The sequence below is a fragment of the Streptomyces sp. P9(2023) genome (assembly GCF_032436795.1).
Classification (GTDB): domain Bacteria; phylum Actinomycetota; class Actinomycetes; order Streptomycetales; family Streptomycetaceae; genus Streptomyces.
The window spans coordinates 1-53,053 of the sequence record NZ_JAUPWM010000047.1; the positions used below are offsets into that span (position 1 = coordinate 1).

Annotated in this window: 53 protein-coding genes; 36 read left to right on the forward strand and 17 right to left on the reverse strand. The window is 72.7% G+C overall.

Going from position 1 to position 53,053, the window contains the following annotated elements:
• Positions 1 to 69 precede the first annotated feature (69 nt).
• The 7 genes from scpB to Q5762_RS33405 all read left to right on the forward strand — a co-directional run bounded on the left by scpB (position 70) and on the right by Q5762_RS33405 (position 6,393).
• Positions 70 to 690 (forward strand): SMC-Scp complex subunit ScpB, encoded by a 621-nt coding sequence (scpB, locus tag Q5762_RS33375; RefSeq protein WP_315896043.1) that lies wholly within the window; start codon positions 70 to 72, stop codon positions 688 to 690.
• Positions 690 to 1,925, forward strand: a complete 1,236-nt coding sequence (locus Q5762_RS33380) for a pseudouridine synthase (RefSeq protein WP_315896044.1) — start codon at positions 690 to 692, stop codon at positions 1,923 to 1,925. The genes scpB and Q5762_RS33380 overlap by 1 nt, the downstream gene beginning before the upstream one ends.
• A gap of 120 nt (positions 1,926 to 2,045) precedes the next feature.
• On the forward strand, positions 2,046 to 2,699 hold the full coding sequence (pnuC, locus tag Q5762_RS33385; protein WP_315896045.1) for a nicotinamide riboside transporter PnuC: 654 nt from the start codon (positions 2,046 to 2,048) through the stop codon (positions 2,697 to 2,699).
• Complete coding sequence (locus Q5762_RS33390) at positions 2,696 to 3,802, forward strand: AAA family ATPase (protein WP_315896046.1); 1,107 nt, start codon at positions 2,696 to 2,698, stop codon at positions 3,800 to 3,802. Before pnuC ends, Q5762_RS33390 begins: the two co-directional genes overlap by 4 nt.
• Positions 3,799 to 4,545 (forward strand): NUDIX domain-containing protein, encoded by a 747-nt coding sequence (locus tag Q5762_RS33395; RefSeq protein ID WP_315896047.1) that lies wholly within the window; start codon positions 3,799 to 3,801, stop codon positions 4,543 to 4,545. Before Q5762_RS33390 ends, Q5762_RS33395 begins: the two co-directional genes overlap by 4 nt.
• Complete coding sequence (locus Q5762_RS33400) at positions 4,542 to 5,585, forward strand: ADP-ribosylglycohydrolase family protein (protein WP_315896048.1); 1,044 nt, start codon at positions 4,542 to 4,544, stop codon at positions 5,583 to 5,585. Before Q5762_RS33395 ends, Q5762_RS33400 begins: the two co-directional genes overlap by 4 nt.
• Before the next feature lie 22 nt (positions 5,586 to 5,607).
• Positions 5,608 to 6,393, forward strand: a complete 786-nt coding sequence (locus Q5762_RS33405; protein ID WP_315896049.1) for a DNA polymerase beta superfamily protein — start codon at positions 5,608 to 5,610, stop codon at positions 6,391 to 6,393.
• Here Q5762_RS33405 and Q5762_RS33410 read toward each other — a convergent pair.
• From Q5762_RS33410 to Q5762_RS33420, 3 genes are read right to left on the reverse strand one after another with little or no spacing between them, the layout of a single operon-like run.
• On the reverse strand, positions 6,355 to 7,062 hold the full coding sequence (locus Q5762_RS33410) for a DNA polymerase beta superfamily protein (protein WP_315896050.1): 708 nt from the start codon (positions 7,060 to 7,062) through the stop codon (positions 6,355 to 6,357). The genes Q5762_RS33405 and Q5762_RS33410 overlap by 39 nt on opposite strands.
• Before the next feature lie 10 nt (positions 7,063 to 7,072).
• On the reverse strand, positions 7,073 to 7,528 hold the full coding sequence (locus Q5762_RS33415) for a Rieske (2Fe-2S) protein (protein ID WP_315896051.1): 456 nt from the start codon (positions 7,526 to 7,528) through the stop codon (positions 7,073 to 7,075).
• Between the two features lie 45 nt (positions 7,529 to 7,573).
• The gene (locus tag Q5762_RS33420) at positions 7,574 to 7,909 is read right to left on the reverse strand and encodes a DUF952 domain-containing protein (protein ID WP_315896052.1); all 336 of its coding nucleotides are present in this window, start codon (positions 7,907 to 7,909) and stop codon (positions 7,574 to 7,576) included.
• 129 nt (positions 7,910 to 8,038) lie between these two features.
• Between Q5762_RS33420 and Q5762_RS33425 the strand changes: the two genes are divergently transcribed.
• The 6 genes from Q5762_RS33425 (at position 8,039) to der (ending at position 13,027) form a co-directional block, all read left to right on the forward strand.
• Positions 8,039 to 8,461 (forward strand): YidB family protein, encoded by a 423-nt coding sequence (locus Q5762_RS33425; protein WP_399495328.1) that lies wholly within the window; start codon positions 8,039 to 8,041, stop codon positions 8,459 to 8,461.
• Positions 8,462 to 8,571: 110 nt separating this feature from the next.
• Positions 8,572 to 8,934: a chorismate mutase gene (gene aroH, locus Q5762_RS33430; protein ID WP_315896054.1), complete on the forward strand. Its 363-nt coding sequence runs from the start codon at positions 8,572 to 8,574 to the stop codon at positions 8,932 to 8,934.
• Positions 8,931 to 10,019, forward strand: a complete 1,089-nt coding sequence (locus Q5762_RS33435; protein WP_315896055.1) for a prephenate dehydrogenase — start codon at positions 8,931 to 8,933, stop codon at positions 10,017 to 10,019. The genes aroH and Q5762_RS33435 overlap by 4 nt, the downstream gene beginning before the upstream one ends.
• 116 nt (positions 10,020 to 10,135) lie before the next feature.
• The gene (gene cmk / locus Q5762_RS33440; RefSeq protein WP_399495329.1) at positions 10,136 to 10,822 is read left to right on the forward strand and encodes a (d)CMP kinase; all 687 of its coding nucleotides are present in this window, start codon (positions 10,136 to 10,138) and stop codon (positions 10,820 to 10,822) included.
• A gap of 53 nt (positions 10,823 to 10,875) precedes the next feature.
• Entirely contained in the window at positions 10,876 to 11,508 is a 633-nt protein-coding gene (locus Q5762_RS33445; protein ID WP_399495339.1) for a lysophospholipid acyltransferase family protein, read from the forward strand.
• 70 nt (positions 11,509 to 11,578) lie between these two features.
• Positions 11,579 to 13,027 carry a ribosome biogenesis GTPase Der gene (gene der, locus Q5762_RS33450; RefSeq protein ID WP_315896057.1) on the forward strand — a complete coding sequence of 483 codons (1,449 nt, stop codon included), beginning with the start codon at positions 11,579 to 11,581 and terminating at the stop codon, positions 13,025 to 13,027.
• Between the two features lie 73 nt (positions 13,028 to 13,100).
• Here the strand turns inward: der and Q5762_RS40090 are convergent, their stop codons facing one another.
• Together Q5762_RS40090 and Q5762_RS33460 are read right to left on the reverse strand one after the other, a co-directional pair.
• Positions 13,101 to 13,376 (reverse strand): hypothetical protein, encoded by a 276-nt coding sequence (locus tag Q5762_RS40090; protein ID WP_399495330.1) that lies wholly within the window; start codon positions 13,374 to 13,376, stop codon positions 13,101 to 13,103.
• A gap of 182 nt (positions 13,377 to 13,558) precedes the next feature.
• The gene (locus Q5762_RS33460; protein ID WP_315896058.1) at positions 13,559 to 14,341 is read right to left on the reverse strand and encodes a hypothetical protein; all 783 of its coding nucleotides are present in this window, start codon (positions 14,339 to 14,341) and stop codon (positions 13,559 to 13,561) included.
• Positions 14,342 to 14,546: 205 nt separating this feature from the next.
• Here Q5762_RS33460 and Q5762_RS33465 point away from each other — a divergent pair, with 205 nt between their 5' ends.
• Complete coding sequence (locus Q5762_RS33465) at positions 14,547 to 15,095, forward strand: transglycosylase family protein (RefSeq protein ID WP_315896059.1); 549 nt, start codon at positions 14,547 to 14,549, stop codon at positions 15,093 to 15,095.
• Positions 15,096 to 15,107: 12 nt separating this feature from the next.
• Here the strand turns inward: Q5762_RS33465 and Q5762_RS33470 are convergent, their stop codons facing one another.
• Genes Q5762_RS33470 through Q5762_RS33480 form a run of 3 tightly spaced genes read right to left on the reverse strand, consistent with a single transcriptional unit; the run spans position 15,108 to position 18,936 of the window.
• Positions 15,108 to 15,788, reverse strand: coding sequence for an ATP-binding cassette domain-containing protein (locus tag Q5762_RS33470; RefSeq protein ID WP_315896060.1), 681 nt, complete (start codon positions 15,786 to 15,788; stop codon positions 15,108 to 15,110).
• Positions 15,785 to 18,517 carry an ABC transporter permease subunit gene (locus Q5762_RS33475; RefSeq protein WP_315896061.1) on the reverse strand — a complete coding sequence of 911 codons (2,733 nt, stop codon included), beginning with the start codon at positions 18,515 to 18,517 and terminating at the stop codon, positions 15,785 to 15,787. Before Q5762_RS33475 ends, Q5762_RS33470 begins: the two co-directional genes overlap by 4 nt.
• Positions 18,505 to 18,936 (reverse strand): hypothetical protein, encoded by a 432-nt coding sequence (locus Q5762_RS33480; RefSeq protein ID WP_315896062.1) that lies wholly within the window; start codon positions 18,934 to 18,936, stop codon positions 18,505 to 18,507. The genes Q5762_RS33475 and Q5762_RS33480 overlap by 13 nt, the downstream gene beginning before the upstream one ends.
• A gap of 132 nt (positions 18,937 to 19,068) precedes the next feature.
• On the opposite strand from Q5762_RS33480, the gene Q5762_RS33485 reads away from it, so the two are divergent.
• The 4 genes from Q5762_RS33485 (at position 19,069) to Q5762_RS33500 (ending at position 23,328) form a co-directional block, all read left to right on the forward strand.
• Entirely contained in the window at positions 19,069 to 19,590 is a 522-nt protein-coding gene (locus Q5762_RS33485) for a hypothetical protein (RefSeq protein WP_315896063.1), read from the forward strand.
• Positions 19,568 to 20,857: an ABC transporter substrate-binding protein gene (locus tag Q5762_RS33490; RefSeq protein ID WP_315896064.1), complete on the forward strand. Its 1,290-nt coding sequence runs from the start codon at positions 19,568 to 19,570 to the stop codon at positions 20,855 to 20,857. The genes Q5762_RS33485 and Q5762_RS33490 overlap by 23 nt, the downstream gene beginning before the upstream one ends.
• A gap of 95 nt (positions 20,858 to 20,952) precedes the next feature.
• Positions 20,953 to 22,230, forward strand: coding sequence for a glycosyltransferase family 4 protein (locus Q5762_RS33495; protein ID WP_315896065.1), 1,278 nt, complete (start codon positions 20,953 to 20,955; stop codon positions 22,228 to 22,230).
• Positions 22,231 to 22,287: 57 nt separating this feature from the next.
• Complete coding sequence (locus Q5762_RS33500; protein ID WP_315896066.1) at positions 22,288 to 23,328, forward strand: YafY family protein; 1,041 nt, start codon at positions 22,288 to 22,290, stop codon at positions 23,326 to 23,328.
• On the opposite strand, the gene ctaD is transcribed toward Q5762_RS33500, so the two are convergent.
• Complete coding sequence (ctaD, locus tag Q5762_RS33505) at positions 23,249 to 24,979, reverse strand: cytochrome c oxidase subunit I (protein WP_315896067.1); 1,731 nt, start codon at positions 24,977 to 24,979, stop codon at positions 23,249 to 23,251. The two genes, Q5762_RS33500 and ctaD, sit on opposite strands and share 80 nt — an antisense overlap.
• A 330-nt stretch (positions 24,980 to 25,309) precedes the next feature.
• Between ctaD and Q5762_RS33510 the strand changes: the two genes are divergently transcribed.
• Entirely contained in the window at positions 25,310 to 25,513 is a 204-nt protein-coding gene (locus Q5762_RS33510) for an I78 family peptidase inhibitor (protein WP_315896068.1), read from the forward strand.
• A 69-nt stretch (positions 25,514 to 25,582) separates the two neighbouring features.
• On the opposite strand, the gene Q5762_RS33515 is transcribed toward Q5762_RS33510, so the two are convergent.
• Entirely contained in the window at positions 25,583 to 26,611 is a 1,029-nt protein-coding gene (locus tag Q5762_RS33515; RefSeq protein WP_315896069.1) for a phosphatase PAP2 family protein, read from the reverse strand.
• A 406-nt stretch (positions 26,612 to 27,017) separates the two neighbouring features.
• Between Q5762_RS33515 and Q5762_RS33520 the strand changes: the two genes are divergently transcribed.
• Positions 27,018 to 28,700, forward strand: a complete 1,683-nt coding sequence (locus tag Q5762_RS33520) for an MFS transporter (RefSeq protein WP_315896070.1) — start codon at positions 27,018 to 27,020, stop codon at positions 28,698 to 28,700.
• Positions 28,701 to 28,772: 72 nt separating this feature from the next.
• Here Q5762_RS33520 and Q5762_RS33525 read toward each other — a convergent pair whose 3' ends face one another.
• On the reverse strand, positions 28,773 to 29,210 hold the full coding sequence (locus Q5762_RS33525; RefSeq protein ID WP_315896071.1) for a cell division protein SepF: 438 nt from the start codon (positions 29,208 to 29,210) through the stop codon (positions 28,773 to 28,775).
• Between the two features lie 322 nt (positions 29,211 to 29,532).
• Between Q5762_RS33525 and Q5762_RS33530 the strand changes: the two genes are divergently transcribed.
• The 6 genes from Q5762_RS33530 to Q5762_RS33555 all read left to right on the forward strand — a co-directional run bounded on the left by Q5762_RS33530 (position 29,533) and on the right by Q5762_RS33555 (position 36,323).
• Entirely contained in the window at positions 29,533 to 30,765 is a 1,233-nt protein-coding gene (locus tag Q5762_RS33530; RefSeq protein ID WP_315896072.1) for a DUF5685 family protein, read from the forward strand.
• A gap of 28 nt (positions 30,766 to 30,793) precedes the next feature.
• Complete coding sequence (locus tag Q5762_RS33535) at positions 30,794 to 32,587, forward strand: FAD/NAD(P)-binding protein (RefSeq protein ID WP_315896073.1); 1,794 nt, start codon at positions 30,794 to 30,796, stop codon at positions 32,585 to 32,587.
• Complete coding sequence (locus Q5762_RS33540; RefSeq protein ID WP_315896074.1) at positions 32,574 to 33,380, forward strand: DUF1684 domain-containing protein; 807 nt, start codon at positions 32,574 to 32,576, stop codon at positions 33,378 to 33,380. Before Q5762_RS33535 ends, Q5762_RS33540 begins: the two co-directional genes overlap by 14 nt.
• Before the next feature lie 200 nt (positions 33,381 to 33,580).
• Positions 33,581 to 34,444, forward strand: a complete 864-nt coding sequence (locus Q5762_RS33545; protein ID WP_315896075.1) for a S1 family peptidase — start codon at positions 33,581 to 33,583, stop codon at positions 34,442 to 34,444.
• A 174-nt stretch (positions 34,445 to 34,618) separates the two neighbouring features.
• Positions 34,619 to 35,509: a S1 family peptidase gene (locus tag Q5762_RS33550; RefSeq protein WP_315896076.1), complete on the forward strand. Its 891-nt coding sequence runs from the start codon at positions 34,619 to 34,621 to the stop codon at positions 35,507 to 35,509.
• Between the two features lie 109 nt (positions 35,510 to 35,618).
• Positions 35,619 to 36,323: a hypothetical protein gene (locus tag Q5762_RS33555; protein ID WP_315896077.1), complete on the forward strand. Its 705-nt coding sequence runs from the start codon at positions 35,619 to 35,621 to the stop codon at positions 36,321 to 36,323.
• Between the two features lie 119 nt (positions 36,324 to 36,442).
• On the opposite strand, the gene Q5762_RS33560 is transcribed toward Q5762_RS33555, so the two are convergent.
• Positions 36,443 to 37,489: a DUF3533 domain-containing protein gene (locus Q5762_RS33560; RefSeq protein WP_315896078.1), complete on the reverse strand. Its 1,047-nt coding sequence runs from the start codon at positions 37,487 to 37,489 to the stop codon at positions 36,443 to 36,445.
• Between the two features lie 206 nt (positions 37,490 to 37,695).
• Here Q5762_RS33560 and Q5762_RS33565 point away from each other — a divergent pair, with 206 nt between their 5' ends.
• The 3 genes from Q5762_RS33565 (at position 37,696) to Q5762_RS33575 (ending at position 43,409) form a co-directional block, all read left to right on the forward strand.
• Positions 37,696 to 41,280, forward strand: coding sequence for a DNA polymerase III subunit alpha (locus Q5762_RS33565; RefSeq protein ID WP_315896079.1), 3,585 nt, complete (start codon positions 37,696 to 37,698; stop codon positions 41,278 to 41,280).
• The gene (locus tag Q5762_RS33570) at positions 41,277 to 42,254 is read left to right on the forward strand and encodes a DNA polymerase thumb domain-containing protein (RefSeq protein WP_315896080.1); all 978 of its coding nucleotides are present in this window, start codon (positions 41,277 to 41,279) and stop codon (positions 42,252 to 42,254) included. Before Q5762_RS33565 ends, Q5762_RS33570 begins: the two co-directional genes overlap by 4 nt.
• Positions 42,255 to 42,521: 267 nt before the next feature.
• A complete protein-coding gene (locus tag Q5762_RS33575; protein ID WP_315896081.1) occupies positions 42,522 to 43,409 on the forward strand; it encodes an alpha/beta fold hydrolase in 888 nt (295 codons plus the stop codon).
• Here Q5762_RS33575 and Q5762_RS33580 read toward each other — a convergent pair.
• Positions 43,406 to 44,422 (reverse strand): lytic polysaccharide monooxygenase, encoded by a 1,017-nt coding sequence (locus Q5762_RS33580; RefSeq protein WP_315896082.1) that lies wholly within the window; start codon positions 44,420 to 44,422, stop codon positions 43,406 to 43,408. The genes Q5762_RS33575 and Q5762_RS33580 overlap by 4 nt on opposite strands.
• Before the next feature lie 486 nt (positions 44,423 to 44,908).
• Between Q5762_RS33580 and Q5762_RS33585 the strand changes: the two genes are divergently transcribed.
• Positions 44,909 to 45,106, forward strand: coding sequence for a hypothetical protein (locus Q5762_RS33585; protein ID WP_315896083.1), 198 nt, complete (start codon positions 44,909 to 44,911; stop codon positions 45,104 to 45,106).
• On the opposite strand, the gene Q5762_RS33590 is transcribed toward Q5762_RS33585, so the two are convergent.
• The gene (locus Q5762_RS33590; protein WP_315896084.1) at positions 45,088 to 45,756 is read right to left on the reverse strand and encodes a response regulator; all 669 of its coding nucleotides are present in this window, start codon (positions 45,754 to 45,756) and stop codon (positions 45,088 to 45,090) included. The genes Q5762_RS33585 and Q5762_RS33590 overlap by 19 nt on opposite strands.
• A gap of 121 nt (positions 45,757 to 45,877) precedes the next feature.
• Between Q5762_RS33590 and Q5762_RS33595 the strand changes: the two genes are divergently transcribed.
• From Q5762_RS33595 to Q5762_RS33615, 5 genes are all read left to right on the forward strand, one after another.
• The gene (locus tag Q5762_RS33595; protein WP_315896085.1) at positions 45,878 to 46,861 is read left to right on the forward strand and encodes a tripartite tricarboxylate transporter substrate binding protein; all 984 of its coding nucleotides are present in this window, start codon (positions 45,878 to 45,880) and stop codon (positions 46,859 to 46,861) included.
• Positions 46,858 to 47,397, forward strand: a complete 540-nt coding sequence (locus Q5762_RS33600) for a tripartite tricarboxylate transporter TctB family protein (protein ID WP_315896086.1) — start codon at positions 46,858 to 46,860, stop codon at positions 47,395 to 47,397. The genes Q5762_RS33595 and Q5762_RS33600 overlap by 4 nt, the downstream gene beginning before the upstream one ends.
• A gap of 3 nt (positions 47,398 to 47,400) precedes the next feature.
• Positions 47,401 to 48,897, forward strand: coding sequence for a tripartite tricarboxylate transporter permease (locus tag Q5762_RS33605; RefSeq protein WP_315896087.1), 1,497 nt, complete (start codon positions 47,401 to 47,403; stop codon positions 48,895 to 48,897).
• Positions 48,894 to 49,355, forward strand: a complete 462-nt coding sequence (locus Q5762_RS33610; protein ID WP_315896088.1) for a GNAT family N-acetyltransferase — start codon at positions 48,894 to 48,896, stop codon at positions 49,353 to 49,355. The genes Q5762_RS33605 and Q5762_RS33610 overlap by 4 nt, the downstream gene beginning before the upstream one ends.
• 76 nt (positions 49,356 to 49,431) lie before the next feature.
• A complete protein-coding gene (locus Q5762_RS33615; RefSeq protein WP_315896089.1) occupies positions 49,432 to 49,848 on the forward strand; it encodes a DUF6299 family protein in 417 nt (138 codons plus the stop codon).
• Here the strand turns inward: Q5762_RS33615 and Q5762_RS33620 are convergent.
• Positions 49,835 to 50,362, reverse strand: coding sequence for a DUF402 domain-containing protein (locus tag Q5762_RS33620; RefSeq protein ID WP_315896090.1), 528 nt, complete (start codon positions 50,360 to 50,362; stop codon positions 49,835 to 49,837). The two genes, Q5762_RS33615 and Q5762_RS33620, sit on opposite strands and share 14 nt — an antisense overlap.
• Positions 50,343 to 51,263 (reverse strand): GNAT family N-acetyltransferase, encoded by a 921-nt coding sequence (locus tag Q5762_RS33625; protein WP_315896091.1) that lies wholly within the window; start codon positions 51,261 to 51,263, stop codon positions 50,343 to 50,345. The genes Q5762_RS33620 and Q5762_RS33625 overlap by 20 nt, the downstream gene beginning before the upstream one ends.
• Before the next feature lie 74 nt (positions 51,264 to 51,337).
• Here Q5762_RS33625 and Q5762_RS33630 point away from each other — a divergent pair, with 74 nt between their 5' ends.
• A complete protein-coding gene (locus Q5762_RS33630) occupies positions 51,338 to 51,712 on the forward strand; it encodes a GntR family transcriptional regulator (protein WP_315896092.1) in 375 nt (124 codons plus the stop codon).
• Positions 51,713 to 51,846: 134 nt separating this feature from the next.
• Here Q5762_RS33630 and Q5762_RS33635 read toward each other — a convergent pair whose 3' ends face one another.
• Positions 51,847 to 52,950 (reverse strand): DUF5925 domain-containing protein, encoded by a 1,104-nt coding sequence (locus Q5762_RS33635; protein WP_315896094.1) that lies wholly within the window; start codon positions 52,948 to 52,950, stop codon positions 51,847 to 51,849.
• Positions 52,951 to 53,053 lie beyond the last annotated feature (103 nt).

The window sequence follows — 53,053 nt, forward strand, 5'->3', positions numbered from 1 at the left end:
GCCATGCACCCGCCGGGACCGAGAGGTCACAACCCTACTCGTGAGGGCTGCAGAAGGGATGGTCCTCTAATGAGCGATACCGGGCACGACCTCAAGCCCGCACTCGAAGCCGTTCTCATGGTCGTCGACGAGCCGGCCACCGAGGCGCACCTCGCCAAGGTCCTGGAGCGGACCCCCCGCGAGGTCGCCGACGCGCTGCGCGAGCTCGCCGACGAGTACACCGTTCAGCGTCGCGGCTTCCAGCTGCGCCTCGTCGCCGGCGGCTGGCGCTTCTACTCCCGCCCGGAGCACGCCGCCGCCGTCGAGGCGTTCGTCCTCGACGGCCAGCAGGCCCGCCTCACCCAGGCGGCCCTGGAGACCCTGGCGGTCGTCGCGTACCGCCAGCCGGTCAGCCGCTCGCGGGTCTCCGCCGTGCGCGGAGTGAACTGCGACGGGGTCATGCGGACCCTCCTCCAGCGCGGTCTGGTGGAGGAGGCGGGCACGGAACCCGAAACAGGTGCGATCCTGTACAGGACGACGAACTACTTCCTGGAGCGGATGGGCCTGCGCGGCCTGGACGAGCTCCCCGAGCTCGCGCCCTTCCTCCCCGAGGCGGACGCGATCGAGGCGGACACGCTGGAAGGAGTCCCGTCGTTCGATCCGGATCTCCCGGACCGTGAAGACGCAGACGACAAGACGACGGAAATTTGATGCGAAGCAGCAGCGGCAGGAACAGCAGCGGAAACAACGGCGGGAGCCGTGGTGGCAACAGCGGCGGCCGCGGCGGCAGCAGCGGCGGCCGCGCGGGCGGCAGCGGTGGCGGTGGCGGTTACCGAGGTGCCGGTGGCGGCGGTGGCCGCGACGGTGGCGGTGGCGGTGGCGGTTACCGGGGTGCCGGTGGCGGCGGTGGCCGCGACGGCGGTGGCCGCGACGACAGGCAGGGCGGCGAGCGGCCGCGCAACCCGCGCCCCGAGGAGCGCCGCTACGACGTGGGCAGCGCGTCCGAGGCCCCGAAGAAGGGCCGCGGAGCCTCGGCCCGCGGCGGCGCCAAGGGCGGCCCGAAGGCGCCGCAGGGCGGCACCCCGCCCCGTCGCGGCCCGCACGGGCAGCGGCAGTCCCCGGCCCGCTCGCGTGAGCTCGAGGCCAAGATCGAGCAGCGCAACCGCGACCGGTACGAGGGCCGTCCCGAGATCAAGACCCCCAAGACCTTCCCCGGCGCCGAGCAGGAGGGCGAGCGGCTGCAGAAGGTGCTCGCCCGCGCCGGCATGGGCTCGCGCCGCGCCTGCGAGGAGCTGATCGAGCAGGCCCGCGTCGAGGTCAACGGCGAGATCGTCCTGGAGCAGGGCAAGCGCGTCGACCCGGAGAAGGACGAGATCAAGGTCGACGGCCTGACCGTCGCCACCCAGTCGCACATCTTCTTCGCGCTGAACAAGCCGGCCGGTGTCGTCTCCACCATGGAAGACCCCGACGGCCGCCAGTGCCTCGGCGACTACGTCACCAACCGTGAGACCCGGCTCTTCCACGTCGGCCGGCTCGACACCGAGACCGAGGGCATCATCCTGCTCACCAACCACGGTGAGCTGGCCCACCGCCTCACGCACCCGAAGTACGGCGTGAAGAAGACCTACCTGGCCGCCATCACCGGCCCGCTGCCCCGCGAGGTCGGCAAGCGACTCAAGGACGGCATCGAGCTGGAGGACGGCTACGCCCGCGCCGACCACTTCCGCGTCGTCGAGCAGACCGGCAAGAACTACCTGGTCGAGGTCACGCTGCACGAGGGCCGCAAGCACATCGTGCGCCGGATGCTCGCCGAGGCGGGCTTCCCGGTCGAGAAGCTGGTCCGCACCGCCTTCGGCCCGATCGGCCTGGGCGACCAGAAGTCCGGCTGGCTGCGCCGCCTGACCAACACCGAGGTCGGCATGCTGATGAAGGAAGTCGGCATGTAGTCCCGTAGAGCCCTACGCGAAGAAGCCCGTGACCGCCCGCCCGGTGGTCACGGGCTTTTTCGTACTTGTGGGCGAAGCTCGTCACCCTTTATAGTCAACATGACTCTTAAGGAGGCGGGTGTGAGCCTCGCAGACGTACTCGAACCCTTGCAGCAGCCGCTCTTCACCCTGCTCGACACCCCGGTCAGCTGGACCGAGGTCCTCGGTTTCGGCAGCGGCGCGCTCTGCGTCTGGCTGGTCGCCCGCCAGCACCTCGCCAACTGGCCCGTCGGCATCGCCAACAACCTCTTCTTCGTCCTGCTCTTCACGCAGGCGGGGCTGTACGCCGACGCCGGCCTCCAGATCGTCTTCATCACCCTCGCCGTGTACGGCTGGTGGACCTGGACCCACGGGGGTGGACCAGGCTCCGACAGCCTCCCGGTGCGCCGCACCACGCGCACCGAGTGGACGTGGCTGCTCACGGCGGGGGCGGTGGGGACCGTCGGGCTCACGCTGCTGCTCGACCGCGCCACGGACTCGACCGTCCCCTTCTGGGACGCGCTGACGACCGCGCTCTCCCTGATGGCGACCTACGGGCAGTGCCGGAAGCGGCTGGAGTCCTGGTGGCTCTGGATCGCCGCCGACGTCGTGTACGTCCCGCTGTACGCGTACAAGGAGCTGTACCTGACCTCCCTGCTGTACGTCGGCTTCATGACGCTCTGCGTCCTCGGTCTGCGCAACTGGAACCGCGACCTGGCCGGCCGGCGCGCGATCCCGGCGGAGGCGGCGGCATGAAGCGCTACGGACACGGCCTGGTCCTCGGCAAGTTCTATCCGCCGCACGCCGGCCACCACCATCTCGTCCGCACCGCCCGCGAGCGCTGCGAGCGCCTCACCGTCCTCGTCTGCGCCTCCTCCGTGGAGACCCTGACACTGGACGAGCGCGTCGCTTGGATGCGCGAGATCCACCCCGACGCCCTGGTCGTGGGGGCCGTCGACGACATTCCCGTCGACCTCCACGACCCCGATGTGTGGGCGGCCCACATGGCCGTCTTCCGGAGCGCGGTGCCCGAGCCGGTCGACGCCGTCTTCACCTCGGAGCCGTACGGAGAGGAGCTCGGCCGCCGCTTCGGCGCGGACTCCGTCTGCGTCGACCCGGACCGTACGCTCTTCCCCGTCTCCGGTACCGCCGTCCGCAAGGACCCCGTCGGCAGCTGGGACTTCCTGGAGCCGCCGGTGCGGGCCGCGCTCACCCGGCGTGTGGTCGTCCTCGGCGCCGAGTCCACCGGCACCACCACCATGGCCGGCGCCCTGGCCGAGCACTACCGGGCCCGGGGCGGCGTCTGGGCCCGTACCCGGTGCGTACCGGAGTTCGGGCGCGAGTTCAGCGAACTCAAGCTCGCCGAGCTGCGCGCCCTGCGCCCCGAGGCCACCTGGGAGGACGTGACCTTCCACTCCGAGGACTTCCCGCTCATCGCACTGCGCCAGGCCGAGCTGGAGGAGGAGGCGGCGCGGGCCGGCTCGCCGGTCCTGTTCTGCGACACCGACGCCTTCGCCACCACCATCTGGCACGAGCGGTACATGGGCACCGCCAGCCCCGCCACCGGCGAGGTCGCGGCGCGCGGCAGGCAGCACCTGTGGCTGCTGACCGACCACCGCGGGGTCGCCTTCGAGGACGACGGGCTGCGCGACGGGGAGCATCTGCGGCCCTGGATGACGGCTCGTTTCCACACCCAGCTCGCCCACACCGGCCGCCGTACGGCCGTGCTGACCGGGCCGCACGAGGAGCGGCTGGCGGCGGCGGTCGCCGCGGTGGACGCGCTGCTGGCCGAGGGCTGGGACCTCGCCGATCCTCCCCCTACCTTCGGTGGGGGGACCCCCATTCCGGAGCGCCGATGAGCCCGTCCTCCGGCTTCGACGGTTACGACGCCCGCGCCTTCGAGCCGTTCGCCGTCACCGCCGACCTCGCCGTCTTCACGATCCGCGCCGAGCGGCTGCACGCGCTGCTCGTCGAACGCGGCCGGGAGCCGTACGCCGGTGCCTGGGCGCTCCCCGGCGGCTTCGTGCTGCCCCGCGAGTCCGCGGAGGCCGCGGCACGCCGTGAACTGGCCGAGGAGACCGGCCTGTCCGAGGACACCGTCTCCGGCCTGCACCTCGAACAGCTGCGGACCTACAGCGAACCGGACCGCGACCCGAGGATGCGGGTCGTCTCCGTCGCCTTCGCCGCGCTCGTCCCGGACGCTCCCGAGCCGTGCGGCGGCGGCGACGCCGCTCGGGCTCGGTGGATGCCGTACGGGACGGGCGGCGCCGGCCGGCCGCTCGCCTTCGACCACGACCGGATCCTCGCCGACGCGCACGAACGGGTCGGCGCCAAGCTCGAGTACACCTGTCTCGCCACCGCGTTCTGCCCGCCCGAGTTCACCCTCGGCGAGCTGCGTCAGGTGTACGAGACGGTCTGGGGCGTCGAAATCGACCGCCCCAACTTCCGGCGCAAGGTCCTCGCCACGCCCGGCTTCGTCCGGGCCGTGGAGGGACCGCCGCGCCTCACCGGCGGACGGGGGAAACCGGCCGCTCTCTACCGGGCGGGGGAGGCCACGGCCCTCCACCCGCCGTTGCTGCGACCGGAGGGACGATCCACATGACGCTTCACACGACGAAGCAGACGAAGCAGACGAAGCAGGCGGCGACGGGGGCGCTGATCGGGCTGGCGCTCGGCGACGCGCTCGGCTTCCCGACCGAGTTCAACGACGTGCCGTCGATCCTGGCGAAGTTCGGCCCCTGGCGGGAGATGGAACTGCCGGAACAGGGCGGGACGGCGTACATCACGGACGACACGCAGATGACGCTGGCCCTGGCGCGGGCCATCCGGGGGTGCGAGGAGCGCGGAGTGGTGGGCCCGGAGCGGTTCGCCGCGCTCGTACGCCAGGAGTTCGTGGCCTGGTACCACTCCCCGGACAACAACCGGGCGCCGGGCAACACCTGCCTGAGTGCGTGCGACCTCCTCGACAGCGACCGTATGTGGCAGGACGCCAGCCAGATCCATTCCAAGGGCTGCGGCGCCAACATGCGCGTCGCGCCGCTGGGGCTGGTGCCCGGGCTGAGCGAGGAGCAGCGGGCCGGCGCGGCCCAGCTCCAGGCGGCCATGACGCACGGCCACCCGACCGCGCTCGCGGCCTCCGACCTGACGGCCCGGGCCGTGTACCTGCTGGCCCAGGGCGTCGACCCGACGGGCCTGGTCGGTCACCTGCGCTCGTACGCGTACGAGAACCGCTCGGTGTACCGCGAGGCCTGGCTCGGCGACCTGTGGACCCGCTCCCGGGAACCGTCGGCCCGGCACTTCATCGAGCGGGGCTGGGACGAGTGCCTGGCGGTCCTGGAGAAGCTGGACGCCGTCCAGCGCAGGGCGGACCCGGAGCTCGACCCCTGCACCTACACCGGCGACGGCTGGATCGCCGAGGAGGCCTTCGCCACCGGTCTGCTCTGCTTCCTGCTCTTCCCCGAGGACCCGGTCACGGCCCTCCGCCGCGCCGCCTGCACCCGCGGCGACTCGGACTCGATCGCCTGCCTGGCGGGCGCCTTCGCCGGCGCGCACCTGGGCGCGGGCGCATGGCCCAAGGTCTGGGAGGCCCGCATCGAGCACCGCACCGAACTCCTCACCCTGGGCGCCCACTGGGACGCGTGAGCACGGCTGGGAAGCTTTGGCCATGACCGTAGCTCTCGTACCCGAAGTCGACCTCTCCGCCGTGGTCGCGGAACAGCCCGATCCCCTCGTCTTCGCCACCGTCTCGGGGGCGCACCTGTACGGGTTCCCGTCCCGGGACTCGGACGTGGATCTGCGCGGTGCGCACCTGCTGCCGGTGGAGGGGCTGATCGGGCTGCGCGAGCCCGAGGAGACCCGCAGCCGTATGTGGGACCGCGACGGCGTGGAGATGGACCTCGTCACCCACGACCTGCGGAAGTTCGTCCGGCTGATGCTGCGCCGCAACGGTTACGTACTGGAACAGTTGCTCTCCCCGTTGGTTGCCCACACCTCGGACGCGCACGCCGAGCTGGTCTCTCTCGCACCGCATGTGCTGACCCGCCACCACGCCCCTCACTACCGTGGGTTCGCGGGGACGCAGTGGCGACTCTTCGAGCAGACGGAGGAGCTGAAGCCGCTGCTCTACACCCTTCGGGCGCTGCTCACCGGCATCCATCTGATGCGTTCCGGCGAGGTCCTGGCCCATCTGCCCACACTCCTCGGCGAGGTCGCCGAGGCGCCCGGTTACGTAGGGGAGCTCATCGTGGCGAAGGCCGAGGCCGAGCATGGGGCGGCCGAGGTGGAGCCGGTACGGGTCCGGGAGGACGTGGAGTACCTGCACGGGGTGCTGGACGCCGCGCAGGTGGCGACGGCGCTCGGGGAGGCGCCGGGGGCACTCGACGCGCTGCACGACTTCGTCGTGCGGGCGCGGCTATCGGGGGTGTGCGGGGTCCAGGGTCCGAAGGGCTGAGGTGCGGCGGGCGCGGATCAGGAAGTCTTCTACCCGGGCGTGGTCCGGGGTCGCCGGGAGGGGGGAGGTCGTGGCCGCGGTGTCCGCCTCCTCGGTGAGACGGGTCATCCAGGACTCGAACTCCTCCCACGTGACCTCGCCGCGCTTCACCGCCAGGAGGCGGTCCCGCTCGGCGCCGACGTGGATCGTCAGTTCGCCGGTGCGCAGCAGGTCGCGGCAGCTCATCAGGAGCCGCAGCAGATGCATCGCGTGCTTCCAGCGCGGCTGCCCGTACTGGCGGACGTCCGCGTCGAGCTTCCTGCGCTGCCCGACCGCGTACCGGACGAAGGTCTGGTGCGCCTGGCGGGAGAGGAACGCCTCCCGGAGCGCGACCAGTTCGCGGCCGGTGTCGTCGATGTGCTCGACGACGGGGGAGTGCAGGCACTCCAGGACGTTCGGGTTCGCGCGCAGCGCCAGCTCGCAGAAGCGCTCCAGCTCCCAGCTGAACTGCTCCTCCGCCGGCCCCTCCACGTGCGCCGGCGGCTTGTCGAAGCGCCAGAACAGCGGCGTCGGAGCGAGGAAGACGCCCCGGCGGTCGGTGTCGCTGTCCTCGGTCTCCAGACCGAAGGCGCGCGACCCCATGACGCAGGAGTAGATCGTGTGGTCGCGCACCAGGTCTGCCGAAGTCATGCGGGTCAGGCTACGCGAGGGTGATGGAGTCCCCCGACACGGTGATCTGCTCGGCCGGGAGCGGACGCAGGGCCGGTCCCGCCGCCACCGAACCGTCCGCGATACGGAACTTGGAACCGTGGCACGGACAGTCGATCGTGCCGTCCTCGACCTTGCCGACGGTGCAGCCCTGGTGGGTGCAGATCGCCGAGAACGCCTTGAACTCGCCGGCCGTGGGCTGGGTGACGACGACCTTCTCCTCCTTGAAGATCGTGCCGCCGCCGACCGGGACGTCGGTCGTCTTCGTGAGGGCGTCCCCGGCCGGCGCCGGCACGGTCGGCTCGGCCGTCGTGGCCGGGGCCGATGTCGTCGGGCTGGCGGTCGTACCGCCGTTGTCGCCGTCGGAGCCGCAGCCGGTGGCCAGGACGGCGACGGAACCGGCACCGGCCAGCAGCACGGTACGGCGGGGCGTGGCTTCTGGAGTCATGCCGTACAGCTTGGCCGCGTGCCCCGCCCCGGGTCCGCAACACGCCTAGATCCAGGGCGTCAGCTCCCTTGCACGGCCGTCGGAGTCCCGGCGCACCTCCAGGACCCCCGTGACGGCCGACCGCTCGATCGGCCCGTACACGTGCGGGAAGAGGGCGTCCTCCGAGCCCTCCCAGCGCACCTCGGCGCCGAGCAAGGACTCGTCGACGACCAGGACCAGAAGCGGGCCGTGCACGCCCCGGTAGTGGGCGTCCGCGACCGTCAGCGCCGCGTGCTCGTCCGGCGAGCAGTGCACGAAGCCCTCGGAGGCCAGCGAGGGCGGGGCGTAGGGGAGTTCGGGATCGGCGGACCATTCGTCCAGCGGTACGACGTGCAGCAGCATGCCGACAGTTGTACCGCGCGCCCCGCGACCGTGGACCGCGCGTCCCGCTACCGCCGGCTACCCCGAGTGGCGGCACGGTCCGGTCTGAGTGACATTGGCCGTGTCCGTACCGGAGTGAAAGGCAGGACCATGGCTGGAAACGATCTCGGCAGTCTTCTCGGTGGCCTCCTGGGTGGGGGTGGTCAGCAGGGCGGCAGCGGCGGCGGCGGCAACATCCTGGCCGCCCTGCTCGGCGCGTTCATGAGCAAGGGCGGCGGCAACGGCGGCAACCCGCTCAGTGGGCTGCTGGAGGGTCTCACCAAGGCCGGCCTCGCCGACCAGGCCCAGTCCTGGGTCGGCAACGGACAGAACCAGCCCGTCAGCGGCGACCAGATCGCCCAGGCCCTGCCCGACGAGACGCTCCAGAAGGTCGCCCAGGACGCCGGCGTCAGCCCCCAGCAGGCCGCCGACGAGATCGCCCAGGTCCTGCCGCAGGCCGTCGACAAGCTGACCCCCCAGGGCCAGGTGCCGGCGGGCTCCCTCGAAGACCTCATCCGGCAGCAGCAAATGTGACCCGACCCACCCTGCGGCGGCCCCCTCGTCTCGGAGGGCGGTCGCCGCGACGGTGTGTCCGCGGGGCTGACTAGGCTGATCGGAGCACTCACGCAGGTAAGGAGCACGACGTGGCGGTACGAGCGGTCCGAGGCGCCGTCCAGCTGGAACGGGACGAGGCCGGGCACATGCACGAGCAGGTCGAGGAGCTGCTCACCGCCGTCCTGGAGCGCAACGAGCTCACCGCCGACGACCTGATCAGCATCTGGTTCACCGCCACCCCGGACCTGCACAGCGACTTCCCGGCCGCCGCCGCCCGCCGGATCGGCATCGTCGACGTACCGCTGATCTGCGCGCAGGAGCTGGACATCGAGGGTGCCATGCCGAGGGTCGTCCGGCTCCTCGCGCACGTCGAGTCGGAGCTGCCCAAGTCCGCGATCGCGCATGTCTACCTCGGTGCCGCGGCCGCCCTGCGCAAGGACATCGCCCAGTGAGAACCGCGCTCGTCATCGGAACCGGCCTGATCGGCACCTCGGCGGCGCTCGCGCTGGCCGGCCGCGGCATCGCCGTCCACCTCCGCGACCACGACCCCGCCCGGGCCCGCACGGCGGCGGCGCTCGGCGCGGGCACGGACGAGGCGCCCGAGGGCCGCGTCGACCTCGCCGTGATCGCCGTACCCCCCGCACATGTGGCCACCACCCTCGCCACGGCGATGCGGGAGGGCGTCGCGCGCGGCTACCTGGACGTGGCGAGCGTCAAGGGCGGGCCGAAGCGGGAGCTGGAGGAGCTGGGGCTCGACCTTCGCGCGTACATCGGGACGCACCCGATGTCCGGCAAGGAGCGCTCCGGGCCGCTGGCGGCGACCGCCGACCTCTTCGAGGGGCGGCCGTGGGTCCTCACGCCGACCCGCGACACCGACACCGAGGTCCTGAACCTGGCCCTGGAGCTGGTCGCGCTCTGCCGCGCCGTCCCGGTCGTCATGGACGCGGACGCCCACGACCGCGCGGTCGCGCTCGTCTCGCACACCCCGCAGCTGGTGTCCTCGATGGTCGCCGCGCGCCTGGAGGAGGCCGACGAGACGGCGGTACGGCTCTGTGGGCAGGGCATCCGTGACGTCACCCGGATCGCGGCCTCCGATCCGCGCATGTGGATCGAGATCCTGTCGGCGAACCCCGGACCGGTCGCGGACGTCCTCTCGGGCGTCGCGGCGGACCTGGACGAGACGGTCCGGGCGCTCCGCTCGCTCCAGTCCACCGACGAGGACAAACGCCGCGAGGGCACCAGCGGCGTCGAGGACGTCCTGCGGCGCGGCAACGCGGGCCGCGCGCGGGTGCCGGGCAAGCACGGCGCGGCACCGACGGAGTACGAGACCGTCGCCGTCCTCATCAGCGACCAGCCGGGCGAGCTGGCCCGCATCTTCGCGGACGCGGGCCGCGCGGGCGTCAACATCGAGGACGTCCGGATGGAGCACGCGACGGGGCAGCAGGCGGGGCTGGTCCAGCTGATGGTCGAGCCGTCCGCGGCGGGTCCGCTGGGAGCGGCGCTGCGGGAACGGGGCTGGGCGCTGCGAACGGGGTGACCGGGTGGGGCCCACGTATGCCCACAACGGGTGCACGGCCGAACGGGTGGCTGGGACTCGGTAACCTTGGGGTGGCCCCCCGCGTCCCGCGAGGCCCTACCGCGTACCCCAGGAAGGTGTTCCCCACCGTGGAAACCGTGATCGTCGCCATCGACGGGCCCTCCGGCACGGGCAAGTCGAGCACCTCGAAGGCGGTTGCCGCCAAGCTGGGGCTGAGCTACCTGGACACGGGTGCGCAGTACCGGGCCATCACCTGGTGGATGATCAGCAACGGGGTCGACGTCCACGACGCCGAGGCCGTGGCCAACGCCTCCGCCAAGCCCGTGATCGTCTCCGGGACCGACCCGTCCCGCCCCACGATCACCGTCGACGGCGCGGACGCCTCCGGCCCCATCCGTACCGAAGAGGTCACCGCCAAGGTCAGCGCCGTCAGCGCCGTCCCCGAGGTGCGGGCCCTCATCACCAGGCTGCAGCGGACCATCGCCAAGGAGGCCGAGGTCGGCATCGTCGTCGAGGGCCGGGACATCGGCACCACCGTCCTGCCGGACGCCGACCTCAAGGTCTTCCTCACCGCGTCCCCCGAGGCCCGTGCCGCCCGCCGCTCCGGCGAGCTCAAGGGCGTCGACGTGGCCGCCACCCAGCAGGCCCTGATCAAGCGGGACGCGGCCGACTCCAGCCGTAAGACCTCCCCGCTCGCCAAGGCCGACGACGCCGTCGAGGTCGACACCACCGACCTCACCCTGGACCAGGTCATCGAGTGCGTCGTCACCCTGGTGGAGGAGAAGAGGGCGGCATCGAAGTGACCCAGCCCTCCAAGCGGGGCGCCGCCGTCGGGCACGGCATCGGCATCGGGCTGATGTACGGCCTGTGGAAGCCGCGCGCCCTCGGCGCCTGGCGGGTGCCGGCCGCCGGCCCCGTCATCCTCGCCATCAACCACGCGCACAACATCGACGGCCCCATGGTCCAGGCCGCCGCACCCCGGCCGGTGCACTTCCTGGTCAAGAAGGAAGCCTTCGTGGGGCCCCTGGGGCCCTTCCTGGAGCGCATCGGGCAGGTCAAGGTCGACCGGCACAGCACCGACCGGAACGCGATAGCCAACACCCTCGCGGTCCTGGAGCACGGCGGCGTCCTCGGGATCTTCCCCGAGGGCACCCGCGGTGAGGGCGACTTCGCCGCCCTGCGCGCCGGCCTCGCCTACTTCGCCGTCCGCAGCGGGGCGCCCATCGTGCCGGTGGCGGTGCTGGGAAGTTCCGACCGCCGCGGACGGTTGGTCAAGGCACTGCCCCCGCTGCGCAGCCGCGTCGACGTCGTCTTCGGCGAGGCCTTCGAGGCACAAGAAGGTGCGCGAAGCTCGGATGAGGGCGGTGGCGGGCGACGGGCGGGCGGCACCGGCCGCCGCACCCGCGCGGCCCTTGACGAGGCGACCGTACGTATTCAGGAGCGGCTGACCGCCCACCTGAAAAACGCCAGGCGCCTCACCGGGCGCTGAGCGAGACTCTGAGTAGTGGGCCCCGAGGCTCGGGGACCCACCGACCACGAATGATCAAGGAACTGACTTCATGAACGACCAGCACGACCATGGGGCACTTGGCGACGCCGAGTACGCGGAGTTCATGGAGCTCGCCGCGGGAGAGGGCTTCGACGTCGAGGAGGTCGAAGGCGCGATCGAGGAGGCCGGGCACGGCCCGCTCCCCGTCCTCGCCGTCGTCGGCCGCCCCAATGTCGGCAAGTCGACCCTGGTGAACCGGATCATCGGCCGTCGCGAGGCCGTCGTCGAGGACAAGCCCGGCGTCACCCGCGACCGCGTCACCTACGAGGCCGAATGGGCCGGCCGCCGCTTCAAGGTCGTCGACACCGGCGGCTGGGAGCAGGACGTCCTCGGCATCGACGCCTCCGTCGCCGCCCAGGCGGAGTACGCCATCGAGGCCGCCGACGCCTGTGTCTTCGTCGTGGACGCCACCGTCGGCGCCACCGACACCGACGAGGCCGTCGTCAAGCTGCTGCGCCGGGCCGGCAAGCCCGTGGTCCTCTGCGCCAACAAGGTCGACGGCCCCTCCGGCGAGGCCGACGCCACCGCCCTGTGGTCGCTGGGCCTCGGCGAGCCGTACCCGGTCTCCTCGCTGCACGGCCGCGGTACGGGCGACATGCTCGACGCCGTCCTGGAGGCGCTGCCCGAGGCACCCGCGCAGACCTTCGGCAACGCGATCGGCGGCCCCCGCCGTATCGCGCTGATCGGCCGCCCGAACGTCGGCAAGTCCTCGCTCCTGAACAAGGTCGCCAACGAGGACCGCGTCGTCGTCAACGAGATGGCCGGCACCACCCGCGACCCGGTCGACGAGCTGATCGAGCTCGGCGGCAAGGTCTGGAAGTTCGTCGACACCGCCGGCATCCGCAAGAAGGTCCACCTCCAGGAGGGCGCGGACTACTACGCCTCCCTGCGCACCGCCGCCGCGGTCGAGAAGGCCGAGGTCGCCGTCGTCCTGATCGACACCACCGACAACATCTCGGTGCAGGACCAGCGCATCATCACGATGGCCGTGGAGTCGGGCCGCGCGCTCGTCATCGCGTACAACAAGTGGGACGAGCTGGACGAGGAGCGGCGCTACTACCTGGAGCGCGAGATCGAGACCGAGATGCAGCAGGTCGCCTGGGCGCCCCGCGTCAACGTCTCCGCGAAGACCGGCCGCCACATGGACCGGCTCGTCCCGGCCATCGAGACCGCCCTCGCCGGCTGGGAGACCCGCGTCCCCACCGGCCGGCTGAACGCCTTCCTCGGCGAGCTGGTCGCCGCCCACCCGCACCCGATCCGCGGCGGCAAGCAGCCCCGCATCCTCTTCGGTACGCAGGCGGGCACCAAGCCGCCCCGGTTCGTGCTCTTCGCCTCCGGCTTCCTGGAGGCCGGCTACCGCCGCTTCGTCGAGCGCCGGCTGCGCGAGGAGTTCGGCTTCGAGGGCACGCCGATCCACATCTCGGTGCGGGTCCGCGAGAAGCGCGGCCGCAAGAAGTAGTCCTTCAGGACGTACGGCGGAGGGCCGGGGCGATGTGCCCCGGCCCTCCGCCGTACGGGTGATGCTCGCCGTCCTACAGCCCCCTGCGGGGCCCCGGCGGAAGAGCCGCCGGAAGCGCCGCCGGAACGTGGTGCTGCGCCGACCACGCCACCGGATGCGCCGTGTGCCGGTGTCCCTGGCTGCCGTACAGACCCGTGCTCACCGGCGTCCCGAAGGACCGGAAGCCCAGATCCTCCTCGCCGCTGCGATCGCCCGGCAGAGCCCGGAACGACCGGCGGTACTCCGAGTACAGCGCGTCGTAGATCGGCGTCGCCGACTGGCCCCCCACGAGGTCCTGCGCCGGGCGCATGGAGGGGATCGGACTCGGATACGGCTGGCGGGGTGGGTCGTATGTGTGCACGTATGTGCCAACGACCCCGTCCTCCGTCGGATGCGGGCGGCTCTCGGAATGAGGCGGCCGCCGGGGGCGGGGAACGGTCGGGACCCAGGGGCCGAACCCCAGCGGCTCTATACCGGTGCGCCCGTGCTCCGTCACGTGCCGGCCAGCGGCATCGCGGCGGCGACGAGCCGGCCGTTCGCCGCGGCCTTCTCCAGGGCGTCGCGCAGCAGGTCCTCGCGCGGCTGCTGGCCGATCGAGCCGACCGGGGCGGCGAAGACCAGGACCGTGTGCGACTTGTTGGCCGCCGCGCGCCAGCCCTCGGTGACCTGCAGCGGCTGGTGCGCCTGCCACCAGGCGGCCTGACCGCTGCCGCCCGTGCCCGGCTGCAGCACCGAGTGCAGCTGGCCCATCGCGACGAGCACGGACCATCCCGGGAGCGTGCCCGGCTTCTGGTTCACGTCCGGGATCGGCTGGAAGCCCTGCTCGATCAGGAGCGGCAGGAACTCGTCGCTCAGGCCGTCCGAACCCGGGCGGGCGACCGGCGCGGTCGGTTCGACGACGAGGGCCGGGTGCAGCTCGCCCTCGATCAGGACGAGACCGCTGGTGACACCGAGCACCGCCTGCTCGGGGTGGGCGGCGCCGAGCTCGTCCGCCGCGTCCGTCGCCGCGATGGAGCGGACGGCGCCCTGGAGCTGCTCCTCGGCCACCTTGACGACCTGGGACGGGATGCAGCTGGCGTGGGCGAACGCCAGGACGGCGGTCTCCTCGCCGACGAACAGCACCGTGCTCGTGCGCTCCTGCGCGGAGTCGCCCGGCGTGCGGCAGGAGGTGCAGTCGTAGCTGCCCGGGGCGTTGTCGCCGGCGAGCAGCCGGTCGGCTTCTTCGTCGCCGATCTCGGCGCGTACGTCCTCGCTGACGTCGAGCATGCGCGGCACGGGGGACTCCCTGGACTCGGTACGTGCGACGCCGGGCGGTTCCCGGCTCGTCTCATGCCGAGTTCAACGGGGAAGGATCGGCCGGGGTCACGCGTTCGGGTCCGGCAACTTCTGCGCCCGCCGCGTGACTCCGACCGGGTGGGGGATGCGCGTCCTCCCGCGCGGCACCGGTGTGGCGTGCCCGCCCGGTGCCTAGCCTGCCGCGATGTCGAAGATCCGATATTGGGCAGCCGGTGCGTCGGCCGCCGCGCTGATGGCGCTCCTGCCGGCCCCGGCGGCGGCGCGCACGGAGCAGAGCGTGGCCGCCGTCCCCGCGTACGCCTGCGCCAAGGACCAGTGGCCGTGGGGCTGTGTCGCCGCGTGCGAGAGCAGCGGCGACTGGCACATCAACACGGGCAACGGCTTCTACGGCGGACTGCAGTTCTGGCAGCCGACCTGGGTCGAGCACGGCGGCCTGAAGTACGCCAAGCGGGCCGACCTGGCGACCCGTCAGCAGCAGATCGCCATCGCCGAGGAGGTGCTGCGCACACAGGGGTGGGCGGCCTGGCCGGCCTGCTCGAAGCGGTACGGGCTGAGCGGACGGGCCCATGTCGTGCGGCCGGGCGACACGCTCAGCTCGGTCGCGGCGCGGTTCGGGATCGCGGGCGGCTGGCAGGCGCTGTACAAGGCGAACCGGAGCGTGGTCGGGGCGGACCCGAACCGGCTGCTCGTCGGCACGATGCTGCGGATCTCGCCGCTCACCGTGTTGCGCTGAGGCTGGCGGTCCTCATGCCGGGGCGCGTTCGGCGGCCTCTCCGCTGAACGCGAGGGAGCCTCGGCGGAGTTCGTGCAGGAGCGTGCCGGGAGGCAGGCCGGGCGGGGGGCGCTGCTCCGCGAGGACGACGGCGGCGCCGCCCGGCCGGGCGAGCGCGGCGAGCAGTCCGTACGTACGGGCGGCGACCGCGGGCGACATGCCGAGGGCCGGCTCGTCGACCAGGACCACGCGGGCGGGGGTCAGCAGGGCCCGGGCGAGGGCGAGCATCCGGCGCTCGCCACCGGAGAGCGTGCCGGCGGGGCGGGCGAGGAGCCGGACGAGCTCGGGGTACGCGGCGAGGGCCCGCTCCTTGGCCGTGGGGGCCGCGCCTGGGGCCGCGCCGGGGGTCAGGTCGAGGTTCTCGGCGACGGTGAGGGTCGCGTACACGGCCCGGAGATCCGGTACGAAGCAGAGTCCGCGCCGCGCCCGGGCGTGGGAGTGGAGGCGGGTCACGTCCGCGCCGCGCCACAGGACCCGGCCGGAGGTGAGAGGCACCGTGCCGGCCAGGGCGCGCAGGGCGGTCGTCCGGCCGGAGCCGTTGCGGCCGACGAGGACGGTGACGGTCGCGGCCGGGACGGGCAGGTCGAGGCCGTGCAGGGCCTCCAGGGGGCCGTAGCGGACGCGGGCGGCGCGCAGGGCGATCTCGACGCTCATGACACGATCCGGCCTCCTTCCATGGTGAGCACGGTGTGGGCGAGGCCGGCGACCAGCTCCTCGTCGTGTTCGACGACGAGGACGGTGAGGCCGTCGGCGGCGAGGGCGGCCAGGATCCGGGCGAGGGCGGCGGTCTCGGCGGCGTCCAGGCCTGCGGAGGGCTCGTCCAGGAGGAGGGTGTGCGGGCCGCCGGCGAGGGCGCGGGCCAGCTCGACGCGGCGCAGCGTGCCGGTGGGGAGGTCACCGGCGGGGTGGTGGCGGACGGGGCCGGCGAGGCCGAGGAGACGGAGGGCCTGTTCGGTGGTGGTGGGGTCGCGCACATGGCCCTGCTCGGCGCCCAGACGGACGTTGTCCTCGACGGTGAGGGACGGGAAGACGGCGAGCTGCTGGAAGGAGCGGGCGACGCCGAGGCGGGTACGGGCGTGGGCGGGGCGGGTGGTGATGTCGGCGCCGTCGAGGGTGACGCGGCCGTCGGTGGGGCGGAGTGTGCCGGCGAGGCAGTCGAAGAGGGTGCTCTTGCCGGCGCCGTTGGGGCCGACGAGGGCGGTGACGCGGCCGGGGGTGAGGGCGAGGGTGACGTGGGAGAGGGCGGTGAGGCCGCCGGGGTAGGTGAGGGTGAGGTCGTGGGCGTGGAGTCCGGCGGGGGTGGCGGGTGCGGCTCTGGGGGCCGGTGCGGGTCCGGGGCGGTGGGCCGGTGCCGGCCAGTGGGGGTGCGCCCGGCCTCCGGCCGGGCTGGTGTTCCCACCCGCACCACCCGTACTACTTGTCGACAAAGGTGCGGGTCCACCTGTGGGTGGCTCGGCGCCGGCGGCGGCTGCCGCGCCCTGCCCGCCTGCCGGCGAGGGCGGAGGGGGCGTTGAGGGGGCCGTGGGGGGCGGCCCGCCGCCGGCAGCGGCGTGCCTGTCGGTCCGGGCCGATACCAGGGCCTCGCCCCTCGGCGTCACATGCCGGAGGCCGTCCGCTGCTCGGGCTCGTTCCGGGAGCCAGGACGTCAGTGGTGGGACGCGGCCCACCAGGGTCGCCAGGATGCCTACCGTTGCCGCTGCCACGCCGCCGCGGGTGCCTGCGTCCAGGCCTACCAGGAGGGCCGCCGCGGCGAGCGGGGAGAGGAGGCTGTCGGCGCCCAGGACGACGATCGCGGCGAACCAGAGGAGGCCGCGGACCGGGTCGTAGGCCTCCGGGTCGAAGGCGCGCAGGCCCATGCCCAGGAGGCCGCCGCCCAGCGCCGCCAGGGCCGCGCCCAGGACGAAGGCCAGCACCTTGAGCAGGCTCACCCGTACCCCGGACGCCTCCGCGCCCGCCTCGTGGTCGCGGAGCGCGGCGAGCGCCCGGCCCGTGCGGCCCCGGCGCAGGGCCGCGACCAGGACGAGGCAAGCGGCCAGGACCACGAGCTCCAGGGCGTAGTAGCGGCGGTCGTCCGCGAAGCCCGCCGGGCGGCCGAGTTCCAGGCCGGCCGTCGCGTACGGCTGCGCGAACACGAAGCGGCTCACCGCCACCCCGACCGCCAGCGTCACGAGCGCCAGGGCGAGCCCGTGCCGCCGGATCGCCGGCCATCCCGTCACCAGGCCCAGAGGGGCGACGATCAGGACCGCGAGGGCGAGCGCCGGTAGTTCCGGGATGCCGGCCGCCGCGAGCAGCGCCGTGAACAGGGCTCCCAGGCCCGCGTACGCCGCCTGGCCGAGCGCGATCTGGCCGCCCCGACCCGTCACCACCACCAGTGACAGCAGCACGATCGCCAGCGCCGGGACCTGGACCGAGGTGTGCAGGTCCGTGCCCGCGAAGCCCAGGGGGAGGAGGAAGAGTGCCCCTACCGTGAACCACAGCCCCGTCGGCGTCCGGGGCGCGACCGCCGGCGGCGGGAGCGCGTCCCTGCCGCGCCCGCCGACCCCCGGCACGACCAGCGCCGCCACAAGCAGCGCCACCACGAACAGGTTCGCCCCCAGCGCCTGGACCAGCGGTCCCGCCCAGCCCTCCGGGTGGAGGCGGGTCAGCTGCGCCTGCGCCACGCCCAGCGCGAGGGCGGTCACGATCGCGACCGGCAGGCTCCGCATCCGGGCCACCACCGCGACCGCGATCACCTCGACGACCAGCAGGGGCATCCCGTACGGGTCCAGTCGTACGTAAGGCGCCAGCAGCACCCCCGTAAGCCCCGCCGTGAACGCGCCGAACGCCCACCCCACCGCCGCCACCCGGTCCGCGTCGATCCCGCCGAGCATCGCAAGGGGCCGGTTGTCCACCACCGCCCGCAGCTCCCGCCCGAACCGGGTCCACCGGGTCACCGCGCCCACCGCCACGGCCAGCAGGACCACCACCGCGAGCTGCGTCCACGGATCGTCGCCGAGCAGCACCGGCGCGTCCGCCCGCGCCCCGGTGCCCCACAGCAGCGCCGCCCCGCCCACAAGGAGCACGAAGACCCCGATGGAGGCCACCAGGGTCTGGGCCGGGTTGGAGCCGAGGACGGCCAGGGGACGGAAGACCGCGCGGTCGAGGACCAGACCGATCCCGGGTGCGACCACGAGGAGCGTCATCAGGGCGGCCAGGGGGAGCGGCCAGCCCCACTCGACCACCAGCTGGCGCAGCACGTACGCGCAGACCATGGCGATCGCGCCGTGCGCCAGGTTGAGCACCCCGGTCGCCCGGTAGGTGACGATCAGGCCGATGCCGGTGAGCGCGGCGGCGCTGCCGACCGCGAGTCCGGCGAGGGTGAGGTCGTACGTCAGCGAGGCCACGGCTCACACACCGGGCACGGGTCGAGCTCCGCGTCCCTGGCCGGTTCGGCGTCCGCCCGGCCCGCCACCAGCGGGCAGTCGGGGCGGTGGGCCAGTGTCCCGCCCGGCACCCGGACCGGGGGTTCGGTCGAGGAGGGCGGGGGAGTCTCGTTCGAGGGCGGGGGAGTCTCGTTCTGGGCCCCGGTCGGGGCCTCCTCCGCGCCGCGCGTCGCCGAAGCCCCGCCTCTCGCCGCTCCGACCACAAGGACCGTCCCCGCCACGATCAGCGCCGCCCCCGGCACCGTGCACGAGGCCAGGTACGGCAGCTGGCGCTCCGCGAAGCGCTCCCCGGAGATGCCGTACCACCCCAGGACGCAGAGCACCGCGCCGCCGGCGACCGCCGCGAGGCCGCCCCACAGCAGGACCCGGGATGTCGGCACGGGACCTCCCTCGACTCGCCCCCCGACGCCCTCTTCACCCTTTATTCTCTCTTTATTGCGCTATGTCCGGAACCGGCTCACCCTGGAATCATCAGGCCGCCCGGCCCTGACGGACACCCGGTGGTGAGCCAGATGGTTCTCAAGCGAAGCGGTGGACGTACGCGCCCCCGCTCCTCTCTCGCGGCTCTCGCCGCCGCCTCCGTCCTGGTGCTCACGCCCGTCCTCGCGGGCTGCGGCGACGACGACGTCGCAGGCGACCCGGTCGCCACCGGGACGCGGTCCGTCCCGGCCGACCGGCCCGTCGACCCGGCCGCAGCCCGGGCCGAGATCACCAAGAACTGGATGGCGTTCTTCGACCCGAAGACCCCGGTGGAGGAGAAGGTGAACCTGCTGGAGAACGGCGAGCGGCTGCGGCCCGTCATCGACGCCCTCAAGGGCGACCAGGCCGCGGGCCAGGCCACCGCCAAGGTCAAGCAGATCGAGTTCACCTCGCCGAACGACGCGAACGTGACCTACGACCTGCTCGTCGGCGGCACCCCCGCCCTGCCCGACGCCAAGGGCACGTCCGTCCTCCAGAACGACACCTGGAAGGTGTCCGTGAAGACCCTCTGCGGCCTCGTGCAGCTCAGCGGTGTCCCCGTCCAGGGCTGCTGAGGCAGGCGGGGCGCTGCTCCTCGCCGCGCTGCTCGCCCTGGCCACGGCGTGCGGCAGCCGGCTCCCGGAGCGCGCGTTCGAGACGCGGCCCACCGCCACTTTCCCCTCCGGCGGTGAGCCGCTCCGGATCGGCCTCATCACCAGCGCCACCAGCCCCGTCGGCGGCGACGCGCTCACCGGCCCGCGCGACGGCGCCCGCGCCTGGTTCGACGCCCTCAACGCCCGCGGCGGACTGAACGGGCGCCGGGTCGAGGTCGTCACCTGCGACGACGGCGGCAGCGGGGTCGGCAACAACGAATGCGTGCACCGGCTGATCAACGAACGGAAGGTCTTCGCGCTTGTCGCCACCACCGCCCTCGACTACGCCGGAGCACCGCTCGTCGCGAAGGCCGGTGTCCCCGACATCGGAGGCCAGCCGCTCACCGCCGCGTACGACACCTATCCGCATCTGTACGGGATCTACGGCAGCCTCGCCCCGCGCACCGGAGAGGCGCCCGGCTGGGACGGCGTCCTGTACGGCGGGACCGAGGTCTACCGCTGGTTCAAGCGCGAGCACGGCGCCCGTACCGCCGCCGTCGTCGCCTACAACCAGGCCGCCTCGACGGCGTACGCCCGGTCGATCTCCGACGGGCTGCGCGCGGAGGGGTACAAGGTCGTCGACGAGCAGGTCGACTTCGCGCTGCCCAACTTCCGTGCCGTCGCGGCCGATCTGCGGGCCCAGGGCGCCGACCTCGTCTTCGACGCCCTGGACACCCACGGCAACGCCCGGCTCTGCGAGGCGATGGAGGCGCTGGACGTGCGGGTCACCGCCAAGGTGACCAACGTGCAGAACTGGTCCTCGACCGTGCCGCGCGACTACGCGGACTCCCCGACCTGCCGGGCCGCGCTCTTCGTCACCGGCTCCAGCCGCAACTACGAGGACACCGGGCACCCGGCGGTACGGGAGTTCCGGGCGGCGATGGGCGACCGGCCGCTGTCCCAGTGGCAGTTGGAGGGCTGGGCGGCCGCCATGTGGTTCACGGACGCGGCGCTCTCCTGCGGGGACCGGCTCACCCGCGGCTGCGTCGAGGCGTACATGAACCGGCCCGAGCCGTACACCGCCCGCGGACTGCTGCTGCCCGTCCGCTTCGAGAAGCTCGCCGAGCCGCCGAAGACCCGGGAGACCTGTCTGTCCGTCGCCCGCTGGCAGGACGGCCGGGGTTGGGTCACCCAGGGCGACATGAACACGAACTGCGCCACCGTCCCCCAGCTCGGCTACCGGCCGTGAAGACACCGGCCGCGCGGACACCGGCCGTCAACCTGGAGGGGCAGGGCAGTACAGTCGCCCTTCACCGACCAATTACCGGGGGAATCGGCAGCCCGATGCGCATCTCGTTCCTGCTCCACAACGCCTACCACATCGGCGGAACCATCCGGACGACGTTCACCCTGGCCCAGGTCCTCGCCGAGCGGCACGAGGTGGAGATCGTCTCCGTCTTCCGGCACCGGGACCGGCCGGTCCTGGGCGTCCCCTCCGGTGTGACCCTGCGTCACCTCGTGGACCTGCGCAAGGACAGCCCGGACTACGACGGCGAGCACCCCGACATCGCCGAGCCGGCCCGGGTCTTCCCGCGCGGCGACGGCCGGTGGAAGCAGTACAGCGCCCTCACCGACGCCCGGATCGGCGCGCATCTGGCGTCCGTCGAGGCCGACGTGGTGGTCTCGACCCGGCCCGGACTCAACGTCCACCTCGCCCGGCAGACCCGGCGCGGCCCGGTCCTCGTCGGCCAGGAACACCTGATCCTGGACGGCCACACCTACCGGCTGCGCCGGGAGATCGCCCATCGGTACGCGGTCCTGGACGCCGTCACGACGGTCACCGAGGCCGACGCCCGCTCGTACCGGACCCGGCTGAGCCTGCCGGGCGTACGGATCGACGCGGTGCCCAACAGCGTGCCCGCGCCGAGCGTTCCGCCCGCCGACCCCGCCTCGAAGATCGTCGTCGCGGCCGGCCGGCTGACCCCGGTCAAGCGGTACGACGTGCTGGTGGACGCCTTCGCCGAGGTGGCCGCCGCCCACCCCGACTGGAAGCTGCGGATCTACGGCGCGGGCGACCAGGGCGGCAACACGAAGCCGGCGCTCGCCCGCCAGATCGCGCGGCTCGGCCTCGGCGAGAACGTCTTCCTCATGGGCACGGCCAACCCGATGGAGCCCGAGTGGGCCAAGGGTTCGATCGCCGCCGTCACCTCGCGCCGCGAGTCCTTCGGCATGACCATCGTCGAGGCCATGCGGTGCGGCCTGCCGGTCGTCTCCACCGACTGCCCGTACGGCCCCCGCGAGATCATCGAGGACGGTGTCGACGGACGGCTGGTGCCCGTGGACGACGTCTCCGCCGTCTCCCGGGCCCTGCGCGAACTCATCGAGGACGACGAACTGCGCGCCAAGACCGCGCGGGCCGCACTCGCCGCGTCGGAGCGGTTCGACCCGGCCCGGATCGCGGCCCGCCACGAGGAGATCTGGGGCGAGCTCGTGGCCCGGGGCCCGAGCGGCCGCGCCCACGGCCGGCTGAGCGAGGCCCGGCACCGTACCGTCGGCACCCTGGTCGACGCCGGGTACGAACTGAAGCGCCGGATCGGGGTGCTCGTCCGCCGCTTCCGCTGAGCACACCGCCGCGGTCGCGGACCGTTTCCGTCCGCGACGGCTGGCAGACTCGGCCCCATGTTGGACACCTCCGCACGGCTGTTGCGTCTGCTCTCGCTGCTCCAGGCCCATCGCGAGTGGTCCGGCGCCGACCTCGCCGACCGGCTCGGGGTCACCACCCGGACCGTACGGCGGGACGTCGACCGGCTGCGCGAGCTCGGCTACCCGGTCAACGCCAGCCCCGGCACCGGCGGCGGCTACCAGCTCGGCGCCGGTGCCGAACTGCCGCCGCTGCTGCTCGACGACGACGAGGCCGTCGCCGTCGCGGTCGGGCTGCGGACGGCCGCCGGCCAGGGCGTCGAGGGCATCGGCGAGGCCTCCGTACGCGCCCTGGCCAAGCTGGAGCAGGTGCTGCCCGGCCGGCTGCGGCGGCGGGTGAGCACGCTCAACGCCTTCACCGTGCCGATGCTGCGCGCCCCGGCGACCCAGGTCGACCCGGCCGTCCTGACCGACCTCGCCAACGCCTGCCGGGACAGCGAGCGGCTCCGTTTCGAGTACCGCGCCCACGGCGGCGCGACCACCCTCCCCCAGCCTTCGGCCGGGGGGACCCCCATCTCGCTTCGCTCGGTCGAACCGCACCGGCTCGTCTGCACCGATCGACGCTGGTACCTGGTCGCCTGGGACGTCGACCGGGCCGACTGGCGTACGTTCCGGGTCGACCGGATCGCCCCGAAGCCGCCGCACGGCCCCCGCTTCCCGCCCCGCGAGCCGCCCGCCGAGGACCTGGCCGGCTATGTCGCCAAGGGCATCTCCGGGGCGGCCTACGCGACCGAGGCGACGATCCGGCTGCACGTCCCGCTGGCCGAGGCCGCCTCGGCCGTCGGCCCGATGGACGGGGTCCTGGAACCGGACGGGGACGGTGCCTGTCTGCTGCGCGCGGGCGCGGGCAGCCTGGCGGGCATGGTCGTCCATGTGCTCATGCTGGGCGTGGAGTTCGAGGTCGTCGCCCCGAGGGAACTGGACGTCTGGGTCCGGATGCTCAGGGACCGGCTTTCCCGCGCGGTGGAGCGCTCGGAGGGCTCGGAGGGCTCGGAGGGGTCGGAGCGTTCGGAGCGGTGAGCCGCATCCGCTCGAAGGTGGCGAACTCCGGGTGGTGCACGTCGAAGGCCGGGGACTCGGAGCGGATCCTCGGGACGGCGTCGAAGTTGTGGCGCGGCGGCGGGCAGGACGTCGCCCACTCCAGCGAGCGGCCGAACCCCCACGGGTCGTCCACCTCGACCTTCGGCGCGTAGCGGGCGGTGACCCAGACGTTGTACAGGAACGGCAGCGTGGAGGAGCCGAGCAGGAACGCGCCGATGGAGGAGACCGTGTTGAGCGCGGTGAACCCGTCGGCGTCCAGATAGTCCGCGTACCGCCGGGGCATGCCCTCCGCGCCGAGCCAGTGCTGCACCAGGAACGTCATGTGGAAGCCGACGAAGAGGGTCCAGAAGTGGACCTTGCCGATCCGCTCGTCGAGCATTTTGCCGGTGAACTTGGGCCACCAGAAGTAGAAGCCGGCGAACATCGCGAAGACGACCGTGCCGAAGACCGTGTAGTGGAAGTGGGCCACGACGAAGTACGAGTCGGTGACCTGGAAGTCCATCGGCGGCGAGGCGAGGATGACCCCGGTCAGTCCGCCGAAGAGGAACGACACCAGGAAGCCGACCGACCAGAGCATGGGCGTCTCGAAGGAGAGCGAGCCCTTGAGCATCGTGCCGGTCCAGTTGAAGAACTTCACCCCGGTCGGCACCGCGATCAGGAAGGACAGCAGCGAGAAGAACGGCAGCAACACCGCCCCGGTGGCGAACATATGGTGCGCCCACACGACCACCGAGAGTCCGGTGATCGCCATGGTCGCGGCGATCAGGGTGACGTAGCCGAAGATCGGCTTGCGGGCGAAGACCGGGATGATCTCGCTGACGATGCCGAAGAACGGCAGCGCGATGATGTACACCTCGGGGTGGCCGAAGAACCAGAAGAGGTGCTGCCACAGCAGAGCCCCGCCGTTCTCGGGCTGGAAGACCACCGAGCCGAACCGCCGGTCCGACTCCAGGACGAGCAGCCCCGCGGCCAGCACCGGGAAGGCCATCAGCACCAGGATCGCGGTGAAGAGGACGTTCCAGGTGAAGATCGGCATCCGGAACATCGTCATGCCCGGCGCCCGCATCCCGACGATCGTCGCCAGGAAGTTCACCGAGGTCAGGATCGTGCCGAAGCCGGAAAGGGCCAGGCCCAAGATCCACAGGTCGACGCCGATGCCGGGGGAGCGCTCCAGGCTGTTGAGCGGGGCGTAGGCCGTCCAGCCGAAGGCGGCGGGTCCGCTCGGTACGAGGAGCGAGCTGAGCACCATCAGGCCGCCGAAGAGGAACAGCCAGTACGAGAACATGTTCAGCCGCGGGAAGGCGACGTCGGGGGAGCCGATCTGGAGCGGCACCAGCTCGTTGGCGAAGCCGGCGAAGGTCGGCGTGGCGAAGAGCAGCAGCATGATCGTGCCGTGCAGCGTGAACGCCTGGTTGAACTGCTGGTTGTCGAGCAGCTGGAGTCCGGGGCGGGCCAGCTCGGCCCGCATCAGCATCGCCATCACGCCGGCGGCCAGGAAGAAGAGGAACGAGGTGACCAGGTAGAGGTGCCCGATCTTCTTGTGGTCGGTCGTGGTGAGCCAGTCGATCAGGACCCGCCCATGCCGTTTCCGAGGTGATTCGACGGCCGCGGTCGCGGTGTCGGTGCCCATCGATGCCTCCGGTGGTCCGATCGTCCGGACATGATGCGTGCCCCGGGGACGGGGAGGCGGGAGGCGGGCCGCCGTGCTGCTCCGGTCGGCCGAACGTGTGCGCGTCATGCGGGGAGATCGTGAATACGGTGAGGTCGCCGCGCACCCTTGAATTCGCCCGTCCGGACTGCGGGACGGAATTCCGGAGGTCATCGTGGGAACTGCCGGAAGGGGCCCGGAATTAATGGAGATTCGGTCGGAAACTGCCCTTACGGGTGACCGCGGGCGTGTCAAACATATGTCGAGAACCTGTGACACAAGCGTGACCGGTAACGGACTAACGTGAGGTGCATGACACCCAAGCCGACCTTCTCCGTACCGCCCGAAGACTATGTGGGGCTCGACCGGGAGGACGCCGAACGGCGCGCCCGGGACCGCGGCTGGAGCGTGGTCCGATCCCTGCCGCCGGGCTCGATCATCACGATGGAGTACCTGGAGGGCCGTATCAACTTCGAGGTGACGGACGGTACCGTCACGCGCTGCTGGCTCGGTTAGCCGGCGATACGAGGAAGGGCCCCGGCGCGCTGCCGGGGCCCTTCCTCGTACGGTCGTGCTCCGCGTCCGTCAGCCGCCGGTGAGCGGCCGCGAGTGCGGCGGGCGACGGCTGCCGGCCGGGGTGACCGGCGTCCGCTCCGAGCGCGCGCCGTGCCCGGCGTGTCCCGCGTGCGCCCGGGGGGCGGCGGTGAGCGGCGGGGCGAGCCGGCCCTCCCCGCGCGCGGCGGACGAGGTCCGTCCGCTGTGGGCGCCGACGGTCTCCCGGACCGGCTCCTCGGCCGCGGCCGGACGCGGCGGGTACAGCGTGGTGGGGCGCGGTCCACCGGTCGCCACGGGCAGCGAGGGAACCAGCCGGCGGCGGGCCCGCAGCTGCTCGCGCAGCCGGTCGCGGGCGCTGAGCACGAGGCTCTCCACGCGGCTGATCAGCGGCTCGCACCAGGGCAGCGCCAGCAGGATGAGCAGCCCGGCGGCCCAGCCGAGCAGCACGTCGCTCAGCCAGTGCGTCCCGATGTAGACGGTGGTCAGGCCCACCCCGAGCGCGACCACGGCGGAGAGCGCCGAGAGGTAGCGCCGGGCCCGCGGGGTGGTCGCCAGATAGGCCAGGATGCCCCAGGTCACGACCGCGTTGGCGGTGTGTCCGGACGGGAATATATCGCCGCCCGCGAAGAGCTCGGCGGAGCCGACCTGCGTCGCGTAGTGGGGGCCGAGACGGCCGAGGCCGAGCTTGACCGCGCCGACGGTGGCATTGAGCAGGAGCAGCGCGGCACCGAGGGTGAGCAGTGGCCGCAGGGTGTGCTGGCGCCAGGAGCGCCAGCCCAGCCAGGCCGCCACCATCACGGCGGTCGGGCCGCGCTGGCCGAGGACGACGTAGTAGTCGAGGAAGGCGTGCAGGTCCGGCCACTGCTGATAGGGCCGGAAGAGCATGATCTTCCAGTCGAGGGTCACCAGCCACGTCGAGAGCAGCACGGCCACGACGATGGCGAGATAGAACGCCAGCGTCCCGCCGAAGAGGGCGAGACGCGTGCGGGTCATCCGCGGGACCTCTATCTTCGGCGGTTCCGGCTCCCGGTCCAGCCGGGCAAAGATGTCGGTACGCACCCAATCGACGTTACAGGGAGTGAGTGTCGACCTTGGTCGATCCGGTGTCTTCGTGATGACGATGTGATGTGGGTTGGGTCTCAGCCCGGGGTCTATTCCTGGCGTCTGTCTGAGAATCCGATGACCTTGTGCCCTATCGGGCGCAGTCGACTTTCCGGAAGTCTGTTTGTACGTCACGGAAATTTCCCAAACGGTTGTACGGATGGAATTCGGCGCGACGCGCGGCTCTGCTGGAGTGGCGTACGCCACACCGGACGGCCCGCCGGGGTGAGAGCTGCACCACGCGCTCGGGCCTTGAACTCGCGTACGCTGACGGCTCGCTCGCCCGTCGATGCCGGGCCGCCCCGGGGACCCGTAACCCGGCCGGTGCCCGCCGAGTGCGAGGGCTTCACTGGGAGGTACGTACATGCAGCGGACGATCACGGCCGGAGCACGGCTCCGTGCCGCCGGCGGCGGTGCCAACCGCTGGGTCGTCCTCGTCGTCCTCTGTGTCAGCCTGCTGCTGGTCGCGCTGGACGCCACCGTGCTCCATGTCGCCGTCCCCTCCCTCACCGAGGACCTGCGCCCCAGCTCCACCGAGCTGCTCTGGATCGTCGACGCCTACCCACTGATCTGTGCCGCGCTGCTGATCCTCTTCGGCACGCTCGGCGACCGGGTCGGCAGACGGCGGGTCCTGCTCCTCGGTTACGCGCTGTTCGGCGTCGCCTCCGCGGTCGCCGCCCTCGCCACCGCACCCGAGGTCCTGATCGGCGCCCGCGCCCTCCTCGGCGTCGGCGGCGCGATGATCATGCCCGCCACCCTCTCGATCCTCCGCGCGGTCTTCCCCGACCGGCGCGAGCGGGCCACCGCGATCGGCATCTGGACGGCGGTCGCCGCGATAGGCGCCGCCACCGGACCCGTGCTCGGCGGCTTCCTTGTCGAGCACTACTGGTGGGGCTCGGTCTTCCTGATCAACATCCCGCTGATGGCGCTGATCCTGCCGCTCGGCCGCTGGCTGCTCCCCGAGTCCAAGGGCCGCGCCGGCGGCCCGTGGGACGTCCTCGGCGCGCTGATGGCCGCCGCCGGTGTGCTCGGCGCGGTCCTCGGCGTGAAGCGGATCGGCGCCGGCGAGAACCTGCTCGCACCGGAGACCTGCGGCCCGCTGCTCCTCGGCGCGGCGCTGCTGATCCTCTTCGTACGGCGGCAGAAGCGCCGGGCGCACCCGCTGATCGACATGCGGCTGTTCTCCCGGGCCGCCTTCACCACCTCCGTCGGCTGCATCGTGCTCGCCATGCTGGCCCTGGTCGGCCTGGAGCTGATCGCCGTCCAGTACCTCCAGCTCGTCCTGGGGCTCAGCCCCCTGGAGACCGGGCTCCGGCTGCTGCCGCTCACCTTCGCCGCCATGGCGGCCGGCGCCACCGGCTCGTACACCCTGCGCCGGATCGGACCGCGCCGGATGGTCGGCTGGGGCTTCGTCCTCACCGCCGCCGCCGTGCTGCTGCTCGTCCTGATGGGCCAGCACGACCGGCCGCTGCTGCTCACCTGCGGCTTCGTGCTGCTCGGCTTCGGACTGCAGACCACCCTCTTCTCCGCGTACGAGTCGATGCTCAGCGAGGCCCCGCCGGAGAGCGCGGGCGGCGCGGCGGCCATCGGGGAGACCTCGTACCAGCTCGGCGCGGGCATGGGCATCGCACTGCTCGGCAGTGTGATGAACGCGGCGTACGCCCCCGGCCTGTCCGCCGTCCCCGGGGTCCCGGCCGACGCGAGCCGGGCCGCCGCGAACTCGCTCGGTGAGGCGTATCAGGTGGCCGACCAGCTCGGCGGCACGGCCGGCGCGGCGCTGTACCACGCGGCCCGGCACGCCTTCGTGGACGGCCTGCACGTCACGCTGTTCGTCAGCGCGGGGCTGCTGCTTCTCGGGGCGCTGATGGCGCTGCGGCTGCCGCGCGTCATGGAGTGCACGGTGGATCCGGAGGACCTGTGTGTCCCGGTCCCCGAGGGCGCGGTCGCGAAGGAGGCGGTCGCGAAGGAGGCGGTCGCCGGGGAGGTGCGGGTGCCGGCCACCCGCGAGCCGGTCGAGCCCGCCGCTTCCGGTCGCCCGGCGCACTGAAGCGCGCCGGTGGCACCGGCCGGCGATCGGTGGAGCGGCTCCCGGAGCCGCCGCCAGGAGGCGGCCCCGGGTTCAGCTCTGGTTGAAGAAACCATCCTGTGCACGACGCCCCGAGGGGTCCCCGCTGATGATCTGCGTGTCGGCCGGGGTGAGCAGGAAGACCCGCGTCGCCACCCGCTCGATCGAGCCGCGCAGACCGAAGGCGAGACCGGCGGCGAAGTCCACCACGCGCTTGGCGTCGGAGGGCTCCATGGCCGTGAGGTTCACGATGACCGGGACGCCGTCCCGGAAGAGCTCGCCGATGCCCCGGGCGTCCCGGAACCCGTCCGGGGAGACGGTCGCGATCCGGCGGCCCTGCACCTGGGCCGAGTCGGACGCCACCCGGACCCGGGGGTCCGTCACCCAGGCGTCGCTGCTCTCGTTACCCTCGGCGTACTCGTCGTCGTAGTAACGCTCGTCGTTGTCCTCGACGAGTCCCAGCCAGGCACTCGCCTTACGCACCGATCCCATGGACGCCTCCTTTCAGCGCGGTCACTTGTGGTTCCGCAATCCCTATCGTCGTCCATGATGCGGATCGCGCGCCAAGTGGATAGTCGGCGCGCTCGGGTTTCGTGACGGTACTGGTGCAGAAAGTGAGGCCCTGTTTCTGGCGATTCGTCAGGAATCTTGCGGTATACGGGGCCTGACGGAGGTTCCGGAGGGGCTGTGCAACTTAAAATATGAAAGTCGGGCCAGAAGGGTGACGGTCGGAGCGTCCGGGTGAACGGGACGCCTCGATACGATGCCCGCAACACCATTGCCCGCACGGGCGCGCGACTCACGGGGGAGTCTCTTGTTCGGAATAGTCAGGCCCTGCACGCACCGGCTCGGCGAGGGCCTCAAGGTCGAGTGGATGGCCCATCTCTGCGGCCTCTGCCTGGCACTTCGGGCCGACCACGGCCAGTTCGCCCGGGTGGTGACCAACTACGACGGGCTCATCGTCTCGGTTCTGACGGAGGCTCAGACCGGCCTGGCCGACGGCGGACGCCGTACCGCCGGTCCGTGCCCGCTGCGCGGGATGCGCACCGCTCCGGTGGCCCGCGGCGAGGGCGCGCGGCTCGCGGCGGCCGTCTCGCTGGTCCTCGCCTCGGCGAAGGTACGGGATCACGTCGCCGACCGGGACGGGCTGTTGGCGCGCCGGCCGGTCGCCGCGGCGGCCCGCCGGGTCGCCCGCTCCTGGGACCGGGCGGGCGCGCGGACCGGGCACGCGCTCGGCTTCGACACCGCCGTCCTGGTGGACGCCGTGGACCGGCAGACCGGGATCGAGACGCTCGCCGGGCCCGGCACACCGCTGCTCGCCGTGACCGAGCCGACCGAGACGGCGACCGCGGCCGCCTTCGCGCACACCGCCGTCCTCGCCCGCCGGCCCGGGAACGCCGTGCCGCTCGCCGAGGCGGGCCGGCTCTTCGGACGGCTCGCGCACCTGCTGGACGCCGTGGAGGACCGGGAGGCCGACGCCGCGGCGGGCGCCTGGAACCCGCTCGCCGCGACGGGCACCTCGCTCGCCGAGGCCCGCCGACTCGCGGACGACGCGCTCCACGGCATACGCCTGGCGCTGCGGGACGCGGAGTTCGTGAACGGCCGGCTGGTGCACGTGCTGCTCGCGCACGAGCTGAAGGCCTCGGTCGACCGCGCCTTCGGCACGACGAGCTGCTCGCACGGGACACCGGGGCCGGGTCAGGGTCCGGTGCCGGGGAACCCGTACGCGGGCGGCAATCCGTACGGGAACGGTGGTGGGAACCCGTACGGGAACGGCCCGTACGGCGGGGCGGGTGGGCCGGCCGGTCCGGGAGGTCCCGGTGGTCCTGGTGGGCTGCCGCCGCAGTTCGGCGGCGAGGGGCCGCAGCGGCCGAAGCCGCGCGGGTTCCTCGCCGGGTGCGCCGCGTTCACCTGGCTGTTCTGCACCTGCCAGATGTGCTGTGCGAAGGAGTACGAGGGGCCGTGGTCCCGGAAGAAGCGCGAGGGGTGCTGCCGGGACTGCGACTGCGGTGACTGCGGGTGCGACTGCTGCGGATGCGACTGCTGAGTCTCGTCGGAAGGGCGGGTGCCGGGCGGTGACGCGCTCGCTGGTGATCGTCGGTGCCGGGCCGCGCGGCACCGGCGTGCTGGAGCGGATCGCCGCCAACCTGCCCGAGCTGTACGACGGTTCCCGCCTCGACCTGCACGTCGTGGACCCGTACCCGCCCGGCGGCGGCCGGATATGGCGGCACGACCAGTCGCCGCTGCTCCGGATGAACTCGCAGGCGCGGGACGTCACCATGTTCCCCGACGGCAGCGTGGAGATGGCCGGGCCCGTCCTCCCGGGACCCACCGTGCACGAGTGGGCCGGCGGGGACGGGCGGGCCTTCGTCAGCCGCCGTACGCACAGCGGCTATCTGCGCTGGGTGTACGAGCGGGCCGTCGCCGCCCTGCCGCCCGGGGTCGTCGTCCACCACCACCCGCGCCGGGCGCTGCGCGTCACCGGGGCCCGGCACGGCCGGCAGGCGGTCCGGCTGGAGGGCGTCGACGCGCCGCTCGCCGCCGATGCCGTCGTCCTCGCCCAGGGTCACCTGGACACGGAACCCGACCACGAGCAGATCGCGTTGGCGGGCCATGCCGCGCGGCACGGGCTCGTGCATCTGCCGCCCGATTTCACCGCCGACAGCGACCTGTCGCGGCTCGCGCCCGGCGCGCCCGTGCTGGTGCGGGGCCTGGGCCTCGCCTTCGTCGACCTCATGGTGCTGCTCACCGAGGGGCGCGGCGGGCGGTACGGGGAGGACGGGGTGTACCTGCCGTCGGGGCGGGAGCCGGTCCTGTACGTCGGATCGCGGCGAGGCGTCCCGTACCACGCGAAGATCCAGTACCCGCTCGTGGGCGAACGGCCGCCGCTGCCGCGCCACCTGGGGCCGGCGGAGATCGACCGGCTCCTCGCCAGGCCCGGCGGGCTCGACTTCCGGCGGGACGTCTGGCCGCTGGTCGAGAAGGAGCTCTCCTTCGCCCACTACCACCGCCTCTTCACCGCGCACCCCGAGCGCACCCGGATCCCGTGGGCGGAGTTCGACCGCGCCCACGCCGCCTGCCCGTCCGGCGGTCCCGAAGCCCACGCCCTCGCCGTCTCCGCCGTGCCCGACCCCGCCGACCGGCTCGACCTCGCCGCGCTCGACCGCCCCCTCGCCGGGGTGCGCCACGCCTCCGCCGCAGCGCTCCAGGAGCACCTGCGCGGGTACATCGCCGACGACCTCGCCCGCCGCCGCGACCCGGCGCACAGCCCCGACCTCGTCCTCTCCCACGCCCTGCTCTCCGTCTACGGTCAGCTGGCGCGGCTCGGCGACATCGGCACCTGGTGGCACGGCTTCTTCAGCTGCCTGGCATCCGGGCCGCCGGACCCCAGGCTGCGGAACCTGCTCGCGCTCTCCCGCGCGGGTGTCGTCCGGTTCCTCGGCGCGGACCTCCGGATCACCGCCGAGGGCGGGGTGTTCCGCGCCCGGAGCCCCACGCTGCCGGGGCGGGTCACCGAGGCCCGCGCCCTCGTCGAGGCCCGGCTCCCGGAACCCACGGTCCTGACCACCCGGGACCCGCTGCTGCGGGCGCTGCACGCCGACGGCGCGGCGGCGACCCCGGCGGGGCTCCTCGCCGTCGACCCCGCCGACGGCCGCGTCCTGGACCGGGCGGGCGTGCCGTACCCCCGGCTCTTCGCGCTCGGACCGCACACCGACGCGCGCGGGCCCGGCGGGTTCACCCGGCCCGGCACCGACGACCTGACGATCCGGCAGAACGACGCCACCGCACGGACCGTGCTCGCCCTCCTGCGTCGCATCCGGGGCTTCCCCGACCCGTATGGAAGGGTGGAACACCATGAGCACGGATAGCACCGACAGCACCGATCCCCGGCGGGACTGGCAGCACTGGCACGAGCAGCGCACGGCGACGGTCTCCTCGTCGTACGGTCCGCTCTCCCTCACCGGCACGTACTGGCTCTCCGACTACCCGGAGGGTCGAATTCCGGCCGTTCCCGGGCGGTGGCGGGACGAGGGCGACGAGGTGGTCCTCACGGCCGGCGCCGAGGACGCCGTCACCGTCGACGGCAAGCCCCTGATCGGCAGCGTCCGGCTCACCGCCGACCACGCCCCGATCCACGAGTCCCGGGCCGAGTCCGCCGGCCGGCGGCTCGTCGTGCTGCGCCGCGAAGGGCTGTGGGCGGTACGGGACTTCGACCCGGAGTCGACGGCGCGGCGCGCCTTCCGGGGCATCGAGGTCACCCCGTACGACGAGCGTTTCGTGGTGCCCGGCACCTTTCGGGCGTACGAGACGTCCCGGAACATCCGGGTGGAGAACGCGGACGGGAAGGAGCGGGGGCTGGGGCTCGCGGGCGAGCTCTCCTTCGAGCTGCACGGCGCCGTGCACACCCTCCGGGTCGCGGTGGAGGACGACGGCACGCTGTGGGCGGTCTTCGCGGACGCCACCAGCGGGCGGGACAGCTACCGGTTCCGGTTCCTGCGTCCGGCCGCGCCCGCGCCGGACGGGTCGGTGACGGTCGACTTCAACCGCGCGCTGCTGCCGCCGTGCGCCTTCGCGGACCACTTCATCTGCCCGTTCCCGCCGCCCGGGAACACGCTGGACACCGCCGTCCCGGCGGGGGAGCGGCGGCTGGTCGAGGGCTGACCCGGGCTTCCTTCCGCCGGGAAGGGGGCGAGGGGCGTCGGTGGCCGTGCGGCCGCGGGCGCCTCTTCTGCATGCGCTCTTGTGCGTGCGTCCGCGCAGGGCCACTATCTCAGCCGGCGCATGTCAGGGACACGCCATCCTGGCGGCGCCTCACGGGCCCGCATCCACGGGCCCCTCCGCTTTTCCCACGAGGAGAGTCAGTGAGACCTGCGAGGATCAAGCGCATCCGACTGCTCGCCGTCGCGGCGGGCCTGGCAGCGGCCACCGCCCTCGCCCTGCCCGGCGCCCACGCGGCCCCGGTCCCCGGACCGGCCGGCGCAGCCCAACTCGCCCGCGCCGACGCCGCCGTTCTGAAGGCCGACATCGGCGGCACGGCCTGGTACGTCGACCGGGCCTCCGGCCGGGTCGTCGTCACCGCCGACTCCACCGTCTCCGACGCCGAGATCGCCGCGATCCGCCGGACCGCGGGCGCCGACGCCGGAGCCCTCGAGGTCGAGCGCACCTCTGGCGTATTCACGCCACTGCTCGGAGCCGGAGACGCCATCTACGGCAGCGGCTACCGCTGTTCGCTCGGCTTCAACGTCGTCAGCGGCGGCACGTACTACTTCCTCACCGCCGGCCACTGCGGCAACGTGGCCAAGACCTGGTACGCCAACTCGGCCCAGTCGACGCTGATCGGCCCCACCGTCGGCTCCAGCTTCCCCGGCAACGACTACGCGCTGGTCCGCTACGACAACACCTCGCTCGCCCACCCCGGCGGCTTCACCGCCGCCGATGCCTACATCGGCGAGTCCGTCAAGCGCTCCGGCTCCACGACCGGTACCCGCAGCGGCACCGTCACCGGCCTGAACGTCACGGTCCACTACTCCGGCGGTGGCACCGTGCGAGGCATGATCCAGACCAACGTCTGCGCCGAGCCGGGCGACTCCGGTGGCGCGCTCTACGACGGCACCAAGGCCCTCGGTCTCACCTCCGGCGGCAGCGGCAACTGCTCCACCGGCGGCACGACCTTCTACCAGCCGGTGCCCGAGGCCCTCGCCAAGTACAAGGTCAGCCTCTACTGAGCCTTCGGCAAACCTCTTGTGCAGCACGGTAGTTGAGTGTCGAACGGCCGAAAGGCGCCCTTGCGGCGGTCGGCCGGGCGGCCCGAGACTCCCCCACAGCGCCGGCCCCTGGCCGCGCCTCACGGTCCGACACCCCACGAAGGACCCCCGATTCCCCTCTTGGAGGAACGCGAAGTGAGGATCAAGCGCACCACCCCCACGAGAACCGTCCGACTGCTCGCCATCGCCACCGGCCTGGCCGCCGCCGCGGCCGTCGCGGTCCCCGCCGCGAACGCCGACACGGCGCAGACCTTCAGTGCGTCGCAGCTGTCCGCCGCGGCTGACGCCGTCCTGACCGCCGACGTGGCCGGTACCGCCTGGCATGTCGACAAGGCCACCAACACCCTTGTCGTCACCGCCGACTCCACCGTGTCCCAGGCGGAGATCGCCGAGATCAGGCGCGAGGCCGGCGGCAACGCCGGGGCGATCCGGGTCGAGCGCACCCCCGGAAAGTTCAACAAGCTGATCTCCGGTGGCGACGCCATCTACGCCTCCAGTTGGCGCTGCTCGCTCGGCTTCAACGTCCGTGACAGCGCGGGCAACTACTACTTCCTGACCGCCGGGCACTGCACCGACGGCGCGGGCACCTGGTACTCCAACTCGGGCCGCACGACCGTTCTCGGCTCCACGTCGGGATCCAGCTTCCCGACCAACGACTACGGCATCGTCCGGTACACGAACACCACCGTCACCAAGTCCGGCACGGTCGGCAGCGTGGACATCACGAGCGCCGCCAACGCCACCGTCGGCATGTCGGTCACCCGTCGCGGCTCCACCACCGGCACCCACAGCGGTTCGGTGACCGGCCTCAACGCCACCGTCAACTACGGGGGCGGCGACATCGTGTACGGCATGATCCGCACCAACGTCTGTGCCGAGCCCGGCGACTCCGGCGGCCCGCTCTACTCCGGCAGCCGCGCGATCGGCCTCACCTCCGGCGGCAGCGGCAACTGCTCCTCCGGCGGTACGACGTTCTTCCAGCCGGTCACCGAGGCGCTGAGCGCGTACGGGGTCAGCGTCTACTAGGCGCGGGACCACTCTCCGTAGCACCATGATGATCTGAACAGATGTCAGGTCCCCCGGCCGCGTCGTGGCCGGGGGACCTGACGCGTGGACTCGTGGTGGGGAGAAGTCTGTGACCGTCCAGCCCGGTGGCCCGATACCCGAATCCGACGCCCAGCGCCGGGTCCGGCGCAGCCCGCTGCTCTACACGGCGCCGATCGTGCTGCTCTGCCTGCTCACCGCCGTCCTGGGCTGGGAGATCGTCCGCGCCAACATGACCGAGGAGGCCAGGACCGACTGGCCGTGGCGGCTGCAGTTGCTCGACATGGAGCCGCTCGGCAGCCTGCTCGCGGTCGCGGCGGCCGCCGTCCTCGCGCGGGCGCAGTATGCCCGTACCGTACGGCCGTATCTGGGCTGGAAGAGCGACTGGACGACGGGCCGGCTGCGCGGGAGTGCCGTCGAGTGGCGGGCCGGGGTCTACAACGGCGGGCAGTACACGGCGGTGATCGAGCGGTACGACTGCCGGGTCGTCCTGGCGGGGGATGACTCGGCGTCGACGCCGTGGACGGATGTCGCGGGGGCCGCGGCGACCCTGACCGGGGCCGGTCTGGTCGCGGGCGAGGACTTCCAGATCCCGACCTTCGGGCACTTCCCGCTGGTGGGCACGGGGACGTACGAGACCGCCGTGATGGGGGCGTTCTCGCGGCGCTTCGTGGACGAGGTGGACGCCTTCTACGTCCGGCTGCGGGTCGTGGACACGGTCGGCGACAGCCATGAGCGGACCATGAACTGCCTCAAGGGCGCCCGCTCGCCCGGCTACCTGCCGCCGCCGTCCTGATCCTGCTGCCGGGAAGGGTGGGGGATCCCGGCCTCACAGGGAGGGCGTCGACCAGGCGGCCTTCCTGACGGAGGCCGCCCCGCGTGAGAGAGCGCGGGGCGGCCTCGTGCCGTGGAGGTTCACGCGGCGGCCCCGCCCGCCGCGCCGAGCTCCTCGGCGATCGGCTCGGTGCCCGGCTTGGGCTTCAGCGAGGACATCACCAGCGTGACGACGGTCCCGACGACCGCCCAGGCGGAGAGGATCAGGAGCGAGGCGGTGACGTCGTTGCCCTTGAAGTACGCGATCGAACGGGCGACCCAGGTGCCGGCGCCCGGTGGCAGGGCCGGGCCGATCGCCTTCCAGAACGGCGGCAGCATCGGCAGCGGGAACGCGCCGCCGGCGCTCGGGTTGCCTGCCACCACGATCAGCAGGATCGCCAGGCCGATGCCCACGATGCCGAAGACCGACTGCAGCGCGAGGGTGGCGGCGCCGACCGCGAAGACGACCAGGGCGCCCAGGCCCCACAGGGCCGCGATGCTGCCGGGCAGGGCGCCCAGGATCGGGCCGACGATGACCGCGCCGCCGAGGCCACCGAGGATCGCGTAGAGCGCGAGGGCGCCGAGCCGGATGATCGCGCGTTCCCGGTTCGCCGGGCGGGCACCGGAGCTGATGGCGAGGATCGCGGCGCAGATGTAGCCGCCGACGCACCAGCCGACGACCAGGTAGAAGGCGGAGAGGCCGTCGAAGTCCTGCGGGGAGGCGGGGGCCACGTCGACGGTCCTGACGGTCCGTCGGTCGGCGCCCTCGACCCGGGTGAAGAGGGTGTCCAGGGCGGAGGCGAGCACGGTGCCGCCGCCGGAGGCGACGAGCAGGGTGTCGGTGGTCCCGGCCGGGTTCACCAGCAGGGCGCCGTCGATGTCCCGGTTCAGGATCTGCTGCCGGGCCTCGGCCTCGTCGGTGACGGCCCGGGGGTCGAGCGGTCCGCCGGGGAGCTGGTCCAGCCTGCCGACGAGCTGGGCGGAGACCTGTGGGGGTGCGACCACGCCGAACGGGACGTCCGTCGGCTTCGGGTTGTGGAGCGCCCCGACGTACGAGGTGATGAACAGCAGCTGGAGGGCGAAGACGCCGACGACGAGCAGGGCGGCGCGGGGGGTGACGGCACTCTTCAGTTCATCGACGAGGGTCATGCCCCCACGCTCCGGGGAGGGGGGTGTTCGCGCAGGCGGTATGGGGCCGAACGGATGAGACGTGTCGAGCCTCTCGCCCGGGAATCGCTGATGTGTTCGAATCTAGGCACTGGCCGGGGCTCATGAGGGAGTACAGTAATCGAACGGGCGTACGATGAGCATATCGGGTGAATCGTCGAAAAGGGGTGGAGTGATGGAGGTGCGGCATGACGGGCTTCGCCCATCTGCACGTCGCGTCCGGTTACTCCGTCCGCTACGGCGCCGCCCACCCCGAGCACCTCGTCCGGCGGGCCGCCGAGCGGGGCGTGCCCGCCCTCGCGCTCACCGACCGGGACACCGTCACCGGCCTCGTGCGGTTCGCGCGGGCCTGTGACAAGAACGGTGTCCGGCCGGTCTTCGGCGTCGACCTGGCCGTGGAGGCCCTCGCGCCCCCGCCGCCGGCCCAGCGGCGCCGTACCCCCGCCCGCGGGGGCGCGCACGTGGTCGAGCCGCCGCTGCGGTTCACGCTGCTCGCCCAGGACCGGGCGGGCTGGGCGCGGCTGTGCCGCATCACGTCGGCCGCCCACGCCGGCACCGGTGACGATTCCGGTGCCCGTGCCGTGTCCGGTGCCCGTGCCGTGTCCGGTGCCCGTGCCGTGTCCGGTGCCCGTGCCGTGTCCGGTTCCGTCTCCGGTTCCGGTACGGCGCCGGTGGTGCCGTGGGAGGCGCTGCGCACGTACGGCGGCCCCGGCCTGACCGTGCTGCTCGGACCGCTCTCGGAGCCGGTACGGGCCCTGGCGGCGGGCCGCGAGGACGTCGCGGTCAAGCTGCTCGCCCCCTGGCAGGAGCTGTTCGGCACCGGACTCCGGCTGGAGGCCGTCGGGCACGGGCCGACCGGCACCGGGCCCGGATCGATCCGGCTGGCCGCCCGCACGCTGGCCCTCGCCGACCGCACCCGTACCACCGCCGTGCTCTCCAACGCCGTGCGCTACGCCGACCCGGAGCAGCACCGGCTCGCCGACGTCCTGGACTCCGCGCGGCTGCTGCGGCCGATCGACCGGCGCCGTCTGGACGGCGGGCAGCGCTGGCTCAAGGACGAGGGCAGGATGACGAGCGTCGCGCGGCTGATCGCCGAGTGCGCGGGCGCGAACCCCGCGCGGGCCCGCCGGCTGCTCGCCGACACCGCCGCCACGGCGGCCGCCTGCACCGTCGACCCCGCCGCCGACCTGGGGCTCGGCACGCCGCACTTCCCCGAGCCGGGCGTGCTCGGTGCCGACCCCGGCGCGGACGGCGCGGCCCGGCTGCTGCGCGCGCGGAGCGAGGCGGGCCTGGTCCGGCGCGGCCTGGACCGGGACCGCGCCGCGCTCGACCGGCTTGACGACGAGCTCGCGGTGATCTCCCACATGAACTACGACTCGTACTTCCTCGCCGTCGGCCAGGTCGTGGCCGACATCCGGGAGAAGGGCATCCGGGTCGCGGCCCGCGGCTCGGGCGCCGGATCGATGGTCTGCCACGCGCTGGGCATCGCCACCGCCAACCCGCTCGACCACCACCTGCTGTTCGAACGCTTCCTCAGCGTGCGCCGCAAGTCGCTGCCCGACATCGACATCGACGTGGAGTCCGCCCGACGGCTCGAGTGCTACGACACGATCTTCGACCGGTTCGGCAAGGAACGGGTCGCGGTCACCGCCATGCCCGAGACCTACCGGGCCCGCCGCGCCCTGCGCGACACCGGCCTCGCCCTCGGCATCACGCCTGCGGACGTCGACCGGATCGCCAAGAGCTTCCCGCACCTGCGGGCCTCCGACATCACCGGCGCCCTCGCCGAACTGCCCGAGCTACGGGGCCTCGCGGCCGAGGCGCACCGGTACGGGCCGCTGTGGGAGCTGGCCGAAGGGCTCGACTCCCTGGTCCACGGCATGGCCATGCACCCCTGCGGCGTGGTCATCAGCGACGCGACGCTCCTGGACCGGCTGCCGGTCCAGCCGACCCCGCAGGGCGACTACCCGATGGCGATGGCGGCGAAGGAGGAGATCGAGGCGCTGGGCAACATCAAGCTGGACGTCCTCGGCGTCCGGATGCTCTCCTCGATGACCCACGCGGTCGCCGAGATCGAACGGACCACCGGCAACCACATCGACCTGGACGACCCCGCGCAGGTGCCGCTCGACGACGTCTTCGCGTTCAAGCTCATCCAGGAGAGCCAGACCCTCGGCCTGTTCCAGCTCGAATCGCCCGGTCAGCAGGACCTGCTGTCCCGGCTGCAGCCCCGCGACCCGCAGGACGTCATCGCCGACATCAGCCTCTTCCGCCCCGGGCCGGTCGCCGGCGGCATGCCCGAGCGGTACATCGCCGCACGGCACGGCGGCACACCCACGTACGCCCATCCCGACCTGGAGCCGGTGCTCGCCGACACCTACGGCGTGACCATCTGGCACGAGCAGATCATCGAGACGCTGTCGGTGCTGACCGGCTGCGACCGGGCGCTGGCCGAGGTCGCCCGGCGGGCGCTCGGCGACAAGGCGCGGCTGCCCCGGGTCGAGGAGTGGTTCCACCGTCTCGCCTCCGCCCGGGGATACAGCCCGGAGGTGCGCGAGCAGGTCTGGAAGACGGTCGAGGCCTTCGGCGCGTACGGCTTCTGCCGGGCGCACGCGGTCGCCTTCGCCGTACCGGCGCTGCAGAGCGCCTGGCTCAAGGCGCACTATCCGGCGTTCCTGCTCGCCGGTCTCCTCGAACACGACCCCGGTATGTGGCCCAAGCGCGTCCTCGTCTCCGACGCCCGCCGCCGTGGTGTGCCGATCCTCCAGGTCGACGTCAACGACTCCCGGGTGGAGCACACCGTGGAGAAGACCGACGGAGACCAGTGGGGCGTACGGCTCGCCCTGTCCGCCGTGCACGGCATCAGCGAGGACGAGTGCGCGCGGATCGAGCAGGGGCAGCCCTACGGATCGCTGTCGGACTTCTGGCAGCGGGCCCGCCCCAGCCGGCCGGTCGCCGAACGCCTCGCCGAGATCGGCGCCCTGACCTCCCTCCACGACGGCCGCCTCACCCGGCGCGACCTGCTGCTGCAGATCGCCGAACTCCATCGGCAGTCCCGCACCCGCTCGGCGGCCAAGGGTCAACTGCCCCTGGACGCGGGCGCCGTGGGCGGGGCGGAGCCGAGCGGTCTGCCGGAGATGACCGGGCGCGAGGCCCTGAGCGCCGAGCTGAACACCCTCGGCATCGACGTCTCCAAGCACCTGATGGAGCACCACCACCGGCTGCTGCGCGAGATCGGCGCGATCGACGCGGCCCATCTGGCCGGGATGCGGGCGGGTCAGCAGGTCCTCGTCGCCGGGGTACGGGCCTCCACCCAGACCCCGCCGATCGCCAGCGGCAAGCGGATCATCTTCGTCACCCTGGAGGACGGCTCCGGCCTGGTCGACCTGGCCTTCTTCGAGGACTCCCACCCGGCCTGCGCGCACACCGTGTTCCACAGCGGACTGCTGCTCGTGCGCGGCACGGTCCAGGTGCGCGGTACCCGCCGCACGATCGTCGGCACCATGGCCTGGGACCTGGACGAGATCGCCGCGGCCCGCCGCGACCGGGGCCCCGAGGCCGCGCTCGCCCTCCTCGGCGCCGACCGCCCGCAGCCGACACCCGCCCAGCCCGGCACGGACCGGCGGCACCCGGCGCCCGCCCAGCCGCACCGCGTCCTGGTCAACGGCACCACCGGCGCGCGCCTGCATCCGTACGCCGACCTGCAGCCGGCCGGCAGCCGCTCGGCCGACCTGAAGAAGTTCGGCTACACGAGCCCCGGGAGCGCGGGATGACGACACGCCGACGGCATATCGCCCACCTCCATCTCCACGCGGCACTCACCGAGGCCCAGTACGACGATCTAATCGAACTGGTGTCCGGAATCACGCCTCACGTGCAGGCCCTCCCGCCGCAGGCCGTCCAGCTGGACCTGACGTCGGCGCTCCGCTACTTCGACCTGTCCCCTTACGACGTCGTCCAGCTGGCGAAGCTCCGGCTGAAGGCGCTCTACGACATCGACAGCAGCGCCGGGCTCGCGAACAACCGCATGCTCGCCGCCATGGCCGCCGACGCCTCCGCGCCCGGCGAGACCACCTGGGTCCGCGCCGAGGAGGCCGAGGAATGGCTCTACCCCCGGCCGGTCACCGCGCTGCCCGGGATCGGGCGCGCCACGGCCGACACCCTCCACCAGTACGGGCTCCACACCATCGGCCAGGTCGTCGAGCTGCCCTCGGCGACCTTGCAGCGACTCCTCGGAGCCGGCCCCGCCCGGCTCCTCGCCGAGCGCGCCCGCGGCCACGACCCCCGACCGGTCACCCCGTCGGAGCCCGCCGCGCACCTGAGCGCCGACCTCGTCCTGGACCGGGACTGCCTCGACCCGGCGCAGCAGCACCGGGCGGTCCTGGGGCTCGCCGACCGGATCGGCCAGCGCCTGCGCGGCGAAGGCCAGACCGCGGGCCGGCTCACCCTCACCGTCCGGTACGCCGACCGCAGCTCCAGCACCCGTACGCGCGCCCTGCCGGAACCCACCGGCCACTCGCCGGCCCTCGCCGCGACAGCGCTCGGACTGCTGACCGCCCTGGGGCTCCAGCGGGCCCGCGTCCGGGCGTTCGCGCTCCGCGCCGACGACCTGCTGCCCGCCGACAGCGCCTACCGTCAGCTCTCCCTCGACCCCGGCGACGCCCGCGCCCGCGCGGCCGAGGCCGCCGCCGACCGGGCCCGCCGCCGCTTCGGCCCGAAGGCCGTCCGCCCGGCGGCGCTGGCCTGACCCGACGCGCCGCTCACCGCGCGGCACCCTCCGGCCGCCGTCGATCCCCCTTGAGGCCGCCCCCGCCGTGCGCGGGGGCGGCCCCAAATGGTCTACGCGTACTGCGTGTTGACGAGAAGTCAGTTTTTACCGACGCGTAACTTCCCAGTCGAGGCTACTCGTGCGTAGCTTGGCTGGAAGCAGAGCATCCCCACTTGTGGTCCGGGCCGCAGGGCTAACTGCCGTCGTTCGTTTCTGATTTCCCTTGAGCCGCAAGGAGATCGCACGATGCTGCCCTGGAAACACGCGCTCAGAACGTTCTCGGTCCTGCTGCTGACCGCCGCCGCGACCCTCGCCCCCACCGCCTCGGCCCAGGCCGCCCCCACCCAGGCCGCCCCCACCCAGGCCGCCGCTGTCAGCCGGGGCTGGAACGACTTCTCCTGCAAGCCCTCGGCCGCGCACCCGCGCCCGGTCGTGCTGGTCCACGGAACCTTCGGGAACTCCGTCGACAACTGGCTGGGACTCGCGCCGTACCTCGTCAACCGGGGCTACTGCGTCTTCTCGCTCGACTACGGCCAGCTGCCCAACGTGCCCTTCTTCCACGGGCTCGGCCCCATCGACAAGTCGGCCGAACAGCTCGACGCCTACGTGGACAAGGTCCTCGCGGCCACCGGAGCCCCCGAGGCCGACCTCGTCGGGCACTCGCAGGGCGGCATGATGCCGCGCTACTACCTGAAGTTCCTCGGCGGTGCCGAGAAGGTCAACGCGCTCGTCGGGATCGCCCCCGACAACCACGGCACGACCCTCCTCGGCCTCACCAAGCTGCTGCCGTACTTCCCCGGCGTCGAGGACTTCGTCACCGACAACACCCCGGGTCTCGCCGACCAGATCGCCGGCTCCCCGTTCATCACCAAGCTCAACGAGGGCGGGGACACGGTCCCGGGGGTCACGTACACGGTCATCACGACCAAGTACGACGAGGTCGTCACCCCCTACCGCTCGGGGTTCCTCGACGGCCCCAACGTCACCAACGTCGTCATCCAGGACAAGTGCGCCCTGGACCTCTCGGAGCACGTGGCGATCGGGACCGTGGACCGGGTGACGTTCCACGAGGTGACCAACGCCCTCGACCCGGCCCACGCGACCCCGACCACCTGCGCGTCCGTGGTCGGCTAGCGCACCGCTCCGCGGCGGCCGCGCCGGGTCGCCCCGAAGAACACCGCAGCGCCGAGCGCCAGGATCGCGGCGCCACCCATCACGAGGTACGAGGTGGTGGCGTCGCCCCCGGTCTCGGCGAGCCGCTCGCCCGCGTCGGCGCCCGCGTCGGCGCCCGCGGCGGCGGGCGCGTCGGGGGCGGTGGTGGCGGCCGACTGGGAGGCGGCGGGTTCCTTCGTCGTCTGCCCGGAGGTCTCCGGCGCCGCGGCCGTCGCCTCCGCGCCGGTCTCGGCGTGGTCGTCGCCGTGCCCGCCCTGCTCGACGGTGGACTTGTCCTCCCCGTCCTTGATCTCCTCGTCGGTCGGCGCGGACGCGGTCGGGGCCGGCGTACCGGCGGAGTCCTTGCCGAACACGACGTCGGAGCAGGTGTAGAACGCCTCGGGGGAGTCGGAGCGCTGCCAGATCGAGTAGATCAGGTGGCGGCCGGACTTGTTCGGGATCGTCCCGTCGAAGACGTAGTCGCCGTTCTCCATCCGCGGGTCGGTCACCGTCGCGAACGGCTTCGGCTCCAGGTCCGACCACTTCAGCGGCTTCGAGGGGTCGTAGCCGTCCTTCGTCACGTACAGCTCGAACGAACCCCGGTGCGGGGCGGTCCCCTTGTAGCGGAAGGTGTGCTTCCCGGCGGCGAGCGTGCTGGCGGGCCAGTCGCCGCGGGCCAGGTCGAGACCGCGGTACTTGTCGTTGCCGGCGCTGCACAGCTTGCCGTCCGGGATCAGGTCGCGGTGCTTCCCGGCGGCGTTGGCGATGTTCACCGCGTTCCAGTCGTAGAACGCCTGCGCCCCGCTCGCCGCCATGGCCGCTTTGCACGCCGCCGATTTCGGGCTCTCCGGCCCCTCCGTATAACAGGCGGACACCCGGCTGACCGGATCCGTCATCGACCCGTGCGCCACGGCGGGCGCGGCGGCGAGCCCGGCGAACGCGATCGGCGCGACACCGAGAGCGAGGACGGCGGACGCGGTACGGCGAGCGGTCATGGTGAACAACTCCTTCGAGGGGGGACGTGCGTGGGGGTTGCTCAGCAAGCTAGCCGCCGGAATCCGCGAAATCGGCTGCAGGGAGGGCGTGACGGCGATCCTTATGGTCTCTTTAAGGAGCCGCTAAGCGGCACTCAAGGCGAGCGCCCCGGACCCCGCCCCGAACTGGCATCCGGATCATGGGCACAGCGGTCCTCACCATCGTCCTGGCTTCGCCGGCTACCTCGTCACGTACCTCAACGGGCTCCGACTGGCCCAGCGGCAGGAGCGACTTGCCCGCGTGAACCGTCAACTGGCTGATTTCCACGGACCGTTGTATGCACCCGCCAGCACGAACTCGCGCATGTTCGAGGAGTTCCTGAGCCGGTAACTCCCGGCCCGACGGGAAGTCGCCCTTCCGGGGCGGGACCCCGCCGACCGAGGAGGAGGAGACCGAGTGGCGGCTCTGGGCCACCACCGTCTTCCTGCCCGACAACCGCGCCATGCGTGACGTCGCACGTCGCCGGCTTCGAGATCACCGCCGCCCGCTGGGAGCGGGGCGATTTCACCGACCACCTCTCCGTGGTCGTGTTCCCCGCCGGGGCGATACACGCCCACGCCCGCGACGGCTTCGCCCGGCTCCAGGAGGAACAGGGCCGACTGCTCGGGAAGCGCAGGCTCCGCCGTCAGCCCAGCCGTCGGTAGCGCCGCTCCGGGCGGCCCGTCCCTCCGTAGCGGAGCGTGATCTCCACGCGGCCCGTCTCCCCGAAGTACTCCAGGTAGCGGCGCGCGCTGACGCGGGACAGGGAGCCCGCCTCCGCGCACTCCGTCGCCGACAGGCCCTCCGGGTGGGCCCGCAGGATGCCGTCCACCAGGTCCGCCGTGTGGGCGGCGAGGCCCTTCGGGAGCTCGCGCGAGCCCGGCGGGCGGGTGCCGAAGATCAGGTCCACGTCCTCCTGGCGCGCCTCGTCCAGCTCGTCCAGACGGCTCCGCAGCGAGGCCACGTGCCGCAGCTGCTCCTGCAGCGCGGCCTGGTTGAACGGCTTGATCAGATAGTGCAGTGCCCCCGCCCGCAGCGCCGAGCGGATCATGCCCGCGTCCCGCGCCGCCGTGATGAACAGGGCGTCCATCGCGAGACCGGAACCGCGCAGCTCGCGCAGGACGGAGATGCCGTCCATGTCCGGCAGGTAGATGTCGAGCAGGACGAGATCGGGGCGCAGCCGCTCGGCGAGGCGCAGTGCCTCGCCGCCGCTGTGTGCGACCCCGACGACGGAGAAACCGTCCACAGTCGACACATAACGGCTGTGCAGCTTCGCGACCATGAAGTCGTCGTCGACCACCAGCACCTTTGTCACGCCGACACGCTAGGTCGCGACCACAAGGACCACAACGTCCGTTGATTGCGGAAGAGAGACAGGTTCTTAACGCGCGGGCAACATGTGGGCCACTTCACACATCTATCGAGAGGCGGCACACGTGCGTCTGCGCACCCCCCTCGCCCTGCTCGGGGCCGCGCTGCTGGTGTTGGTGGGGCCGCCCCTGCTCTCCGCCGGCAGCGGCTCCGACACCGGCACCCAGATCCCCGGACTGCGGTTCATGGTCCCCAACACACCCGGCGGCGGCTACGACATCACCGCCCGTACGGCGGCGAAGAACGCCGAGGACGCCGGCCTGACCACCGACATCGAGGTCTTCAACCTGCCCGGGGCCGGCGGCACCGTCGGCCTGACCCGGCTCGTCGGCGAGCAAGGCAACGGCAAGGTCGCCATGTCCATGGGCCTCGGCGTCGTCGGCGCCGTCCACACCAACAAGACCCCGAAGACCCTCGCCGACACCACCCCGATCGCCCGGCTCACCATGGAGCCCGACATCGTCGTGGTCGGCAAGAACTCCCCGTACAAGACCATCCAGGACCTGCTCACCGCCTGGAAGGCGAACCCCGGCAAGCTGCCCGTCGGCGGCGGCTCCTCGCCCGGCGGTCCCGACCACCTCGCCCCGATGCTGATGGCCCAGGCCGCCGGCATCGCGCCGAAGAGCGTCAACTACATCCCCTTCGACGGCGGCGGCGAACTCCTCGCCTCCATCCTCGGCGACAAGGTCGCCTTCGGCGTCTCGGGCGTCGGCGAGTACCTCGACCAGATCGAGTCCGGCGAGCTGCGCCTGCTCGCCGTCACCGGCCCCGAACGCGTCCCCGACCTGGACGCCCCCACCCTGCGCGAGGCCGGACTCGACACCGAGTTCATCAACTGGCGCGGGATCGTCGCCCCGCCCGGTCTCTCCGACGCCGAGCGCGACAAGCTCGTCGGCCTCGTCACGGAGCTGCACGACTCCCCGCAGTGGCGCGAGTCGCTGAAGAAGAACGGCTGGAACGACGCCTTCCTGCCCGGCGAGGAGTTCGGCACCTTCCTCGCCGCACAGGACAAGCAGGTCGCCTCCGTGCTGAAGGAGCTGGGACTGTGACCACGACCACCGACGAACGACCCCCGGCCACCGACGAGCGTCGCGCTTCCTGGCTGCGCGAGCACTCCGAGCTCGGCGTCAGCGTCCTCCTCTTCCTCATCGGCGTCCTCGTCCTCACCGACGCCCTCACCATGACCGTCGACATCGCCCAGCGCGGCCCCGTCGGCCCCAAGACCGTCCCCCTCGTCGTCGGCACCGGCCTGCTCGTCGTCGCCGTCCTCCTCGCGATCGACGTGCTGCGCGGCGGCCGGGGCGAGTCCGAGGGCGGCGAGGACGTCGACCTCTCCGAGCCCGGTGACTGGCGTACGGTCCTGCTCCTGGCCGGGGTCTTCCTCGCCTTCGCCGTCCTCATCGGCCCGGTCGGCTTCCCCGTCTCCGGAGCCCTGCTCTTCTGGGGCGCGGCCTACGCCCTCGGCAGCCGCCACCTCCACCGCGATCCGCTGATCGCCGCCGGACTCTCGCTCCTCACCTATGTCGTCTTCAACAACCTGCTCGGCGTTCCGCTGCCCGGCGGCCCGCTGATGGGAGTGCTCTGACCCATGGACTCACTCAACTCCCTGATCGACGGCTTCGGTACGGCCCTCACCCCGATGAACCTGCTGTGGGCCGCCATCGGCGTGCTCCTCGGCACCGCGATCGGCGTCCTGCCCGGCATCGGCCCCGCCATGGCGGTCGCCCTGCTGCTCCCGGTGACGTACGGACTCGAACCGACCGGTGCCTTCATCATGTTCGCCGGCATCTACTACGGAGCCATGTTCGGCGGCTCCACCACCTCGATCCTGCTCAACACCCCCGGTGAGAGCGCGGCCGTCGTCGCCGCCATGGAGGGCAACCCCATGGCCAAGGCCGGCCGCGGCGCGCAGGCGCTCGCGGCGGCCGCGATAGGCCACTTCACCGGCGGCATGATCGGCACCCTGCTGCTCGTCGCGCTCGCCCCGACCGTCGCCGCGCTCGCCGTCGACATCGGCGCGCCCGACTACTTCGCGATCATGGTCCTCGCGTTCATCGCGGTGACCTCCGTCCTCGGCTCCTCCCGGATCCGCGGCCTCGCCTCGCTCCTCATCGGCCTCACCCTCGGCCTGGTCGGCCTCGACCAGATGACCGGCCAGCAGCGCCTCACCTTCGGCTCGCTCCAGCTCGCCGACGGCATCGACGTCGTGATCGTCGCGGTCGGCCTCTTCGCCATCGGCGAGGCCCTCTGGGTCGCCGCCCATCTGCGCCGTACGTCGGGCGAGGCCATCCCCGTCGGACGGCCTTGGCTCGGCAAGGACGACGTGAAGCGCACCTGGAAGTCCTGGCTGCGCGGCCCCGTCATCGGCTTCCCGTTCGGCGCGATCCCGGCCGGCGGCGCGGAGATCCCGACCTTCCTCTCGTACGTCACCGAGAAGCGGCTCTCCAAGCACAAGGACCAGTTCGGCAAGGGCGCCATCGAAGGCGTCGCCGGACCCGAGTCCGCCGCCTCGGCCTCCGCCGCCGGCACGCTCGTCTCCATGCTCACCCTGGGCCTGCCGACGACCGCCGTCGCCGCCGTCATGCTCGCCGCCTTCCAGCAGTACGGCATCCAGCCCGGACCGCTGCTCTTCGAACGCGAACCCGACCTGGTCTGGGGCCTGATCGCCTCGCTCTTCGTCGGCATGGTGCTCCTGCTCGCGCTCAACCTGCCGCTCGCGCCCCTCTGGGCCAAGCTGCTGCGCATCCCGCGCCCGTACCTCTACGCCGGCATCCTGTTCTTCGCCGCCGTCGGCGCGTACGCGGTCGGCGGGGAGGCGCTCGACCTGGTGATCCTGCTGGTCATCGGCCTGATCGGGTTCGGCATGCGGCGGTACGGACTCCCCGTCCTGCCCGCCGTCATCGGCGTCATCCTCGGCCCGGCCGCCGAACAGCAGCTGCGCCGCGCCCTGCAGATCAGCGACGGCTCGCTGACGGGCCTGGTCAACACCCCCTTCTCGGTGACCGTCTACGCCGTGGTCGTACTCCTGCTGGCCTGGCCCCTGCTGAAGAAGGTGATCGTCCGCCGCCGTAACGTGTCGGCATGACGCACGACATCCGCCCTGCTCTCCCGTCCGACGTGCCGGCGGTGAAGGCCGTGATCGACGCGGCCTTCACCCACTACATCGAACGGATCGGCCTCGTGCCGTCCCCGATGGAGGCCGACCACGGGGCGAACGTGGCGGCGGGGAGGGTGTTCGTCGCAGGCGACCCGGTGGTCGGTCTCGTGGTGGTGATCCCCGAGGCCGACCACCTCTATCTGGACACCGTCGCCGTCCACCCGGACGCCCAGGGCACCGGCCTCGGCCGGGCGCTCCTCGACTGGGTGGACGCGCGGGCGCGGGAGCTCGGTCTGGCCGAGGTACGGCTGCTCACGAACGCGATGATGTGGGAGAACCAGAAGCTGTACGAGCGGTACGGCTATGAGCTCGTCGAGCGCCGGGCGGACGGACCGTACGATCGTATGCACTACCGCAAGCGCCTCAACTCGCCCCCGATAGGGTGAGTTTCGGTCATTGGCTGGCCTGATCCGATATCCCTGGCGGGCGAACCACACCCCCCACCCCGAAGGGATTCCCCTGATGCGCGTCCGTCTCGCCCTCGCCGCAGGCGCACTCCTCGCCGCCACCGCCACCGCCGCCCATGCGGCCCCCGTCTCCGCCGACAGCCTCTCCGTCGACGCGTACGGAACCGTAGCCGCCGACGGCACGGTCACCCTCTCCGGCACGTACAGCTGCCTCGACGACAGCGCGGGCCCGGTCTTCGTCAGCAGCACGCTCGTCCAGGCGGACCGTTCCATCGGGATCGGCGGGACCCGCGCCGTCTGCGACGGCCAGGTCCACGACTGGTCCAACTCGGGCGTCGTGAAGGAGCCCGCCTACAAGGCCGGCGCGGCCCGGGTGAAGGCCACGCTGTTGCAGCTGACGCCCTCGGGCCCGCTGGGCGTGCCGACGCCGGGCTTCCTCGCGCTGGAGGAGTCGGACGTCATCCTCGGCTGACGTCGCTGACGTCGCTGACGTCGAGAAGCCGGACAAGCCCCTCACGGCCGAGGCGTTCGAGCTCGTCGAGGGCCTCGACGGCGCGGGCCGCCGCCTCCGGATCGGCGGCGGCCAGGCCGCTCGCCGCGAACTCGTCCTCGTCGAGCCGCAGCACCTCGCTGCCGTCCGCCGACACCCACAGATCCAGGTCCAGGTCCTCGACCACGATGGTGGAACCGGATCCGTCGACGGCGGCCGGTCGGGTGATGTCGCAGTACCAGCCCTTGAGCGACCCGTCCGAGGAGCGAACCTCCTTGACCGCGTACCAGCGGTCGCGCCAGTAGTGCTCCACGAAGACGTCACCCGGCTCGAACCGTACGAATCCGAAGTCCCGGACGCCCTCGGCGGCCCAGGGGGCGCGTACGGTGAGCCGGGTGCCGTCGTTGGCGAGGAGCCGGGCGGGGTACCGGATCTTGGTCCGCCCGGCTTTGACGAGCACGACCTCGACGTCGGCCTCAACCGAGCGCCCGGACATGACGCACCTCCGTCGCGCAGATCTCGTAACCGAACCACTTGTTGATCGCCAGCATCGGCCCGTTCCCGGCGTCGTTCCCGGTGAACGCCTCCGTACAGCCCGCCGCGCGGGCCCGGTGCAGGGCGTCGTTCTTGGCGAGCTTGGCCAGCCCCCGCCCCCGGAACGCCGGGTCGGTGCCGGTCATGCCGGTGCTGTACCGCCCCCGGCCGTCGGTCTGGGCGGCACTGAACGCGACGGGCCGGCCGTCGACCACCGCGACCGTGGTCAGCTCGGCATCGAACAGCGGATGCCGCCAGGTGGTCGCCAGCCAGTGCTCGTAGTCCGTCAGCTCGGCACCGACGTCGCCGGGCTCGTCGGCCGTGGTCAGCGCGTCCAGCAGGAACAGCGGCCGGGGATCGGCGGCGAACTCGGCGGCCGCGCGCAGTTCGACACCGGCGGGCGGCTCCTGGAGCGGCGGCAGCTCGGCCGTCGTCAGATCGAGGCGGAGGAAGTGCGCGGGACGGCGGGCCTCGTACCCGTGCCGTTCGGCGAAGGCGCGGAACTCCGATTCGTCCAGCACCCAGCTGTAGAGCCTGGTCGCCCCCTGCTCCGCGAGGTGCTCCTCGGAGGCCCGCAGCAGCAGCGTGCCGGCGCCGAGTCCCCGCTTCTCCGGGTGGACGTAGACGTTGACCGAGCCCACACCCGGCTCGGGCGCGTCGTGCGCGATGCGGAGCTGGGACGTGCCGACGATCTCCCCGTCGATCTCGGCGACGAGGGGCCGCGCGTGCGCGTCGGGATGGGCGTGCGTCCAGTCGAAGGCGACCTGGGCGCCGCTGGCGAGCATGTAGGGGAGCGCGGCGCGCCGGACGAGGGCGAAGTGTTCGGCGTCCTCGGGGCGTACGTCACGGACGATCACAGTCATGGTCCCGCACGCTATGTGGGGGAGTGGCGCGGCCGCCTCCCATTTTCGGCGGGGACGGGGGGAGAATCGGGGCCGTGACATTGCGAATCACCGTGGACACGGCTTCCTCGACCGCCCCGTACGAACAACTCCGCGCCCAGATCGCGGAACGCGCCCGCTCGGGGGCGCTGCCGGTGGGCTACAAGCTCCCGACGGTACGGGGCCTGGCGGAGGACCTCGGCCTGGCGGCGAACACGGTCGCCAAGGCGTACAAGTCGCTGGAGGCGGACGGCGTGATCGAGACGCGCGGCCGCCTCGGCACGTTCGTCGCGGCGGCGGGCGACGCGGCGGCCCGCCTGGCGGCGACCGCGGCGGCGACGTACGCGACGGAGGCGAAACGCCTGGGCCTCAGCCGCGAAGCGGCGACGGCGGCGGTGTCGGACGCGCTGCGGGCGGCGTACGGAAGCTGACTCCATCCACCGCCCCCCGTTGTGGGCAATCGTTCCGCAGGGCGGTGGGGGTCCCCCCGGACGGAGTCTGGGGGAGGGTGGGCACAACGCCACGACGAGCGGTGCCCGTTCCGGGGTCGTTCACCCCGTGCCCCCTAGAGGTACAGCCCCGCGTCCGGGGTCCTGGGCTCCGGGAGTCCGGGGGCCTGGGTCCCGCGACGCAGCGCGTACAGCTCCGCCAGCGTCGCGCCCTCGCGCCCCACGCCCGACTCCGTGCCCAGCCACCCCACCGCCTCCGCCCGCGTCAGACCGCCCACCTCGATCCGGGCCAGGCACCGGCCGGGGCGGACCACCGCCGGGTGGAGCCGCTCCAGGTCCTCGTTGGTCGTGACGCCGACGAGGACGTTACGGCCCTGCCCGAGCAGCCCGTCCGTGAGGTTCAGGAGCCGGGACAGCGCCTGCCCCGCCGTGTGCTTCGCCTCGCCGCGGATCAGCTCGTCGCAGTCCTCCAGGAGCAGCAGCCGCCACCGCCCCTTCGCCGAGCCCTCGTCCTCGCCGATCGCGATGTCCATCAGATAGCCGACGTCGTTGAAGAGCCGCTCCGGGTCCAGGACGCAGTCCACCTGGCACCAGTCCCGCCACGACCGCGCCAGCGTGCGCAGCGCGGACGTCTTGCCGGTCCCCGGCGGGCCGTGGAGCAGCAGCAGCCGCCCCGCGATGTCGTCCGGGGTGACCTTCATCAGCCGGTCCATCGCATCGGCCACCGGCGCCGTGTAGTTGGGCCGGACCTCGTCCCAGGTACCGGCGCTGATCTGCCGGGTCGTCCGGTGCGGGCCGCGCCGGGGTGACACGTACCAGAAGCCCATCGTGACGTTCTCGGGCTGCGGCTCGGGCTCGTCCTTCGCCCCGTCCGTCGCCTCCTTGAGGATCCGCTCCGCCAACTCGGGCTCCGTCGCGGTGACGGTGACGTCCGCGCCCCGGTTCCACCGCGAGATCAGCAGTGTCCAGCCCTCGCCCTCGGCGAGCACCGCGGCGCGGTCGTCGTCCTTGGCGGCGCGCAGCACCGTCGCCCCGGCCGGCAGCAGCGTCGCGTCGGGCTTCACCCGGTCGAGGGTCGTGCTGTGCGAGTGCGGCTGCTCGCCGGTGGTGAAACGGCCGAGGAAGAGCGCGTCGATGACGTCCGAGGGCGAGTCGCTGTCGTCAAGGGTGAGCCGAATGGGCAGCGCCCGCTCGGACGGCACGGACGGAACGGATGACATGGGCGCCCCGGAAGGCGCGGACTCCTCGGACAGAACGGACTCCCCGGCTGGCTTGGCAGACATGGGGGCCATGATCCGGCAACCGGGCATGCGGCGCACGGTG

Excerpts from the sequence above, each read along its gene's own strand:
- Q5762_RS33500 (WP_315896066.1), top strand. The coding sequence starts at position 22,288 with ATGTTGGACACCTCCGCACGGCTGTTGCGTCTGCTCTCGCTGCTCCAG.
- Q5762_RS33495 (WP_315896065.1), top strand. The coding sequence starts at position 20,953 with ATGCGCATCTCGTTCCTGCTCCACAACGCCTACCACATCGGCGGAACC.
- Q5762_RS33635 (WP_315896094.1), bottom strand. The coding sequence starts at position 52,950 with ATGTCATCCGTTCCGTCCGTGCCGTCCGAGCGGGCGCTGCCCATTCGG.
- Q5762_RS33525 (WP_315896071.1), bottom strand. The coding sequence starts at position 29,210 with ATGGGATCGGTGCGTAAGGCGAGTGCCTGGCTGGGACTCGTCGAGGAC.
- Q5762_RS40090 (WP_399495330.1), bottom strand. The coding sequence starts at position 13,376 with ATGCGCCCGGCGCAGGACCTCGTGGGGGGCCAGTCGGCGACGCCGATC.
- Q5762_RS33625 (WP_315896091.1), bottom strand. The coding sequence starts at position 51,263 with ATGACTGTGATCGTCCGTGACGTACGCCCCGAGGACGCCGAACACTTC.
- Q5762_RS33620 (WP_315896090.1), bottom strand. The coding sequence starts at position 50,362 with ATGTCCGGGCGCTCGGTTGAGGCCGACGTCGAGGTCGTGCTCGTCAAA.
- Q5762_RS33470 (WP_315896060.1), bottom strand. The coding sequence starts at position 15,788 with ATGAGCGTCGAGATCGCCCTGCGCGCCGCCCGCGTCCGCTACGGCCCC.
- Q5762_RS33420 (WP_315896052.1), bottom strand. The coding sequence starts at position 7,909 with ATGCTGCTGCACGTCGTACCGCTGGACGAATGGTCCGCCGATCCCGAA.
- Q5762_RS33605 (WP_315896087.1), top strand. The coding sequence starts at position 47,401 with ATGGACTCACTCAACTCCCTGATCGACGGCTTCGGTACGGCCCTCACC.
- Q5762_RS33615 (WP_315896089.1), top strand. The coding sequence starts at position 49,432 with ATGCGCGTCCGTCTCGCCCTCGCCGCAGGCGCACTCCTCGCCGCCACC.
- Q5762_RS33395 (WP_315896047.1), top strand. The coding sequence starts at position 3,799 with ATGAGCCCGTCCTCCGGCTTCGACGGTTACGACGCCCGCGCCTTCGAG.
- Q5762_RS33610 (WP_315896088.1), top strand. The coding sequence starts at position 48,894 with ATGACGCACGACATCCGCCCTGCTCTCCCGTCCGACGTGCCGGCGGTG.
- Q5762_RS33400 (WP_315896048.1), top strand. The coding sequence starts at position 4,542 with ATGACGCTTCACACGACGAAGCAGACGAAGCAGACGAAGCAGGCGGCG.
- Q5762_RS33575 (WP_315896081.1), top strand. The coding sequence starts at position 42,522 with ATGCTGCCCTGGAAACACGCGCTCAGAACGTTCTCGGTCCTGCTGCTG.
- Q5762_RS33445 (WP_399495339.1), top strand. The coding sequence starts at position 10,876 with ATGTACGGCCTGTGGAAGCCGCGCGCCCTCGGCGCCTGGCGGGTGCCG.
- Q5762_RS33415 (WP_315896051.1), bottom strand. The coding sequence starts at position 7,528 with ATGACTCCAGAAGCCACGCCCCGCCGTACCGTGCTGCTGGCCGGTGCC.
- ctaD (WP_315896067.1), bottom strand. The coding sequence starts at position 24,979 with ATGGGCACCGACACCGCGACCGCGGCCGTCGAATCACCTCGGAAACGG.
- Q5762_RS33510 (WP_315896068.1), top strand. The coding sequence starts at position 25,310 with ATGACACCCAAGCCGACCTTCTCCGTACCGCCCGAAGACTATGTGGGG.
- Q5762_RS33390 (WP_315896046.1), top strand. The coding sequence starts at position 2,696 with ATGAAGCGCTACGGACACGGCCTGGTCCTCGGCAAGTTCTATCCGCCG.
- Q5762_RS33580 (WP_315896082.1), bottom strand. The coding sequence starts at position 44,422 with ATGACCGCTCGCCGTACCGCGTCCGCCGTCCTCGCTCTCGGTGTCGCG.
- Q5762_RS33405 (WP_315896049.1), top strand. The coding sequence starts at position 5,608 with ATGACCGTAGCTCTCGTACCCGAAGTCGACCTCTCCGCCGTGGTCGCG.
- Q5762_RS33410 (WP_315896050.1), bottom strand. The coding sequence starts at position 7,062 with ATGACTTCGGCAGACCTGGTGCGCGACCACACGATCTACTCCTGCGTC.
- Q5762_RS33425 (WP_399495328.1), top strand. The coding sequence starts at position 8,039 with ATGGCTGGAAACGATCTCGGCAGTCTTCTCGGTGGCCTCCTGGGTGGG.
- Q5762_RS33570 (WP_315896080.1), top strand. The coding sequence starts at position 41,277 with ATGACGACACGCCGACGGCATATCGCCCACCTCCATCTCCACGCGGCA.
- scpB (WP_315896043.1), top strand. The coding sequence starts at position 70 with ATGAGCGATACCGGGCACGACCTCAAGCCCGCACTCGAAGCCGTTCTC.
- Q5762_RS33565 (WP_315896079.1), top strand. The coding sequence starts at position 37,696 with ATGACGGGCTTCGCCCATCTGCACGTCGCGTCCGGTTACTCCGTCCGC.
- Q5762_RS33560 (WP_315896078.1), bottom strand. The coding sequence starts at position 37,489 with ATGACCCTCGTCGATGAACTGAAGAGTGCCGTCACCCCCCGCGCCGCC.
- Q5762_RS33380 (WP_315896044.1), top strand. The coding sequence starts at position 690 with ATGCGAAGCAGCAGCGGCAGGAACAGCAGCGGAAACAACGGCGGGAGC.
- Q5762_RS33485 (WP_315896063.1), top strand. The coding sequence starts at position 19,069 with ATGGTTCTCAAGCGAAGCGGTGGACGTACGCGCCCCCGCTCCTCTCTC.
- Q5762_RS33520 (WP_315896070.1), top strand. The coding sequence starts at position 27,018 with ATGCAGCGGACGATCACGGCCGGAGCACGGCTCCGTGCCGCCGGCGGC.
- der (WP_315896057.1), top strand. The coding sequence starts at position 11,579 with ATGAACGACCAGCACGACCATGGGGCACTTGGCGACGCCGAGTACGCG.
- Q5762_RS33540 (WP_315896074.1), top strand. The coding sequence starts at position 32,574 with ATGAGCACGGATAGCACCGACAGCACCGATCCCCGGCGGGACTGGCAG.
- Q5762_RS33465 (WP_315896059.1), top strand. The coding sequence starts at position 14,547 with ATGTCGAAGATCCGATATTGGGCAGCCGGTGCGTCGGCCGCCGCGCTG.